Origin of the sequence: Escherichia sp. WS568 (assembly GCF_046486085.1) — a bacterium.
Lineage (GTDB): Bacteria > Pseudomonadota > Gammaproteobacteria > Enterobacterales > Enterobacteriaceae > Escherichia > Escherichia coli.
The window spans coordinates 57,672-115,342 of record NZ_JBJQMC010000014.1 but is presented as its reverse complement, the minus strand read 5'-3'; the positions used below and the strand labels follow the sequence as shown (position 1 = coordinate 115,342).

Annotated in this window: 51 protein-coding genes, 2 pseudogenes and 1 other annotated feature (2 of these 54 cut by a window edge); of the genes and pseudogenes, 34 read left to right on the top strand and 19 right to left on the bottom strand. The window is 48.8% G+C overall.

Annotated elements, in window-relative coordinates:
• The 16 genes and pseudogenes from atpG to ACJHWR_RS16275 all read left to right on the top strand — a co-directional run.
• A protein-coding gene (gene atpG, locus ACJHWR_RS16350; RefSeq protein ID WP_000896498.1) for a F0F1 ATP synthase subunit gamma crosses the window boundary here: on the top strand, nucleotides 1–70 show its 3' end. Its footprint begins 794 nt before the window's first position; only the last 70 of its 864 coding nucleotides appear in the window; its start codon lies off the left edge, out of view; it ends in the stop codon at nucleotides 68–70.
• 26 nt (nucleotides 71–96) lie between these two features.
• Nucleotides 97–1,479, top strand: coding sequence for a F0F1 ATP synthase subunit beta (atpD, locus tag ACJHWR_RS16345; protein ID WP_000190506.1), 1,383 nt, complete (start codon nucleotides 97–99; stop codon nucleotides 1,477–1,479).
• A 20-nt stretch (nucleotides 1,480–1,499) separates the two neighbouring features.
• On the top strand, nucleotides 1,500–1,919 hold the full coding sequence (locus tag ACJHWR_RS16340) for a F0F1 ATP synthase subunit epsilon (protein ID WP_001251965.1): 420 nt from the start codon (nucleotides 1,500–1,502) through the stop codon (nucleotides 1,917–1,919).
• Between the two features lie 348 nt (nucleotides 1,920–2,267).
• Nucleotides 2,268–3,638 carry a bifunctional UDP-N-acetylglucosamine diphosphorylase/glucosamine-1-phosphate N-acetyltransferase GlmU gene (glmU, locus tag ACJHWR_RS16335; protein ID WP_000933736.1) on the top strand — a complete coding sequence of 457 codons (1,371 nt, stop codon included), beginning with the start codon at nucleotides 2,268–2,270 and terminating at the stop codon, nucleotides 3,636–3,638.
• Between the two features lie 161 nt (nucleotides 3,639–3,799).
• Nucleotides 3,800–5,629, top strand: a complete 1,830-nt coding sequence (glmS, locus tag ACJHWR_RS16330) for a glutamine--fructose-6-phosphate transaminase (isomerizing) (protein ID WP_000334086.1) — start codon at nucleotides 3,800–3,802, stop codon at nucleotides 5,627–5,629.
• 307 nt (nucleotides 5,630–5,936) lie between these two features.
• The gene (gene lpfA-O113 / locus ACJHWR_RS16325; protein ID WP_000827811.1) at nucleotides 5,937–6,509 is read left to right on the top strand and encodes a long polar fimbria major subunit LpfA-O113; all 573 of its coding nucleotides are present in this window, start codon (nucleotides 5,937–5,939) and stop codon (nucleotides 6,507–6,509) included.
• Between the two features lie 47 nt (nucleotides 6,510–6,556).
• Complete coding sequence (lpfB-O113, locus tag ACJHWR_RS16320) at nucleotides 6,557–7,288, top strand: long polar fimbrial chaperone LpfB-O113 (RefSeq protein WP_000088123.1); 732 nt, start codon at nucleotides 6,557–6,559, stop codon at nucleotides 7,286–7,288.
• A gap of 24 nt (nucleotides 7,289–7,312) precedes the next feature.
• Nucleotides 7,313–9,835 carry a long polar fimbrial usher protein LpfC-O113 gene (gene lpfC-O113 / locus ACJHWR_RS16315; protein ID WP_000989195.1) on the top strand — a complete coding sequence of 841 codons (2,523 nt, stop codon included), beginning with the start codon at nucleotides 7,313–7,315 and terminating at the stop codon, nucleotides 9,833–9,835.
• 10 nt (nucleotides 9,836–9,845) lie between these two features.
• Nucleotides 9,846–10,916: a fimbrial protein gene (locus ACJHWR_RS16310; protein WP_001046008.1), complete on the top strand. Its 1,071-nt coding sequence runs from the start codon at nucleotides 9,846–9,848 to the stop codon at nucleotides 10,914–10,916.
• A gap of 247 nt (nucleotides 10,917–11,163) precedes the next feature.
• A complete protein-coding gene (gene pstS, locus ACJHWR_RS16305; RefSeq protein ID WP_000867149.1) occupies nucleotides 11,164–12,204 on the top strand; it encodes a phosphate ABC transporter substrate-binding protein PstS in 1,041 nt (346 codons plus the stop codon).
• 86 nt (nucleotides 12,205–12,290) lie between these two features.
• Nucleotides 12,291–13,250, top strand: a complete 960-nt coding sequence (gene pstC / locus ACJHWR_RS16300; protein ID WP_000741627.1) for a phosphate ABC transporter permease PstC — start codon at nucleotides 12,291–12,293, stop codon at nucleotides 13,248–13,250.
• Nucleotides 13,250–14,140, top strand: coding sequence for a phosphate ABC transporter permease PstA (pstA, locus tag ACJHWR_RS16295; protein ID WP_001251991.1), 891 nt, complete (start codon nucleotides 13,250–13,252; stop codon nucleotides 14,138–14,140). The genes pstC and pstA overlap by 1 nt, the downstream gene beginning before the upstream one ends.
• Before the next feature lie 89 nt (nucleotides 14,141–14,229).
• Nucleotides 14,230–15,003 (top strand): phosphate ABC transporter ATP-binding protein PstB, encoded by a 774-nt coding sequence (gene pstB / locus ACJHWR_RS16290; protein WP_000063125.1) that lies wholly within the window; start codon nucleotides 14,230–14,232, stop codon nucleotides 15,001–15,003.
• Between the two features lie 14 nt (nucleotides 15,004–15,017).
• Nucleotides 15,018–15,743, top strand: a complete 726-nt coding sequence (phoU, locus tag ACJHWR_RS16285; protein ID WP_000377785.1) for a phosphate signaling complex protein PhoU — start codon at nucleotides 15,018–15,020, stop codon at nucleotides 15,741–15,743.
• Nucleotides 15,744–16,169: 426 nt separating this feature from the next.
• A pseudogene (locus ACJHWR_RS16280) lies at nucleotides 16,170–16,317 on the top strand (hypothetical protein).
• A complete protein-coding gene (locus ACJHWR_RS16275) occupies nucleotides 16,284–18,659 on the top strand; it encodes a type III effector protein (protein WP_137441567.1) in 2,376 nt (791 codons plus the stop codon). Before ACJHWR_RS16280 ends, ACJHWR_RS16275 begins: the two are co-directional and overlap by 34 nt.
• 469 nt (nucleotides 18,660–19,128) lie before the next feature.
• Here the strand turns inward: ACJHWR_RS16275 and ACJHWR_RS16270 are convergent, their stop codons facing one another.
• A complete protein-coding gene (locus ACJHWR_RS16270; protein ID WP_000369292.1) occupies nucleotides 19,129–20,316 on the bottom strand; it encodes a hypothetical protein in 1,188 nt (395 codons plus the stop codon).
• A 300-nt stretch (nucleotides 20,317–20,616) separates the two neighbouring features.
• On the opposite strand from ACJHWR_RS16270, the gene ACJHWR_RS16265 reads away from it, so the two are divergent.
• Complete coding sequence (locus ACJHWR_RS16265; RefSeq protein ID WP_000225926.1) at nucleotides 20,617–23,025, top strand: hypothetical protein; 2,409 nt, start codon at nucleotides 20,617–20,619, stop codon at nucleotides 23,023–23,025.
• Between the two features lie 136 nt (nucleotides 23,026–23,161).
• Here the strand turns inward: ACJHWR_RS16265 and yieH are convergent, their stop codons facing one another.
• Complete coding sequence (yieH, locus tag ACJHWR_RS16260; RefSeq protein ID WP_000078050.1) at nucleotides 23,162–23,827, bottom strand: 6-phosphogluconate phosphatase; 666 nt, start codon at nucleotides 23,825–23,827, stop codon at nucleotides 23,162–23,164.
• Between the two features lie 166 nt (nucleotides 23,828–23,993).
• On the opposite strand from yieH, the gene adeP reads away from it, so the two are divergent.
• Nucleotides 23,994–25,331 carry an adenine permease AdeP gene (gene adeP / locus ACJHWR_RS16255; protein ID WP_001312207.1) on the top strand — a complete coding sequence of 446 codons (1,338 nt, stop codon included), beginning with the start codon at nucleotides 23,994–23,996 and terminating at the stop codon, nucleotides 25,329–25,331.
• 53 nt (nucleotides 25,332–25,384) lie between these two features.
• On the opposite strand, the gene yieF is transcribed toward adeP, so the two are convergent.
• The 13 genes and pseudogenes from yieF to ACJHWR_RS16190 form a co-directional block, all read right to left on the bottom strand.
• Nucleotides 25,385–25,951 (bottom strand): class I chromate reductase YieF, encoded by a 567-nt coding sequence (yieF, locus tag ACJHWR_RS16250; RefSeq protein WP_001291261.1) that lies wholly within the window; start codon nucleotides 25,949–25,951, stop codon nucleotides 25,385–25,387.
• 21 nt (nucleotides 25,952–25,972) lie between these two features.
• Complete coding sequence (locus tag ACJHWR_RS16245; RefSeq protein ID WP_012311808.1) at nucleotides 25,973–26,722, bottom strand: 4'-phosphopantetheinyl transferase family protein; 750 nt, start codon at nucleotides 26,720–26,722, stop codon at nucleotides 25,973–25,975.
• A 156-nt stretch (nucleotides 26,723–26,878) separates the two neighbouring features.
• Nucleotides 26,879–27,838, bottom strand: coding sequence for an HTH-type transcriptional regulator YidZ (gene yidZ, locus ACJHWR_RS16240; protein WP_001361797.1), 960 nt, complete (start codon nucleotides 27,836–27,838; stop codon nucleotides 26,879–26,881).
• A complete protein-coding gene (gene mdtL / locus ACJHWR_RS16235) occupies nucleotides 27,813–28,988 on the bottom strand; it encodes a multidrug efflux MFS transporter MdtL (RefSeq protein ID WP_000086006.1) in 1,176 nt (391 codons plus the stop codon). Before mdtL ends, yidZ begins: the two co-directional genes overlap by 26 nt.
• Nucleotides 28,989–29,120: 132 nt before the next feature.
• Nucleotides 29,121–30,368 (bottom strand): annotated as a pseudogene (tnaB, locus tag ACJHWR_RS16230) (low affinity tryptophan permease TnaB).
• 90 nt (nucleotides 30,369–30,458) lie between these two features.
• The gene (tnaA, locus tag ACJHWR_RS16225) at nucleotides 30,459–31,874 is read right to left on the bottom strand and encodes a tryptophanase (protein ID WP_001365206.1); all 1,416 of its coding nucleotides are present in this window, start codon (nucleotides 31,872–31,874) and stop codon (nucleotides 30,459–30,461) included.
• Nucleotides 31,875–32,094: 220 nt separating this feature from the next.
• Nucleotides 32,095–32,169, bottom strand: coding sequence for a tryptophanase leader peptide (gene tnaC / locus ACJHWR_RS16220; protein ID WP_001364348.1), 75 nt, complete (start codon nucleotides 32,167–32,169; stop codon nucleotides 32,095–32,097).
• A gap of 241 nt (nucleotides 32,170–32,410) precedes the next feature.
• The gene (gene mnmE / locus ACJHWR_RS16215; RefSeq protein ID WP_001282361.1) at nucleotides 32,411–33,775 is read right to left on the bottom strand and encodes a tRNA uridine-5-carboxymethylaminomethyl(34) synthesis GTPase MnmE; all 1,365 of its coding nucleotides are present in this window, start codon (nucleotides 33,773–33,775) and stop codon (nucleotides 32,411–32,413) included.
• Between the two features lie 105 nt (nucleotides 33,776–33,880).
• The gene (yidC, locus tag ACJHWR_RS16210; protein WP_000378258.1) at nucleotides 33,881–35,527 is read right to left on the bottom strand and encodes a membrane protein insertase YidC; all 1,647 of its coding nucleotides are present in this window, start codon (nucleotides 35,525–35,527) and stop codon (nucleotides 33,881–33,883) included.
• A gap of 2 nt (nucleotides 35,528–35,529) precedes the next feature.
• Nucleotides 35,530–35,787 carry a membrane protein insertion efficiency factor YidD gene (yidD, locus tag ACJHWR_RS16205; protein WP_001307474.1) on the bottom strand — a complete coding sequence of 86 codons (258 nt, stop codon included), beginning with the start codon at nucleotides 35,785–35,787 and terminating at the stop codon, nucleotides 35,530–35,532.
• Nucleotides 35,751–36,110, bottom strand: coding sequence for a ribonuclease P protein component (gene rnpA, locus ACJHWR_RS16200; protein WP_000239730.1), 360 nt, complete (start codon nucleotides 36,108–36,110; stop codon nucleotides 35,751–35,753). Before rnpA ends, yidD begins: the two co-directional genes overlap by 37 nt.
• A gap of 16 nt (nucleotides 36,111–36,126) precedes the next feature.
• On the bottom strand, nucleotides 36,127–36,267 hold the full coding sequence (gene rpmH / locus ACJHWR_RS16195; RefSeq protein WP_000831330.1) for a 50S ribosomal protein L34: 141 nt from the start codon (nucleotides 36,265–36,267) through the stop codon (nucleotides 36,127–36,129).
• A 229-nt stretch (nucleotides 36,268–36,496) separates the two neighbouring features.
• Nucleotides 36,497–36,577 (bottom strand): hypothetical protein, encoded by an 81-nt coding sequence (locus ACJHWR_RS16190; RefSeq protein WP_122134670.1) that lies wholly within the window; start codon nucleotides 36,575–36,577, stop codon nucleotides 36,497–36,499.
• A gap of 296 nt (nucleotides 36,578–36,873) precedes the next feature.
• Here ACJHWR_RS16190 and dnaA point away from each other — a divergent pair, with 296 nt between their 5' ends.
• The 6 genes from dnaA (at nucleotide 36,874) to yidA (ending at nucleotide 44,367) form a co-directional block, all read left to right on the top strand.
• Nucleotides 36,874–38,277, top strand: a complete 1,404-nt coding sequence (gene dnaA, locus ACJHWR_RS16185) for a chromosomal replication initiator protein DnaA (RefSeq protein ID WP_000059111.1) — start codon at nucleotides 36,874–36,876, stop codon at nucleotides 38,275–38,277.
• A 4-nt stretch (nucleotides 38,278–38,281) separates the two neighbouring features.
• A complete protein-coding gene (gene dnaN, locus ACJHWR_RS16180; RefSeq protein WP_000673464.1) occupies nucleotides 38,282–39,382 on the top strand; it encodes a DNA polymerase III subunit beta in 1,101 nt (366 codons plus the stop codon).
• Nucleotides 39,382–40,455: a DNA replication/repair protein RecF gene (gene recF / locus ACJHWR_RS16175; RefSeq protein WP_000060112.1), complete on the top strand. Its 1,074-nt coding sequence runs from the start codon at nucleotides 39,382–39,384 to the stop codon at nucleotides 40,453–40,455. Before dnaN ends, recF begins: the two co-directional genes overlap by 1 nt.
• A 28-nt stretch (nucleotides 40,456–40,483) precedes the next feature.
• The gene (gyrB, locus tag ACJHWR_RS16170; RefSeq protein ID WP_012311692.1) at nucleotides 40,484–42,898 is read left to right on the top strand and encodes a DNA topoisomerase (ATP-hydrolyzing) subunit B; all 2,415 of its coding nucleotides are present in this window, start codon (nucleotides 40,484–40,486) and stop codon (nucleotides 42,896–42,898) included.
• A 143-nt stretch (nucleotides 42,899–43,041) separates the two neighbouring features.
• A complete protein-coding gene (locus ACJHWR_RS16165; protein WP_012311893.1) occupies nucleotides 43,042–43,440 on the top strand; it encodes a YidB family protein in 399 nt (132 codons plus the stop codon).
• Between the two features lie 114 nt (nucleotides 43,441–43,554).
• Nucleotides 43,555–44,367 (top strand): sugar-phosphatase, encoded by an 813-nt coding sequence (gene yidA / locus ACJHWR_RS16160; protein WP_000985549.1) that lies wholly within the window; start codon nucleotides 43,555–43,557, stop codon nucleotides 44,365–44,367.
• A 43-nt stretch (nucleotides 44,368–44,410) separates the two neighbouring features.
• Here yidA and ACJHWR_RS16155 read toward each other — a convergent pair whose 3' ends face one another.
• Entirely contained in the window at nucleotides 44,411–45,067 is a 657-nt protein-coding gene (locus ACJHWR_RS16155) for a hypothetical protein (RefSeq protein WP_012311642.1), read from the bottom strand.
• A gap of 278 nt (nucleotides 45,068–45,345) precedes the next feature.
• Between ACJHWR_RS16155 and dgoR the strand changes: the two genes are divergently transcribed.
• The 5 genes from dgoR to ACJHWR_RS16130 all read left to right on the top strand — a co-directional run bounded on the left by dgoR (nucleotide 45,346) and on the right by ACJHWR_RS16130 (nucleotide 50,068).
• Nucleotides 45,346–46,035: a D-galactonate utilization transcriptional regulator DgoR gene (dgoR, locus tag ACJHWR_RS16150; protein WP_000174305.1), complete on the top strand. Its 690-nt coding sequence runs from the start codon at nucleotides 45,346–45,348 to the stop codon at nucleotides 46,033–46,035.
• Nucleotides 46,032–46,910: a 2-dehydro-3-deoxygalactonokinase gene (gene dgoK, locus ACJHWR_RS16145; protein ID WP_000127061.1), complete on the top strand. Its 879-nt coding sequence runs from the start codon at nucleotides 46,032–46,034 to the stop codon at nucleotides 46,908–46,910. The genes dgoR and dgoK overlap by 4 nt, the downstream gene beginning before the upstream one ends.
• The gene (gene dgoA, locus ACJHWR_RS16140) at nucleotides 46,894–47,511 is read left to right on the top strand and encodes a 2-dehydro-3-deoxy-6-phosphogalactonate aldolase (protein ID WP_001198706.1); all 618 of its coding nucleotides are present in this window, start codon (nucleotides 46,894–46,896) and stop codon (nucleotides 47,509–47,511) included. The genes dgoK and dgoA overlap by 17 nt, the downstream gene beginning before the upstream one ends.
• Nucleotides 47,508–48,656 carry a galactonate dehydratase gene (dgoD, locus tag ACJHWR_RS16135; protein WP_000705001.1) on the top strand — a complete coding sequence of 383 codons (1,149 nt, stop codon included), beginning with the start codon at nucleotides 47,508–47,510 and terminating at the stop codon, nucleotides 48,654–48,656. Before dgoA ends, dgoD begins: the two co-directional genes overlap by 4 nt.
• Nucleotides 48,657–48,730: 74 nt before the next feature.
• The gene (locus ACJHWR_RS16130; protein ID WP_000253455.1) at nucleotides 48,731–50,068 is read left to right on the top strand and encodes an MFS transporter; all 1,338 of its coding nucleotides are present in this window, start codon (nucleotides 48,731–48,733) and stop codon (nucleotides 50,066–50,068) included.
• On the opposite strand, the gene cbrA is transcribed toward ACJHWR_RS16130, so the two are convergent.
• A complete protein-coding gene (cbrA, locus tag ACJHWR_RS16125; RefSeq protein WP_024175806.1) occupies nucleotides 50,065–51,129 on the bottom strand; it encodes a colicin M resistance lipid reductase CbrA in 1,065 nt (354 codons plus the stop codon). The two genes, ACJHWR_RS16130 and cbrA, sit on opposite strands and share 4 nt — an antisense overlap.
• A 100-nt stretch (nucleotides 51,130–51,229) precedes the next feature.
• Here cbrA and ACJHWR_RS16120 point away from each other — a divergent pair, with 100 nt between their 5' ends.
• Nucleotides 51,230–52,444, top strand: a complete 1,215-nt coding sequence (locus ACJHWR_RS16120) for a DUF3748 domain-containing protein (protein WP_001572089.1) — start codon at nucleotides 51,230–51,232, stop codon at nucleotides 52,442–52,444.
• Between the two features lies 1 nt (nucleotide 52,445).
• On the opposite strand, the gene ACJHWR_RS16115 is transcribed toward ACJHWR_RS16120, so the two are convergent.
• Entirely contained in the window at nucleotides 52,446–52,778 is a 333-nt protein-coding gene (locus ACJHWR_RS16115; RefSeq protein ID WP_001305004.1) for a YceK/YidQ family lipoprotein, read from the bottom strand.
• A 239-nt stretch (nucleotides 52,779–53,017) separates the two neighbouring features.
• Nucleotides 53,018–53,090 (top strand) — a sequence feature (ROSE (Repression Of Heat Shock gene Expression) occurs in the 5'-region of heat shock genes and acts as an RNA thermometer to modulate expression.).
• On the opposite strand from ACJHWR_RS16115, the gene ibpA reads away from it, so the two are divergent.
• The 3 genes from ibpA (at nucleotide 53,084) to ACJHWR_RS16100 (ending at nucleotide 55,894) form a co-directional block, all read left to right on the top strand.
• Complete coding sequence (gene ibpA / locus ACJHWR_RS16110; RefSeq protein ID WP_001243437.1) at nucleotides 53,084–53,497, top strand: small heat shock chaperone IbpA; 414 nt, start codon at nucleotides 53,084–53,086, stop codon at nucleotides 53,495–53,497. (Overlaps the previous feature by 7 nt.)
• A gap of 111 nt (nucleotides 53,498–53,608) precedes the next feature.
• Complete coding sequence (gene ibpB, locus ACJHWR_RS16105; RefSeq protein ID WP_001243431.1) at nucleotides 53,609–54,037, top strand: small heat shock chaperone IbpB; 429 nt, start codon at nucleotides 53,609–53,611, stop codon at nucleotides 54,035–54,037.
• A gap of 195 nt (nucleotides 54,038–54,232) precedes the next feature.
• Nucleotides 54,233–55,894: a putative transporter gene (locus ACJHWR_RS16100; RefSeq protein ID WP_001279763.1), complete on the top strand. Its 1,662-nt coding sequence runs from the start codon at nucleotides 54,233–54,235 to the stop codon at nucleotides 55,892–55,894.
• Here ACJHWR_RS16100 and ACJHWR_RS16095 read toward each other — a convergent pair.
• Nucleotides 55,891–56,607 (bottom strand): GntR family transcriptional regulator, encoded by a 717-nt coding sequence (locus ACJHWR_RS16095; protein ID WP_001300779.1) that lies wholly within the window; start codon nucleotides 56,605–56,607, stop codon nucleotides 55,891–55,893. The genes ACJHWR_RS16100 and ACJHWR_RS16095 overlap by 4 nt on opposite strands.
• Nucleotides 56,608–56,901: 294 nt before the next feature.
• On the opposite strand from ACJHWR_RS16095, the gene ACJHWR_RS16090 reads away from it, so the two are divergent.
• Nucleotides 56,902–57,671, top strand: partial view of a PTS sugar transporter subunit IIB gene (locus ACJHWR_RS16090; RefSeq protein ID WP_000952122.1) — the start only. It continues 847 nt past the right edge of the window; only the first 770 of its 1,617 coding nucleotides appear in the window; the start codon lies at nucleotides 56,902–56,904; the stop codon falls past the right edge of the window.

Genomic DNA, 57,671 nt, shown 5'->3' with positions numbered 1-57,671 from the left:
CAACAAAGCTCGTCAGGCCAGCATTACTCAGGAACTCACCGAGATCGTCTCGGGGGCCGCCGCGGTTTAAACAGGTTATTTCGTAGAGGATTTAAGATGGCTACTGGAAAGATTGTCCAGGTAATCGGCGCCGTAGTTGACGTCGAATTCCCTCAGGATGCCGTACCGCGCGTGTACGATGCTCTTGAGGTGCAAAATGGTAATGAGCGTCTGGTGCTGGAAGTTCAGCAGCAGCTCGGCGGCGGTATCGTGCGTACCATCGCAATGGGTTCCTCCGACGGTCTGCGTCGCGGTCTGGATGTAAAAGACCTCGAACACCCGATCGAAGTCCCGGTAGGTAAAGCGACTCTGGGCCGTATCATGAACGTACTGGGTGAACCGGTCGACATGAAAGGCGAGATCGGTGAAGAAGAGCGTTGGGCGATTCACCGCGCAGCACCTTCCTACGAAGAGCTGTCAAACTCTCAGGAACTGCTGGAAACCGGTATCAAAGTTATCGACCTGATGTGTCCGTTCGCTAAGGGCGGTAAAGTTGGTCTGTTCGGTGGTGCGGGTGTAGGTAAAACCGTAAACATGATGGAGCTTATTCGTAACATCGCGATCGAGCACTCCGGATACTCTGTGTTTGCGGGCGTAGGTGAACGTACTCGTGAGGGTAACGACTTCTACCACGAAATGACCGACTCCAACGTTATCGACAAAGTATCCCTGGTGTATGGCCAGATGAACGAGCCGCCGGGAAACCGTCTGCGCGTTGCTCTGACCGGTCTGACCATGGCTGAGAAATTCCGTGACGAAGGTCGTGACGTTCTGCTGTTCGTTGACAACATCTATCGTTACACCCTGGCCGGTACGGAAGTATCCGCACTGCTGGGCCGTATGCCTTCAGCGGTAGGTTATCAGCCGACCCTGGCGGAAGAGATGGGCGTTCTGCAGGAACGTATCACCTCCACCAAAACTGGTTCTATCACCTCCGTACAGGCGGTATACGTACCTGCGGATGACTTGACTGACCCGTCTCCGGCAACCACCTTTGCGCACCTTGACGCAACCGTGGTACTGAGCCGTCAGATCGCGTCTCTGGGTATCTACCCGGCCGTTGACCCGCTGGACTCCACCAGCCGTCAGCTGGACCCGCTGGTGGTTGGTCAGGAACACTACGACACCGCGCGTGGCGTTCAGTCCATCCTGCAACGTTATCAGGAACTGAAAGACATCATCGCCATCCTGGGTATGGATGAACTGTCTGAAGAAGACAAACTGGTGGTAGCGCGTGCTCGTAAGATCCAGCGCTTCCTGTCCCAGCCGTTCTTCGTGGCAGAAGTATTCACCGGTTCTCCGGGTAAATACGTCTCCCTGAAAGACACCATCCGTGGCTTTAAAGGCATCATGGAAGGCGAATACGATCACCTGCCGGAGCAGGCGTTCTACATGGTCGGTTCCATCGAAGAAGCTGTGGAAAAAGCCAAAAAACTTTAACGCCTTAATCGGAGGGTGATATGGCAATGACTTACCACCTGGACGTCGTCAGTGCAGAGCAACAAATGTTCTCTGGTCTGGTCGAGAAAATCCAGGTAACGGGTAGCGAAGGTGAACTGGGGATCTACCCTGGCCACGCACCGCTGCTCACCGCCATTAAGCCTGGTATGATTCGCATCGTGAAACAGCACGGTCACGAAGAGTTTATCTATCTGTCTGGCGGCATTCTTGAAGTGCAGCCTGGCAACGTGACCGTTCTGGCCGACACCGCAATTCGCGGCCAGGATCTCGACGAAGCGCGAGCCATGGAAGCGAAACGTAAGGCTGAAGAGCACATTAGCAGCTCTCACGGCGACGTAGATTACGCTCAGGCGTCTGCGGAACTGGCCAAAGCGATCGCGCAGCTGCGCGTTATCGAGTTGACCAAAAAAGCGATGTAACACCGGCTTGAAAAGCACAAAAGCCAGTCTGGAAACAGGCTGGCTTTTTTTACGCGTGACCCGTCCTGAAGAGCGTTCACATAGATCCTGCTGATATAAAACCCCCTGTTTTCCCGTTTATTCATTGATCGAAATAAGAGCAAAAACATCCACCTGACGCTTAAATGAAGGTATTGCCTTAATTTTCTGCAGACAAAAGGCGTGACGATGGTCGAAAATGGCGCTTTCGTCAGCGGGGATAATCCGTTATTGAACAATTTATCCTCTGTCCATTTCACGATGAAAAAAATGTAGTTTTTTCAAGGTGAAGCGGTTTAAATTCGTTCTCAAATTACAGTCAGGACGCGTATGTTGAATAATGCTATGAGCGTAGTGATCCTTGCCGCAGGTAAAGGCACGCGCATGTATTCCGATCTTCCGAAAGTGCTGCATACCCTTGCCGGGAAAGCGATGGTTCAGCATGTCATTGATGCTGCGAATGAATTAGGCGCAGCGCACGTTCACCTGGTGTACGGTCACGGCGGCGATCTGCTAAAACAGGCGCTGAAAGACGACAACCTGAACTGGGTGCTTCAGGCAGAGCAGCTGGGTACGGGTCATGCGATGCAGCAGGCCGCACCTTTCTTTGCCGATGATGAAGACATTTTAATGCTCTACGGCGACGTGCCGCTGATCTCTGTCGAAACACTCCAGCGCCTGCGTGATGCTAAACCGCAGGGTGGCATTGGTCTGCTGACGGTAAAACTGGATGATCCGACCGGTTATGGACGTATCACCCGTGAAAACGGCAAAGTTACCGGCATTGTTGAGCACAAAGACGCCACCGACGAGCAGCGTCAGATTCAGGAGATCAACACCGGCATTCTGATTGCCAACGGCGCAGATATGAAACGCTGGCTGGCGAAGCTGACCAACAATAACGCGCAGGGTGAATACTACATCACCGACATTATTGCGCTGGCGTATCAGGAAGGACGTGAAATCGTCGCCGTTCATCCGCAACGTTTAAGCGAAGTAGAAGGCGTGAATAACCGCCTGCAACTCTCCCGACTGGAGCGCGTTTACCAGTCCGAACAGGCTGAAAAACTGCTGTTAGCAGGCGTTATGCTGCGCGATCCGGCGCGTTTTGATCTGCGCGGTACGCTTACTCACGGGCGCGATGTTGAAATTGATACTAACGTTATCATCGAGGGCAACGTGACTCTCGGTCATCGCGTGAAAATCGGCACCGGTTGTGTGATTAAAAACAGCGTGATTGGCGATGATTGCGAAATTAGCCCGTATACCGTTGTGGAAGACGCGAATCTGGCGGCGGCCTGTACCATTGGCCCGTTTGCCCGTCTGCGTCCTGGTGCTGAGTTGCTGGAAGGTGCACACGTTGGTAACTTCGTTGAGATGAAAAAAGCGCGTCTGGGTAAAGGCTCGAAAGCTGGTCATCTGACTTACCTGGGCGATGCGGAAATTGGCGATAACGTTAACATCGGCGCGGGAACCATTACCTGCAACTACGATGGTGCGAATAAATTTAAGACTATTATCGGCGACGATGTGTTTGTCGGTTCCGACACTCAGCTGGTGGCCCCGGTAACAGTAGGCAAAGGCGCGACCATTGCTGCGGGTACAACTGTGACGCGTAATGTCGGCGAAAACGCCCTGGCGATCAGCCGTGTGCCGCAGACTCAAAAAGAAGGCTGGCGTCGTCCGGTAAAGAAAAAGTAATTCTGGCTGGGAAATCCGGTCATATGGGATGAGGAGATAACATAATCTCCCGCCCACAAGCAGTAACTATAAAAATAACCCCACTCTCTACAAGGCTCGGGGCGCCCGAAAAAACGGGCATACAGGTTGACCGACAACGATATAAATCGGAATCAAAAACTATGTGTGGAATTGTTGGCGCGATCGCGCAACGTGATGTAGCAGAAATCCTTCTTGAAGGTTTACGTCGTCTTGAATACCGCGGATATGACTCTGCCGGTCTGGCCGTTGTTGATGCAGAAGGTCATATGACCCGCCTGCGTCGCCTCGGTAAAGTCCAGATGCTGGCTCAGGCAGCGGAAGAACATCCTCTGCATGGCGGCACCGGTATTGCTCATACTCGCTGGGCGACCCACGGTGAACCTTCAGAAGCTAACGCGCATCCGCATGTTTCTGAACACATTGTGGTGGTGCATAACGGCATCATCGAAAACCATGAACCGCTGCGTGAAGAGTTAAAAGCGCGTGGCTATACCTTCGTTTCTGAAACCGACACCGAAGTGATTGCCCATCTGGTGAACTGGGAGCTGAAACAAGGCGGTACTCTGCGTGAGGCAGTTCTGCGTGCTATCCCGCAACTGCGTGGTGCGTACGGTACAGTGATCATGGACTCCCGTCACCCGGATACCCTGCTGGCGGCACGTTCTGGTAGCCCGCTGGTGATTGGCTTGGGTATGGGTGAAAACTTTATCGCTTCTGACCAGCTGGCGCTGCTGCCGGTGACCCGTCGCTTTATCTTCCTTGAAGAGGGGGACATTGCGGAAATCACTCGCCGTTCGGTAAACATCTTCGATAAAACTGGCGCGGAAGTAAAACGTCAGGATATTGAATCCAATCTGCAATATGACGCGGGCGATAAAGGTATTTACCGTCACTACATGCAGAAAGAGATCTACGAACAGCCAAACGCGATCAAAAACACCCTTACCGGGCGCATCAGTCACGGTCAGGTTGATTTAAGCGAGCTGGGACCGAACGCCGACGAACTGCTGTCGAAGGTTGAGCATATTCAGATCCTCGCCTGTGGTACTTCTTATAACTCCGGTATGGTTTCCCGCTACTGGTTTGAATCGCTGGCAGGTATTCCGTGCGACGTCGAAATCGCCTCTGAATTCCGCTATCGCAAATCTGCCGTGCGTCGTAACAGCCTGATGATCACCTTGTCACAGTCTGGCGAAACCGCGGATACCCTGGCGGGCCTGCGTCTGTCGAAAGAGCTGGGTTACCTTGGTTCGCTGGCAATCTGTAACGTTCCGGGTTCTTCTCTGGTGCGCGAATCCGATCTGGCGCTGATGACCAACGCCGGTACGGAAATCGGCGTGGCATCCACTAAAGCATTCACCACTCAGTTAACTGTGCTGTTGATGCTGGTGGCGAAGCTGTCTCGCCTGAAAGGTCTGGATGCCTCCATTGAACATGACATTGTGCATGGTCTGCAGGCGCTGCCGAGCCGTATTGAGCAGATGCTGTCTCAGGACAAACGCATTGAAGCTCTGGCAGAAGATTTCTCTGACAAACATCACGCGCTGTTCCTGGGCCGTGGCGATCAGTACCCAATCGCGCTGGAAGGCGCATTGAAGCTGAAAGAGATCTCTTACATTCACGCTGAAGCCTACGCTGCTGGCGAACTGAAACACGGTCCGCTGGCGCTGATAGATGCCGATATGCCGGTTATCGTCGTTGCACCGAACAACGAATTGCTGGAAAAACTGAAATCCAACATTGAAGAAGTTCGCGCGCGCGGCGGTCAGTTGTATGTTTTTGCCGATCAGGATGCGGGTTTTGTGAGCAGTGATAATATGCACATCATCGAGATGCCGCATGTGGAAGAGGTGATTGCACCGATCTTCTACACCGTTCCGCTGCAACTACTGGCTTACCACGTTGCGCTGATCAAAGGCACTGACGTTGACCAGCCGCGTAACCTGGCAAAATCGGTAACGGTTGAGTAATATCTCTCGTTGATAGAAAAGGGCTGCCGACCGGCGGCCCTTTTTTTATAAGTGATATCAATAATTCCATTATTCATATACCCATTGATATAAATATATTCTGAATTATTGATAATGTCTGATAATAAACTTGATTTCTTGCTGTTTTAATAATATTTAAATAATAAATTTATATTTAAGATTGATTAATTAATATTATTTTTAGATAAAACTATCTCATTGGTGTACTATGCCTGTGAATCAAAGCACACTTATTATTTTAAGTGATGATTCATGGTAAAGGATATATTATATCAATGGAGTTTTTATGAAGCGTAATATTATAGGCGGTGCATTCACTCTGGCATCTTTAATGCTGGCCGGACATGCACTGGCAGAAGATGGTGTTGTTCACTTCGTCGGTGAAATTGTCGACACTACTTGTGAAGTTACCTCCGATACAGCCGATCAAACCGTCCCACTGGGTAAAGTCAGTAAAAATGCATTTTCAGGTGTAGGTAGTCTGGCGTCACCACAGCAGTTCAGTATTAAACTTGAAAAGTGCCCGGCAACCTACACTCAGGCAGCCGTTCGTTTTGATGGTACAGAAGCGCCTGGCGGCGACGGCGACCTGAAAGTGGGTACGCCGCTTACAGCGGGCAACCCTGGCGATTTTACCGGTACAGGACAAGCGATTGCGGCAACGGGTGTCGGTATTCGTATTTTTAACCAGTCAGATAACTCGCAGGTTAAACTTTATAACGATTCTGCCTATACCGCTATCGACGCGGAAGGCAAGGCTGAAATGAAGTTTATTGCACGCTATGTGGCAACCAATGCAACCGTAACGGCGGGTACGGCGAACGCCGATTCACAATTTACTGTCGAATATAAGAAATAATTTATCAAGGGCCTTTTTATTCAGTTGGCTTTGGCCAGGGAGTCGTTATGTCCAGAAAAAGTTGTTTAATCAGGCTCTTTAAAACAACCGTTTCATGTAAGTTATTTACCGCGATTATACTCAGTGTTTTTTTAGTCCAACCAGCATTAACCTATGCAGGCGTTGTCATTGGTGGTACACGGGTAGTTTACTTAAGTAATAACCCAGATAAATCTATTTCTGTATTTAGCAAGGAAGAAAAAATTCCTTATCTCATCCAGGCATGGGTAGATCCGTTTAATAAAGAGGATAAAAGCAAAGCACCGTTTACCGTTATTCCTCCGGTATCACGATTAGAACCCGCGCAAGAAAAAGTATTACGCATTATTCATACCAAAGGTGTGTCATTGCCTGATGATCGCGAGTCAGTCTTCTGGCTGAATATTAAAAATATTCCGCCCTCTGCGAGCAACAAAGCGGCGAACTCACTGGAAATCGCAGTTAAAACGCGTATCAAGCTGTTCTGGCGACCGGCAAGCATTCGCCTGATTCCCGAAGATGCTGCACCGAAGGTGAAGTGGCACCGGGAAGGGCGAAACCTGATTGCAGAGAATCCCAACCCGATTCATATCAGTGTGATGGATGTCATCGTTGATGGTCATGATGTGCCCCTCAACATGCTCCGTCCTTTTGAAACGCTCACGTTACCTTTACCTGCTAATTCTGCGGGAGGCCAAATGATCTGGCGATTTATTAATGATTACGGCGCAGTCAGTGACCCGATAAAAATGACGCTGTAAGCAAGGGAAAAGGATAGGCGTATTATGATGACGACCAGAATAAAGGTTGGCCTCACGGCAGGGACGTGTCTGATTTTCTCGCAAAGCCTGATGGCCGAGGTCAGTGTATTCAATCCGGCGCTTCTGGAAATCGACCATCAATCCGGAGTCGATATTCGCCAGTTTAATCGGGCAAACCTGATGCCCCCAGGTGTTTATAGCGTTGATATTTTTATCAACGGTAAAATGTTTGAACGTCAGGATGTGACCTTTGTTCAGGATAATCCCGATGCTGATTTACACGCCTGCTTTGTCGCTATTAAAAAAACGCTAACCACCTTTGGCGTAAAAGTTGATGCGCTGAAATCGCTCAATGATGTAGATGAAACAGTCTGTATTGATCCTGGGCCACGCATTGAAGGCTCATCATGGCAGTTCGACAGCGATAAACTGCAACTGAATATCTCCATTCCCCAAATCTATATGGATGCGATGGCTTATGATTACATCAGCCCCTCGCGTTGGGATGAGGGGATTAACGCGCTCACCATCAACTACGATTTTTCTGGTTCACATACTCTACGTTCGGATTATGGTTCACAAGAGACAGATACCAGTTATCTCAATCTGCGCAATGGACTGAATATTGGGCCGTGGCGATTACGCAATTACAGCACCTTAAATACGACCGATGGCAGTGCAGAATACAACTCTATAAGCACCTGGATACAACGTGATATAGCTGCGTTAAGAAGCCAGATTATGATAGGTGATACGTGGACGGCGAGCGATATCTTCGACAGTACGCAAATTCGTGGCGCACGCTTGTATACCGATAACGATATGTTGCCTGCCAGCCAAAACGGATTTGCCCCCGTAGTGCGTGGGATTGCAAAGTCTAACGCCACTGTCATTATTCGCCAGAATGGCTACGTGATTTATCAGTCAGCCGTTCCACAAGGTGCTTTTGAAATTACCGACCTCAACACCGCCAGTACAGGTGGTGATCTGGACGTAACCATCAAAGAAGAAGACGGTAGCGAACAACGATTTACTCAACCTTATGCGTCGTTAGCCATCCTCAAACGTGAAGGTCAAACTGATGTTGATGTCAGTGTGGGAGAATTACGCGATGAAGATGGCTTTACCCCTGACGTTATTCAGGCTCAGATCCTTCATGGTTTTCCCTACGGTTTCACCTTGTATGGAGGTATGCAGGCTGCTGAAAAGTATGGTTCTGCCGCTTTGGGTGTCGGTAAAGATCTTGGCGCATTGGGCGCAATTTCTTTCGATGTGACACATGCTCGCGCGAAATTTAGCCATGATGATACGGAAACCGGTCAGTCTTATCGCTTCCTGTACTCGAAACGCTTTGACGATACGGATACCAGCTTGCGCCTGGTTGGCTATCGTTACTCCACCGAAGGTTATTATACCCTCAATGAATGGGCGTCCCGGCGTAATAATCCTGAAGATTTCTGGGAAACCGGTAACCGCCGCAGCCGTGTGGAAGGAACGTTAACGCAATCACTGGGCAGAGATTATGGCAACTTATATCTGACATTAAGTCGCCAGCAGTACTGGCATACCGATGATGTTGAACGATTAATGCAATTTGGCTACAGCAGTAGCTGGAAGCGTCTCTCGTGGAACGTCTCCTGGAGTTATTCCAATACTGCCCGGCAGGGGACGGGGAACAACCATGCCAGTGATAACACCAGTGAGCAGATCTACATGCTCTCTTTATCTGTTCCTTTATCGGGCTGGTGGGGGAATAGTTACGCCACCTATTCTGTTTCACAAAACGATAATTCCGGTAGCTCACATCAACTTGGACTCAGCGGTACGGCGCTGGAAAGAAATAACCTTTCCTGGAATTTAATGCAGTCCTATAACAGCCATGATGATGAGGTTGGCGGTAATATGTCCCTGACCTATGATGGCACTTATGGCACGGTGAACGGCAGCTATAACTACAGCCAAAATTCTCAGAGGCTGAATTATGGTATCAGAGGGGGAATTCTGGCTCACAGCGAAGGCGTAACGTTAAGCCAGGAGTTGGGTGAAACCATAGCTCTTGTTAAAGCACCAGGGGCTGCCGGGTTAGAAATAGACAATATGCGTGGTGCTGCGACGGACTGGCGTGGTTATACGGTCAAGACACAGCTAAACCCTTATGATGAAAACCGGGTAGCAATCAGCGATAACTATTTCTCGAAGTCGAATATAGAACTTGATAATACCGTCGTTACGATGGTTCCCACCCGTGGCGCGGTGGTTAAAGCCGAATTTGTTACTCGTGTAGGTTATCGTGTGCTTTTCAGGGTGGCGGGTACAAAAGGTAAACCCGCACCTTTTGGCGCTATTGCTACAGTACAAAATACAAGCTCCGCTGATTCAGGGATTGTCGGTGACCTGGGGGAGCTTTATCTCTCTGGCCTTCCTGAAAAGGGGCAAGTAATGCTCTCCTGGGGGGAAAATGCCGCCACTACATGCACCTTCGATTATTCAATTTCAATACCAGAAAGTGAAAGCGGCTTAATTGAACAAGGTGTGACATGTCATTAAAAGGATTTTTATGAACAAGTATATTATACAGTGGTGCTTTACTGTTTTTATCTTCTCCTTTAGTGGTGCAACATTTGCGGCCCCAAAAGGTATCTGCACCTCAGATAATGGGGCCTTTCATAGCACACTTGATTTTTCCGGCTATCTGATTACGGCAGACGAGAACAGAGTGGGAGAGACCTTTAATAAAACCGTGACAAATGGGGACTCTTATCCTGCTCACTGCCATTGTGATACAGGGAAAGTGGGGGAGTTTCCTTATATTTACTATACAGCGAGAATAAACGAGGCCTTAAGTTATGCGGGTGTTCGTTCTAATGTAAACTACTTTAATTTGAATCCTAATCTGGATGTTGGAATATCGATAGACCTTCTCGGTGTAGGATACATTAATGCACCTTTTGAATACCATGCTAACAGGCCTACTGGAGGTTCATATAAATGTAGTCGCACGGACCCATTAAGTATTTCCAGTGGTGCAAAAGCAATAATTTATTTTTATATTAAGAAGACTTTTGCTGGAAAGTTAATTGTCCCTGAAACGCTCGTGGCAAAATTGTACGGAACTATAAGCCGTGACACTCCGGTTGATTACTCACAACCTATGGCGGATGTTTATATTCGTGGCGATATCACTGCACCGCAAAGCTGTGAAATTAACAGTTTAAGACCCATTAATTTTGATTTTAAAGAAATTCCTGCAGCAGATTTTTCTTCGGTAGCTGGAAGTACCGTGACAACGCATAAAATTACCAAAACCGTCACCATTGAGTGTGAAAATTTAGGAATACTAAATACTGATGATATCAGTACCTCTTTTTATGCTACCGAACCCAGTACTGACAACTCAATGGTCGTGACATCAAACCCGAACGTTGGGATAAAAATTTATGATAAAAATAATAAGGAAATCAACGTTAACGGTGGTGAACTGCCGACAGATATGGGTAAATCAAACGTCTTTGGTGAAAAAGCCGGTAGCGTCACTTTTTCTGCTGCTCCTGCAAGCCTCACGGGGGCTCGCCCCGCGCCAGGAACATTTACCGCGACTGCAACGATAACAATTGAGATTGTACGCTAAACGAACTGACAGCGGTGTTCCTCACACCGTTGTCATCTTACGCATTTTTGTCCGCGAGTTTTCACTTTGCATGACAAAAAGATGACACTACTTTTCTTTTTCTTAGTCAATAAAATCAAAAAGTTAATTAATAATTCTGATTTGTCATAAAACTGTCATAAACCTTACATATAACTGTCACCTGTTTGTCCTATTTTGCTTCTCGTAGCCAACAAACAATGCTTTATGAATCCTCCCAGGAGACATTATGAAAGTTATGCGTACCACCGTCGCAACTGTTGTCGCCGCGACCTTATCGATGAGTGCTTTCTCTGTGTTTGCAGAAGCAAGCCTGACAGGTGCAGGTGCAACCTTCCCTGCGCCGGTGTATGCCAAATGGGCTGACACTTACCAGAAAGAAACCGGTAATAAAGTTAACTACCAGGGTATCGGTTCTTCCGGTGGCGTAAAACAGATTATCGCTAATACCGTTGATTTTGGTGCCTCTGACGCGCCGCTGTCTGATGAAAAATTGGCTCAGGAAGGCCTGTTCCAGTTCCCGACCGTGATTGGCGGCGTGGTGCTGGCTGTTAACATTCCAGGGCTGAAGTCTGGCGAACTGGTGCTGGATGGTAAAACCCTCGGCGACATCTACCTGGGCAAAATCAAAAAGTGGGATGATGAAGCCATCGCCAAACTGAATCCGGGTCTGAAACTGCCTTCACAGAACATTGCTGTCGTGCGCCGTGCAGATGGCTCCGGGACATCCTTCGTCTTCACCAGCTACCTGGCGAAAGTGAACGAAGAGTGGAAAAACAACGTTGGTACTGGCTCTACCGTAAAATGGCCGATCGGTCTGGGCGGTAAAGGTAACGACGGTATCGCCGCGTTCGTTCAGCGTCTGCCGGGTGCAATTGGTTACGTTGAATATGCTTACGCGAAGCAGAACAACCTGGCGTACACCAAACTGATCTCCGCTGATGGTAAACCGGTTAGTCCGACCGAAGAAAACTTCGCTAATGCAGCAAAAGGCGCAGACTGGAGCAAAACATTCGCTCAGGATCTGACTAACCAGAAAGGCGAAGATGCATGGCCTATCACTTCTACCACGTTCATTCTGATCCATAAAGATCAGAAGAAACCTGAGCAGGGTGTAGAAGTGCTGAAGTTCTTCGACTGGGCGTACAAAACCGGGGCTAAACAGGCTAACGACCTGGATTATGCCAGCCTGCCGGATAGCGTAGTGGAACAGGTTCGCGCTGCGTGGAAGACCAATATTAAAGACAGTAGCGGCAAGCCGCTGTACTAATAAAACTCCAGGCCGGGTACGGTGTTTTACGCCGCATCCGGCATTACAAAATGACTTTGTAAACGCGTTTAACTGAAGAGTAACTTATGGCTGCAACCAAGCCTGCTTTTAACCCACCGGGTAAAAAGGGCGACATAATTTTCAGCGTGCTGGTAAAACTGGCGGCGCTGATTGTGCTATTGATGTTGGGTGGCATTATTGTCTCTCTGATCATCTCATCCTGGCCGAGCATTCAGAAATTTGGTCTGGCTTTCCTGTGGACCAAAGGGTGGGATGCGCCGAACGATATCTACGGGGCGCTGGTGCCGATCTACGGTACGCTGGTGACCTCGTTTATCGCGCTGCTGATCGCCGTTCCAGTGAGTTTCGGTATCGCCCTGTTCCTGACCGAGCTTGCGCCTGGCTGGCTGAAGCGCCCGCTGGGTATCGCCATTGAGCTGCTGGCAGCCATTCCAAGTATCGTTTACGGCATGTGGGGCTTGTTTATCTTCGCCCCGCTGTTCGCCGTTTATTTCCAGGAGCCGGTCGGCAATATCATGTCGAATATCCCGATTGTCGGCGCGCTGTTCTCCGGCCCGGCCTTTGGTATCGGTATCCTCGCGGCAGGCGTAATCCTCGCCATTATGATTATTCCGTACATTGCAGCGGTAATGCGCGATGTATTCGAACAAACCCCGGTGATGATGAAAGAGTCAGCCTACGGTATCGGCTGCACCACCTGGGAAGTTATCTGGCGTATCGTTCTTCCGTTCACCAAAAATGGGGTTATCGGCGGCATTATGCTGGGTCTGGGGCGTGCGCTCGGTGAAACCATGGCGGTGACCTTTATCATCGGTAACACCTACCAGCTCGACAGCGCCTCGCTGTACATGCCGGGCAACAGTATCACCTCTGCGCTGGCGAACGAATTTGCGGAAGCGGAATCCGGTCTGCACGTTGCTGCACTGATGGAACTGGGCCTGATCCTGTTTGTGATTACCTTCATCGTCCTCGCCGCATCGAAGTTTATGATTATGCGCCTGGCTAAGAATGAGGGGGCACGCTAATGGCTATGGTTGAAATGCAAACCACTGCGGCGCTGGCTGAATCCCGCCGTAAAATGCAGGCGCGTCGCCGCCTCAAAAACCGTATTGCGCTGACGCTCTCGATGGCGACGATGGCTTTCGGTCTGTTCTGGCTGATCTGGATTTTAATGTCCACCATCACTCGCGGTATCGACGGTATGTCGCTGGCGCTGTTCACTGAAATGACGCCGCCGCCCAATACGGAAGGTGGTGGTCTGGCGAACGCCCTGGCAGGTAGCGGGCTGTTAATTTTGTGGGCCACGGTATTCGGTACGCCGCTGGGCATTATGGCGGGGATTTATCTGGCGGAATATGGTCGTAAATCCTGGCTGGCAGAAGTGATTCGCTTTATTAACGACATTCTGCTCTCTGCGCCGTCGATTGTGGTTGGTCTGTTTGTTTACACCATTGTGGTGGCGCAGATGGAGCATTTCTCCGGTTGGGCGGGTGTGATTGCCCTGGCGTTGTTGCAGGTGCCGATTGTTATCCGCACCACCGAGAACATGCTGAAACTGGTGCCGGACAGCCTGCGTGAAGCGGCTTATGCGCTGGGTACACCGAAGTGGAAGATGATCTCCGCGATTACGCTGAAAGCGTCGGTGTCCGGGATTATGACCGGTATCCTGCTGGCGATTGCCCGTATTGCTGGTGAAACCGCGCCGCTGCTGTTTACCGCGCTCTCCAACCAGTTCTGGAGCACGGACATGATGCAGCCGATCGCCAACCTGCCGGTGACGATCTTTAAGTTTGCGATGAGCCCATTTGCGGAATGGCAGCAACTGGCCTGGGCCGGGGTGTTGATCATTACCCTGTGCGTCCTGCTGCTGAACATTCTGGCGCGCGTTGTATTTGCGAAGAATAAACACGGTTAACACTTTGCCGGATGCGGCGTGAACGCCTTATCCGGCCTACGGTAAGCCTGATTCGCGAAGTGCATCAGGCACGATGAGGAAAGATTGCAATGAGTATGGTTGAAACTGCCCCGAGTAAAATTCAGGTTCGTAATTTGAACTTCTACTACGGCAAATTCCATGCCCTGAAAAACATCAACCTGGATATCGCTAAAAACCAGGTAACGGCGTTTATCGGGCCGTCCGGCTGCGGTAAATCGACGCTGCTGCGTACCTTCAATAAAATGTTTGAACTGTACCCGGAACAGCGTGCGGAAGGTGAAATTCTGCTCGATGGCGACAACATCCTGACCAACTCTCAGGATATCGCCCTGCTGCGTGCGAAAGTGGGCATGGTGTTCCAGAAACCGACGCCGTTCCCGATGTCCATCTACGACAACATCGCCTTTGGCGTTCGTCTGTTTGAGAAGCTCTCCCGTGCCGACATGGACGAGCGCGTGCAGTGGGCATTGACCAAAGCCGCATTGTGGAACGAAACCAAAGATAAATTGCACCAGAGCGGTTACTCTCTCTCTGGTGGTCAGCAACAGCGTCTGTGCATTGCGCGTGGTATCGCCATTCGCCCGGAAGTGCTGCTGCTCGACGAACCATGTTCGGCGCTCGACCCCATCTCCACCGGGCGTATTGAAGAGCTGATCACCGAACTGAAGCAGGATTACACCGTGGTGATCGTCACCCACAACATGCAGCAGGCTGCGCGTTGTTCCGACCACACGGCGTTTATGTACCTGGGCGAATTGATTGAGTTCAGCAACACGGACGATCTGTTCACCAAGCCAGCGAAGAAACAAACAGAAGACTACATCACCGGTCGTTACGGTTGATTCAGGAGTGCGTTATGGACAGTCTCAATCTTAATAAACATATTTCCGGCCAGTTCAACGCCGAACTGGAAAGTATCCGCACGCAGGTGATGACCATGGGCGGCATGGTGGAGCAGCAGCTTTCTGATGCAATCACCGCGATGCATAACCAGGACAGCGATCTGGCGAAGCGCGTCATCGAAGGCGACAAGAACGTCAACATGATGGAAGTGGCGATCGATGAAGCTTGCGTGCGCATTATCGCCAAACGTCAGCCGACGGCGAGCGACCTGCGTCTGGTTATGGTGATCAGTAAAACCATTGCCGAGCTGGAGCGTATTGGCGACGTGGCGGACAAAATCTGCCGTACTGCGCTGGAGAAATTCTCCCAGCAGCATCAGCCGTTGCTGGTAAGTCTGGAGTCGCTGGGCCGTCATACCATCCAGATGCTGCACGACGTGCTGGACGCGTTCGCGCGGATGGACATTGACGAAGCGGTACGTATTTATCGGGAAGATAAAAAAGTCGATCAGGAGTACGAAGGTATTGTTCGTCAACTGATGACCTACATGATGGAAGATTCGCGCACCATTCCGAGCGTACTTACCGCGCTATTCTGTGCGCGTTCAATCGAACGTATCGGCGACCGCTGCCAGAATATTTGTGAGTTTATCTTCTACTACGTGAAGGGGCAGGATTTCCGTCATGTAGGCGGTGATGAGCTGGATAAACTGCTGGCCGGAAAAGACCCGAAAGAGTAACGCTAACAGTAGGTCAGATAAGGCTTTTACGCCGAATCTGGCAATCAGCCCGGTCATACATAGCTACCGGGCTGATAAACTTTCTCCCTGAAATATTGCCACACAAACTCACCTCGAAACTCTCCCCAGTGCAATGCAAATATATTATTTCATTTGAATTATTTTACTTTTAATGTAGTGCCCCGTTATAAAATTTTTTTTGTTATTCCTTTCATTTATATCGTTACCCGCACAGAAAATGGAAAAGAAAACAAAAAACCAGGGTAAAAGCCCTATATCGGAACATAAAAAATGAGCGATTTTTTACAGTATTCATAGGTGGTTTAGTCATAATCGTATCAAAACAACACCAAAGTGTTCTTTTTTATACAAAACGGTTATGTATTGTGAGCGGGCGAATAAATATTGTGTTCAGGAGAAATGATTATGGCTATATCATCATATAGTACAGTTACAGATAAATTTGCTACTCTGACTAAAATGCCAGATGAAAATCTGAATGAAAAAAATAGAACGCAAAAATATTCAGGAAAAATTGGTTTGTCTCTTGATGATGTGGGTAAGTATTCAGTAACTCATAAAGATATAACAAACATTTTAGCTGGTGATAGTCAATCTTTTCTTAAACGAAGTCTTTGGGAGTTTATACTCGATCTTTTTCCCATGTCTCATATTAAGGAGGCTAAACAAGCCATTGTAGATTTTGTGACGAAAACTGATGATAAAGTTGAGATGTTTAATAGAGTTAAATCTCTCGCCGATCAAGATCAACAATGGCGCTTTAATACGACTACAGAATTTACTGTAGATGAAAATAAAGACATTATTGTTAGTAGAGTATTTAATATAAATATTAATGCGCAAGATTATCATAATGATGCTGAAAAAAACACAATGCGTTCTTTATTTTCTGAAGAACTCAGCTTGGATATTTATAAGCATGATATTCATTTTGATCAGAAGGCTTTTCAATCAGGGATGCTGAAAATACAGTTCCCAAATGATAATGAAAAGCTTAGCGTATATTTAAAAAATAAAATCCCCTTTGAAAATATCACAATCGATTTATCTGCGCTGGAAAAAGAAGCCCTGGCATCTCTAAAATATTGTAACTTTAAAAAAGTGACATTCACTGGTGCTATATCTTACGAAAATCTTAATGGTTCAGTATTTGGAAATTGTTTTTTTGAGGACTGTATTTTTGAGAATGTGTCACTTGTTAGCTCCAGGTATCGAGTAAAACCAAATAATGAAATACCTATTTACGGCGTGTTTAAAGAGTGTTTTCTGTATCGATGTGAAATAAAAAATTTTAACATAGATACATCAAAAATATACTCTGTAAATCAAGATCCCAATGTGGGTAAGCCAGTTGGTGCATATCTGTTTATGCAGTCATTTGTAGATGAGTGTACTCTTCAGGATGGAGTGTGTAAAAATGCAAGTGTTATTGCAAGCAGTTTGTTATGTTGTAAAATAGCAAAGCTTAATGGTGCTGAAATGGATTTCATAGGGACTTCGTTTTATCACAAATATAAATGTGAATTAAAATATGATAATCATTTTTATAATTGTGATTTTAGCTCCTCTGATATGACATATAAGCGAAATGGAATTCGCAAAGATTTACTGGATTTTGATCCCAGAGAGTATTTCAAAAAGGATGGAGGTAAACTTAATCTGGATAAACGCATTTCTGACCTTATCTACATTAATCTTTTCCCTAAGATGAGTGGCGGTCGTTATATAAATGATAAATACGTTGCTGGTGATATAGAAAAATATTTAAAACTTAGTAATTGCAATTTACTTGAAACTTGTTTGGGCGAGTCAATCAATGGAATTACCTTGAATGATTGTGCTATTGATCATTTAACCACTTGGTTAAGTGGTAATCTTGCTGCGAACACCCAGATTAGAATTCCTGTTTATATGGACATGAAAGGAGCTATAGCTGAAAATGGCATTTCAGATTTCATGAAAAATTTAATGGAAATTAATTCATGGGTAGAAGAATTTAATAATCATGGCAAGGATGCGGAAAGTTATTACCAAAAGGAACTATTATATTTACAATCTTTGTTGGTCAAGTTGGGGCGCTTCAATCTTGATGATGAAGGAAAAAAATATCAACTTAATGGTGAAGCTATCCAGTATATTATATTAAAAGTTTTGTACAATATAGAAAAAGATATAGCCAATGAAATAGATATTGATAAAGTGAATTTCATGCATAAGCTCTATACTGGATTCTTTTGGCAAAGACCTTACGATCAACGTAACTATTTAAAAATAAATCGTTCTGCTATTTCAAACAGCAAAACATTTCACTTCCACTTTGATTTTAATGATTTGCGAAATATTTACAAAGAATATAATAAAAATCATAAAGATGATAGTTTTGATAAAATGCAAAAGATTTTTTTAGCATTGAATGAATTTAAGGAAAGAACGAAAATAAATTATAGGGATTATAGAAAAGTATCAAAATATGTAGATGATAAAGTCGATTTATTCTCTGGCATTGAGCAATACTTACGGGAAGTAATTGAGAAAAACAATAGCTATAATAAGGAAAATTATACTGCTAAAAAACAAAAAGAAGCCGACCTTTTTATGCTAAGAAATAATTTAGTCAAAACTAAGGCTAAATTGAGTGAGGAGAGCTGTATGTTAAATAAAGAAGATAAAAAAGATGCAGCCAAAATTCGTAAGATTAATGAAACACTAAATAAAATAGATGACGAAATAGCAACAATAGATAAAGAGATTGTAAAGCTTAAGGATGAAACAGAGAGATTGGAGAAAGAGTATGAACAAGAAAATACACTTAATGATGTAGTTCAAAATATCAGGAGTTGGCTAAAAGAAAATCAAAATATGGTGAAAGCTATTAAGAAAATTGATACTGAATAACATGGCGAATAAATAAACGGATCAAGTCGTTCCTGTGACAATGAGGTTATACAAAAAGACGCTTACTCATCAGAAATCTGGTATGCTTTAATTAAACCAGTGTCGCTGATGTGTAAGCGTTGACGTTGGGAGGCGATTAAATGGTTATACCACTCCTACGCCTTTTCCAGACGGCGTATAAGAGTGCAACATGTTGAGTTTTCCGAGTGAATGGTGCATTTTACTAACCGAGCCATTTGAATCAACCAACGCAATAAAAAAGACTGGAATAATAAGCCTGTATTTATTATTCATCGCAATCGCACTCTACGGTTTTATCCTGCAGAAATGAGACTACTTCCAGCGGTTGTGGATTATCCCTGGGCGATAGTCATAGTCTGGTGTCAGGATTCACAAATGACCTGTTACCTGACATGGATATAAACACAACATAGAGTGCGGTAGTTAATCTGAATCATCTATTTTTCGGCTACACAGCACAAAACAACATTATTGATTCTTTATAAGAGAGAATCTCTCCATCATTTTTATATAAATCATTATTAAGAAAATCCAGAAGCTCTTGCCTTACACTATAAATATTGGCTTTTTGGTCAACCAACGACAGTAATATATCCTTGATACATTTTAATTTTATATCTCTATCAGATATTGTATTAAGTGTGAAGATGATATTACGTTTATTAGAACTGGAGAACCAATATTTTAGAGTATTATTCGTCCACTTTGTTGGTGTCTTAATTAGTTGTGCTGTTGTTGTTTTTACATTGTTAAATGTAGAACCGCTAAAATTTGTCCCGACGCACGAAATGAAATTCATTTCTGAATTGTCAAAATTGCAATTCTTTATCTCACACATATCAAAATTAATATCATGAAATGTCGAACATTTCATGTTTGCATGTGAAAATAAACATGCAATAAACGTTATATATTGCAAACTGGAATGACAAAAAGATTTATTTTTAAAATCAAAAGAACAGGTTTTTTTGACTTTGAAGTTGTTATTATATCTGCAATGTAAAGAAATCATGTTTTTTATTAACTGATAACACCACTGTGATGATTCTGGTAATTCATTGGTGTATAAAAGGACGTTTTCATCGAATATAACCTGTGCATTATGGTTATTTATTGAAGATATATGGAAGCTATCATTTGTTAAAGCTATGGTTGTGCTAAAATTATGATGGTGATCATAGCTCATGAAATCAAATGTAACAATGTCGTTGTTTCCTTTCTTTTCTTTGTGATATGCGTTTAAAAAAGAAATATTTTCGATCTGTTCATCAGTTAATGTAAATGGCATTTCGTCATCAAAGAAAGCATAATCGGCATTTGGGACTGGAATATTTTCAATTGAGCATAGTTTTAATAAAAAAATATGAAAACAATGAAACTTATTTTTGTCAATAAGAGAACTTAATCTCTGTTGTATCTTCTGTAGTTGTCCTTTGGGAAGTAAATGCTGTAAATTTGAAAAAGAGCCATCTAAAACATATTTGTATGTAAAAAGGTCATCTCTTGGACCATTTATTAAAAAATCGTCAGACAATTTAGAAAAACGATTGAGATGACATAAATATTCCATTTGCTCCATGTCTATATACTTATGGGGAACTGCGTGGTTTGGTGGTGTGCCAATAAGATTATCCATAAATCACCTTGATAAAATTTAATAAAATCTATTTATTTTAACCTCGACAATAAAAGTGGCTATAAAAAAACGCTCATTTTCTGTTGCTGCGGTTAACCCGTGGAATGTACCGTTAACCCCCAAAAAATTGCAAATCCAGGGTGAACACCCTGGGTTAAAATGGAAATAATGAGCTATTTTTTACAGTATTCACCGGTAATATAAGTAACACTTGTTGCTAACCTAACTAGCAGTACAGTTAATTAACAACATAGAAGTTATTGTTTTTCAAACAACTCAATATTGCACGCCGGAGGATTTATGGTCGCTAAATTAAAACCAGATGTTTTTGTTAATACTAATCCTTTTTTAGAAGCAATGTATAAGGAGAGGCTTAGTCATAAAGGCTATTCTGATAAAATTGCTTTAAGTATTAATGATAAGAAATATAATGTAAACTCTAAGGATATTGAAAATATTCTTGATGGCAAAGGGGATTTATTTAAAAAACGTACACTGTGGGAGTTTGTTCGCGATCTTTTTCCTGGATCTCATATTAAAGAAGTCAAAGGTTTAATTTACGAATTTGTCACGAAAGTTGATAATAAAGCCGAGGTGTTCGATAAGATTAAATCTCTGGCAAAAAAAGAACAACAATGGCGATTTAGTACTAAGACAGACTTTACCACAAATGAAAATAATGAAGTTATTGTGAGTAGATCCTTTAATCTCTACACGGGGGCTACTTCGAATGATAACGAAAAAAAACAGGTTTCTTCAGAGAGATTAACGCTTGATAATTATATTGATGATTTACATTTTGATAATTCTCCCTTGAAGAGATTTACGTTTGATGATTATGCTGTAAAACTTACGACACTGATTAAAAATAAAATTCCTATTATTAATACAACAATCAATTTATCATCGTTGTCTAAGGATGTTTTAAATTCATTAAAATATTGTAGTTTTAAAAATGTAATTTTTTCAGGAGTGATAAACAGCCCTAACCTTGAAGGTCCGGTTTTTGAAAATTGTTATTTCGAGGATTGTAAATTCAACAACATACAGCTTTATGAGACTAATGATGATACTGTGGGGTCAGGAAATAAAAAACCAATAAAAGGTATGTTTAAAGGTTGTTTTATTTCTAAATGCAAAATTGAAAATTATAGATGTGAGACGTCTAAAATCTACACCGTTACACAACCTGATAGTATTCAAGAAAAATTAGGTTCTTATCTCTTTATGCAGTCTTTCGTTCAGGATTGTATAATTCAGGGAGGACGTTGTCCTGGTTCGAGTATACTTCTGAGTCATTTTTATAACTGTACGATAGCGAAACTTGATGCTCATGGGATGGATTTTTTGGCAAACGCATTCAATAAGTCTGGTGATAACGAAACCAGGGCGCAGGATCAGGGAACTGTGTTTGATTGTTGTAATTTGAATAGTATTAAAATGAACTGTGGTCTTGGTAATGTGAGTTCAGATGAATATAAGTTTAACCCCGAAGAGTATTTTTCTGATTACATTGAAAGAAGATCGAGAAATCTTAAGTTGGATGATAATTTTTCTAACTGCGTAGAGAATATCGAGAAGGCTGTTACAACTTCATTTAGCAAGGAAAATTCAGAGAATGATAATATCTCCTTTAATTGTTGTGATTTGAGGAGGGCCAATTTAGACAATTATTACAGAGAAGATTTGTGCAAAGACTGTTCTATTGATCCAGATTCAATTTATTTAGAAGATGGTGTTACACCGATAAAATATATTTATATGAATCTGGACGGAGCTATAAGTAAAGACCAAATACCTAATTTCTTAAAAAAGGTAAGTGCTATCAATAGCGATGTAAAAGATTTTTATAATACTGAGCTAAAGATTAAGGAAGAATATAATAACGCATTTTCAGATTTAGAGTCGTTTTTGTCTACACTTTATGTTGAAAATAAATCGTACAAAGAGAAATATCATTTTAATAACGGTAGGGCTGAGTTTTTTATTTTCAAAGATATGCAGTATAAAGCACAAAATATCATTACTAATATGATAGAAAGTGACCGAATTAAGTTTATTGAATCTATCATAAAAAAAATCATTCCACCGGCAGATGTAAAAATGCCTACTAAAGATTCAGACAAATTTATTCGACAAAAACAGCATGAGTCTCATAACCAATTTGATATTGATTATAAATTGAATTATGGTGACCTTGTCCCCCTTTTTGACGGTGTTGAAGAAAAACAAATTGAAGTGCTAAAAATCCAACTTGAAAATATAAAAAATTTCAAAGCATATTACGACTCAGAACTCAATAAGTTTGCTTCCGATTTTCGAAATTTTTCCGGTGCATTTGCAATTAACTGGGAGGATTTACTAAAAAACTATCAGGAAATAAGAGCTTCCATTAAAGATTACGATGACTTATTGCGAGAAATTAAAGAGTTAACCATAAGTCGGGATAAATCATTAGAGGAGAAAAGTACTTTATTTGATAACAAAAGGGACAAGTGGAATAGTCAAGAAGTACAGGATGAAGTAAAGGCATTAAATAAGAAGATTGCTGACTGTGACAATGAGATACGTTCTAATCTTAATATTGTTCAAAATTTTAGACGCGAGAATCAATATAAAGCTAATAAAAAAATCAGTAACGCGATGCTTAATATTCTGGATTGGTTCGAACGGTATCCCGATATTGTGAAAAATATAACCCAGGCTTAACCATACAGAGGGTGAGCGACTGGACGATTAACGACATAAATTATTTACAGGGAATAGACGCTTACTCATCAGACACCTGGTATTTTTTATCTCAAACCAGCGTGACTGATGTGTAAGCGTTGAAGTAAGGAGGCGATTATCGCGTTATATTCCAGCCGCGTGCCTTCCAGAGTGCAGGCAGCTGCGCCAGCTCGGTAAATGTGGTGACTTTCGGGTGAACGATCGGTTTATTGTGCGGGTCAGCGCAGAAGTAAAACACTTCCATTCCGGCATCTATCCCTGATTGCGCACCGGCGCTGGAGTCATCGACCAGAATGCAGTTTTCAACGTTCACATTCATCGCTTTTGCCGCATGGAACATTAACGCCGGGTCGGGCTTCCAACGCTGGATATCGTAGCCGCTGAACAGTTTTTCCGGGAAGTAGTGCAGCATCTTGAGCTTACCCAGCGAATGCTGCATTTTGTTGATCGGACCGTTAGAGACGACGCACATCGGCACGTTAATGCTCGCCAGCAATTCGTTCGCTCCTGCGATGTCCTCAAGTTCGGTATCAAACAGACGCGCCACTTCTGCGCGGTAAACGTGCTCGGCATCGGCCTGGATCATCGTCACGCCCTGTTCTTTACTGATGATGTCGATGATTTCGTAGAGTTTTACGCCTTTAAAACGGGTAAAAATCTCCTCCAGGTCAACGTGAATGCCAAATTCCCTGAACATCGTGACATAGGCGCGAGAGCAAATGACCTCGCTATCGACCAGCGTACCGTCGCAGTCGAAAAATACCGCTTCTATCTGGGACATGTCTTTCCTTTATCGTTAGTTTAACGTTTTCGTCATGCCAATTCGCATGACGCAATCGTTGCCGTATAAGCAAATACAATGAAAAAAAGTTATCTTCAGCCGTCCATATTGTCTCATTTTGGTATACGATAGCGACGGATTTTCCCTCCTTGTTCGGAAATAGATAATGAGTCAACAACACACAACCCAGGCTTCTGGCCAGGGGATGCTGGAACGCGTGTTTAAACTGCGCGAACATGGCACGACGGCACGGACCGAAGTGATCGCCGGTTTTACCACCTTCCTGACGATGGTTTACATCGTTTTTGTTAACCCGCAAATTCTTGGCGTTGCTGGCATGGATACCAGCGCCGTCTTCGTCACTACCTGTCTGATTGCTGCATTCGGCAGTATTATGATGGGACTGTTTGCTAACCTGCCAGTTGCATTGGCACCCGCTATGGGCCTGAATGCGTTCTTCGCTTTTGTGGTTGTGCAGGCGATGGGCTTGCCGTGGCAAGTCGGGATGGGCGCAATCTTCTGGGGCGCGATTGGTCTACTGTTACTGACGATTTTCCGCGTTCGCTACTGGATGATAGCCAACATTCCGGTAAGTCTACGTGTGGGCATCACCAGTGGTATCGGTCTGTTTATTGGCATGATGGGGCTGAAAAACGCAGGTGTGATTGTCGCTAACCCGGAAACGCTGGTGAGCATCGGTAACCTGACTTCTCACAGCGTGCTGCTGGGGATCCTCGGCTTCTTCATCATCGCCATTCTGGCCTCGCGCAATATTCACGCGGCGGTGCTGGTTTCCATCGTGGTGACAACGCTGCTGGGCTGGATGCTGGGTGATGTCCACTACAACGGCATCGTTTCTGCGCCGCCGAGCGTAATGACTGTCGTGGGTCATGTAGATTTAGCCGGGTCGTTTAACCTCGGGCTGGCAGGGGTGATTTTCTCTTTCATGCTGGTCAACTTGTTTGACTCCTCCGGTACGCTGATTGGCGTGACCGATAAAGCAGGTCTGGCTGATGATAAAGGTAAATTCCCGCGCATGAAGCAGGCGCTGTATGTCGACAGCATCTCTTCGGTGACCGGTTCGTTTATCGGTACTTCTTCTGTTACGGCGTATATTGAATCTTCTTCCGGCGTTTCCGTTGGCGGTCGTACCGGTCTGACGGCAGTGGTTGTTGGTCTGCTGTTCCTGCTGGTTATCTTCCTGTCGCCGCTGGCAGGGATGGTGCCAGGCTACGCTGCAGCTGGTGCGCTGATTTACGTTGGCGTGTTGATGACCTCAAGTCTTGCTCGCGTGAACTGGCAGGATCTTACTGAATCTGTTCCGGCGTTTATTACCGCTGTGATGATGCCGTTCAGCTTCTCGATTACTGAAGGTATCGCGCTGGGCTTTATCTCCTACTGCGTGATGAAGATTGGTACCGGACGTCTGCGTGACCTTAGCCCGTGCGTAATCATCGTTGCGCTGCTGTTTATCCTGAAGATTGTGTTTATCGACGCTCACTAAAATCGATAGCGCGTTAAAAACCCGCCATGCATGATTGCTGGCGGGTTTTTTATTTAGATCTTAACTCGCTGAATAAACTCACCAAATGCGGTCAATTGCCCGGTCAGGTGGTCCAGCGTACCCTGATCAATCACTTCTCCTGTTTGCGGATCAACTTTGTTCTGAATCACGCCGCCCATAAATTCCGGCTTGTTCATCACCATTGCATCGAGGAAAACCAGAATCTGGCGCAGGTGATACTGACAGCGCGCGCCGCCAATCACGCCCATTGAGCTGGTCTGAATCAATACCGGTTTACCAGCCAGCGGTTGATCCGGCAGGCGGGAAAGCCAGTCGATGGCATTTTTCAGCCCACCCGGTACCGAGTAGTTATATTCCGGCGTGACGATCACCACACCGTCAGCCTGACGGATCTGTTCCGCCAGAGCTTCAACCGTTGCTGGAAAACCGTCTTCCTGCTGTACGTCAGCGTCATACAGGGGAATGTCGGCAATGGAAGGTAACGCATTGACTTCCATGCTCGCCGGAGCAATTTTCGGCAGGGTACGTGCAACCATGCCATTAAATGAGCCTTTGCGCAGGCTCCCCAGTAACGTAACCACCTGCAATTTTTCAGACATGATGACTCCTGTGGTTGTCTATCAATATGGCGAAAAAGCCTTCACGGTAGAGAGCTGGGCAAAACGCATCATCCGGCTGGTAGGATTGTTGGCGCGGCTGTGAATATCGGGCAGGCTTTTCCAGCCGTGTTTGCCATCTAACTCCCAGACACTGAGCTTTTCAATCGTGGGCGTGACCGACACGGACCACACCAGCACGTCCTCCGCGTCGCATAACGCTTCTACATGATTTACATGAGCACATTTCAGGCGTCCGGCAATGGGCAGTAGTTGCAGATCGCGCGGATCGTCATTCAAAACATCACCGGTTAGTTTTAGCACGCTTCGGCGCAGCGTGATGAGCTGCGCCCGCGCTTCGTTAGGATCGTTTTGTTTACTGATCCATAGCGATTCATTGCTGGAAAAGGTGTGGTTATCGGGCGCGTGTGGGCTATGAAACCCGCGCGTCGCACGCTGCAGTTCCATATCGAGGCCACATTCACCTTCGGTTGTTAACGCCACGCCGACCATATTCCCGGCATAGGAAATAGAAAACGAAGGCAAATTTTTATCGCTGAAAACCGGTTTTCCTTTCGGCAGGGTGACGATTTCCGGCAATTCGCCAATGCCATACAGCATGAACATCAGTTCTGCGAGTAAACCTCTGGACGCCAGAAAACGGCTTTGACGATGAGGGGGAATGTTTCGGGCTTCTTGATGACACTGGGAGGGGAGACGAACAGAAATCAGATGTCCTTCCGTTAAAATCCCTCGGGCAAAGTGAGTCGCCATTTTTCGCTCCATGCTTAATGGTCCATTATGAATACAAGAGTAATCATTTACTGGAATGATGGACAGACTAAAGCGACTAAAAGTTCGATTCAGATAAGTTTATTACAACTTTTTTACATTTCATTGTGAAATTGGGTCGCGTTTCATACGATTCGGTTATGCCATCGACGCGTAAAGATTTTTAATGGTTTCCCGTAACCAGACGATCTTCGGATTACGGCTGTTCCGTTTATGCCACAGAAGGGTAAAAGGGACTTCCAGCTTTTTTTGCTGGATTTCATCAAATGGGAGAGGAAGAGCAACTAACGGCAGTTGATGGAGTTGATTGTAGTACTGACAGTAGCGCGGCGCGGTCGCCAGTAGTAGATTGTCGGGTTGCGCTGCCATAAACAGTGACTGCTCGAATTCCGGCAGGCTCATTGCAATAGTACGTTCGCGCCCCAGCTCCTGTAACACATTGTCCAGCGCCCAGGTATCGCTCTGTTCCCAGCAAATGCTGATATGCGGATAACGTAAAAAGGTGTCCAGATTCCATGCTTCATGCAGTGCCGGATGATCTTTGCGTAACCAGACGCAGGGCACATCACTAAACAGCACTTCATAATCAATGGCTAACGGTAGCGAGCTTAACAGCTCCCGCGAACGGGGATGACTTTCGCGACCGGAAAAACCAATATCCACTTCACCACGAGTAATGGCATCTAAGGAATCGTAATCCCAGTTACGTAATTTGATGGTCGCCTGCGGGTAACGTTGGTAGATCCGTTTCGACAGCGCATTAAGCATGATCATCATTAGCGGTGATTCTGCTGCCAGCTCAAACTTCAGGCCGCGCGGTGTCTGGTGGTGCGGTTTATCCAGCAGCAGGTTGCTCATTTGCATCCACTCCGCCAGATTTTGCTCCATGCTGACCATTAGCGGTGTGGGCGACAGCCCCAGCGGTGAGTTCACAAAGAGCGGGTCGTCAAACCACGCTCTTAACTTTGCCAGCGACTTACTCACCGCCGAAGGGGTCACGTTCATCCGCTTCGCCGCTTTGGTCACGCTACGCTCCTGCATCAGCAGTTGCAGACAGAGCAGCAGATTGAGATCAAGCGTGGTGATGGATTTCTTCATGAGCGGCAACCGGGCGTCCAGGCGCGACGAACATAATCAGCAACAGGCTCACTATGCTACAGGCAATCAGAATCCCGATCAGCATATTCCATGCGCCGATACCAACCACCGCCGCCAGCCAAATCCACAGTGACGAACCGCAAACTTGCGCAATACCTAAGGTCGAGCTGGCTACGCCCGCGCGTAATGAAAACGGCCCTAACGCCTGACTCATCGCTACGCCAAAACCTACCGAGAAACCGGCGCAAATCAGCGTGATACCAAACAGCGAAACCGCATGGGAAGGTGAAACGGCAAGGGTGATCCCCGCCGCCAGGAATAACACCTGTGAGGTGATCATCAACGTACGTGGCTTAAAAATTCCCAGCGCAAACGGCGTGGAGAATGAAACGGTCATGCTGACGCCAGCGGTCAACGCCATAATGGTGGCGTATTCTCCGCGCTCAAAACCCATGATTTCCATCAGCAATACTGGCGACGTGTTGACGAAGGTGAGGATCACCGAAACGCTGAGGGTGGTGATAACAACACGGCTGAGGAAAAACCGGTTAAGCAGTGACTCGCTATTTTCTCGTGGTTTGTCAGAAGCTGCGGGGGCCGCAGGGCGCGTTTCTTTTAAAATAAACAAAGACAACATCAGTACCGCGATGCCCATCGTTGCCATCGTCCAGAACAGACTCTGCCAAGGGAATTTAAGCATAATCAGGTGTCCGAGCACCGGCGCTAACACCGGAATGATGCAGGTAATGCCGTTGAGTAGCGACAGTACCTTTGCCCGACGTCGATCATCCAGTGTGTCGCGTAAAATGGCGAACGCCACCACGTAACAACAGCCCGCGCCCAGCCCCTGTAGAAAGCGCCCTGCAAGAAATAACGTGCTGGTTTCAGCCAGTGAACAGAACACCGAGGCGATAATAAATAGCGCCGCGCCGGGTATGGCGACAGGCTTTCTCCCTGAACGATCGGCCACTTTACCGGCAAATAACATCGCAGCTGCCATGCCCGCCAGATAAACGGAGAACGCAATATGCAACTGCGCTTCGCTGGCATTGAGATCGGCAGCGATGCGCGGTAAACCAACGAGGTACATATCAATCCCGGCGGGATAAAGTAAAACCAGGGCAAAACTACAAATCAAAAAGCGGGACATGGGCTAAAGCGTCCTGATAGCAAGGTGACGCAAAGCATACGTGGTGAAGGAGAATCAGGCGAGTTGCCATTTGGACATAAGTGATTTCCTGACAGGCAAGAAGCCAGCGAAATGGCTGGCTTCTTGAAGGGATCAGCCAAATTTAGGTAACACGTTAAAGACGTTACCGAACCAGCATAAAATTACGGTTATACCAAAGAGAATGACAATCGCCGGAATAAGATTGCCGCCCCAGACCGTGAACATCTGATTGGGAAACTTCTTGCGAGCTTTGATTGCCAGCACTGCGGGAATAATGACCGCCCAGATGGTGGCGCACAGTCCGGCACCGCCGATCCCGTAAATAAAGCCGTTCGGGAAGATCAGATACAACAACGCGGGTGGCAGGAAGGTTAACAGCACGGTTTTGAAACGCCCGCCGTGGGAGTTATCAATCTTAAACAGATCCGCCAGATAATCGAACAATCCCAGCGTGACACCAAAGAACGAACTGGCAACAGCTAAGTTGGAGAACACCAGCAGGCAAAACTCGATAATCCCATGCTGTTTGGTGCCGAGGAACGATTTCACCAGCGAATCAACGTTGCCGCCTGAGGAGATTATCGCCTTAAAGCTTTCGCGCGGAATATTCCCCATCGTGCAATAGAGCCAGAAGAGATAAATCACCAGCGCCAGCAGCGAACCAAAGACCACGCTTTTGATTAACTTATCTTTGCGTTTGCCATAGCAAATAATCAGGCTGGGAATATTGCCGTGGAAACCAAATGACGCCAGACACACCGGCAAAGCCATAAAGATATACGGGAAGTAAGACGTTCCCGCAGTGGTGCTGGTGGCATCGCGCAGAATGGAGTAATCGACCTGGAAGAAGAAAGAACCAAACACGATCACAAAGGAGATAATCTTCAGCCCGAGGAACAATGAGGTAATACGACTGGCGGCTAACGAGCTTATCCACAATACGCTGGCAACGAAAATGGCTGTGCAGATCCCGACAATACGCGGATTAGCGTGATAGCCCAAATTCATTGATATCGTTTCACTAATGATCGCACCATTAGCAGAGATATAGGCATAAGTGAGGATATAGAGAACGAAGGCAACGGTAATACCGCTGATAATGTTCTAGGTGTTACCGATTAAATCTTTGGTGATGGTGTTAAAACTGGAGCCGACAGGATAATTTAAATTTGCTTCTAATAACAATAACCCGGAATGAAGCATTGAAAACCAGGCAATGATAAGGATAAAGGCACCCCAGAAAAACCAGGCACCGGCAAGATCAACAGGTAAAGCAAACATACCTCCACCAATTACTGTACCTGCTATAACCATAACACCCCAAAATGCAGAGTGCTTTTTTTCAGCTTGATCAGTCATGATGCCACCTTTAGAGGAAGGCTATTTTTGTTATTGAGGATGTAGGGTAAGAGAGTGGCTAACATCCTTATAGCCACTCTGTAGTATTAATTAAACTTCTTTCAGTTTTGCGGTGAAGTGACGCAATACTTTCGGTTCGTAGGTAAAGGTTAACCCTTTAATATTCGCCGCGTTCTCTTTCACATGTTTGAAGGCTTCAATAATGAAGTCCATATGTGTTTGAGTATATGTTGCGCGCGGAATGGTTAAACGCAGCAGTTCAGCCGGGCATGGCAGTTGTTTACCGGTTTTCGGATCGCGGCCTAACAGGAAAGAGCCAATTTCTACCGCACGGATACCGGCGACTTTATACAGCTCGCAGGCCAGCGCCTGTGCCGGGAACTGATCTGCCGGGATATGCGGCAGCAGTTTACCGGCATCAACGAATGCAGCGTGACCGCCCGCCTGCTGGCAGACAACGCCAATCTCTTCCAGACCATCGACCAGATACTGCACCTGCGCGATACGATAAGCCAGCCAGTCCAGATTCATGCCGTCATACAGACCTACCGCCAGACGCTCCATCGCGCCGCCTTCCAGGCCGCCATATGTCGGGAAGCCTTCCTGTACCACGCAAAGGGTTCTGCACTCGGTGTACACATCAAAGAAGCTGTCGTCTTTCACGCACAGCAGGCCGCCCATCGGCACCATTGCATCTTTCTTGGCGGACATCGCCAGCATATCGGCATATTTGTAGGTTTCGCGGGTGATCTGCTCGATGGTCCAGTCTTTGTATTCTGCTTCACGCTGCTTGATGAAATAGGCGTTTTCGGCAAAGCGTGCGGAGTCCATGACCACCGGAATATCGTATTTCTTCGCGATGCTGTACATCGCTTTTAAGTTTGCCAGTGAAACCGGCTGACCACCTGCGGAGTTACTGGTGATGGTTGCAACGATATACGGCACGTTATTCGGGCCAACTTCTTCAATACCGCGTTCTAATCCCTCAAGGTCAAAGTTGCCTTTAAAGTCGTAACGCACGCCAGTATCGAAGGCTTCTTTGATATAGACGTTACGCACGGTACAGCCGTTAATCTGGCTATGGCCCTGCGTGGTATCAAAGAAATAGTTAGAGAACGCCACCATTTTGCTGCGATCCAGGCCTTTTTCCTGCTCGCGTTTTTTAATCAGTACCGGAATATAGATTTGTTCTGCGCCACGGCCCTGGTGAGTCGGAATGGTGTATTGATAACCAAAGATATTTTTCACTGACTCGGCTAACGCATAGTAGCTGCGGCTGCCGCTGTAGGCTTCGTCGCCGCGCATCATCGCGGCCTGCATGCTCTGCGTCACCGCCCCGGTGCCGCTGTCGGTCAGTAAATCGATAAACACATCTTCGCTATCCAGCAGGAACGGGTTCATACCGGATTTAATAATTGCCTCTTCACGGTAAGCGCGAGTCGTACGTTTTACTGGCTCAATAACACGAATGCGGAATGGTTCAGGGAGATGTTTAAAGTTTTCCATTACATAATCCTTCATTTATTTTAATTACAGTGATCCCTGTGAATATTACATCTGCAATATCCATTAATTCGCCAGATATATATGCAAGCACCATCATTTACTAAAACAAGTAAATAAATGAGAGATGAGCTTTGCAAAAGGCAAAATTAAGATATAGCAAACAAATAGATCACATTGAATCTAATCGGTTTGGCTCTGGTGATGGCTACAGAAGGGCAAATCAAGGGCGGTGATCGACAATCTTGTTGTCAATATTGAACCATTTTGAGGTCACACATATATGTAAGATATTCATAATGCACTTATCCTCGAAAGACACGAGGCTACAGTATAATACTCAAGAAATTTGTCTATTCTGAAATTGATTAAATGTGAATCGAATCACAATCGTTCGGGGAGCAATATTAAATGCTTTTTTTAAGATTATAAATTACGTAAGAATTTTAATGTTTAAAAAAAGGGTTGAGGCATAACAGGAGTGCTAACAATGAAGCGAAGCCGCATCTGACAGTCAGAATACGGCTTCGTAAGCGCAGTTACTTACCAATACAGAAGCTGGAGAAAATCCGCCCAAGCAGGTCGTCTGAAGTAAACTCCCCGGTGATTTCGCTTAAGTTCTGCTGCGCCAGGCGCAACTCTTCCGCCAGCAGTTCACCCGCCCAGGCACCCAACAGTTGCGCTTTACCTTGCTGCAAATGCTCTGCCGCCTGTTCCAGCGCCTGTAGGTGACGACGACGCGCCAGGAAGCCGCCTTCCATATTGGTGTCAAAGCCCATGCTCTGTTTGAGATGGTTACGCAGCACATCCACGCCTTCGCCAGTCCGCGCCGAAAGACGAATTAACGCATGACCGTTCACTTCGCTCATCCCCAACGTTTCGCCGGTGATATCGGCTTTATTGCGCACCACGGTGATCGGCAGTTTCGCTGGCAGACGGGCGATAAATTCCGGCCAGATCTCTGCCGGATCAACGGCGTCTGTCGTGGTGCCATCGACCATAAACAGCACGCGGTCGGCCTGTTCAATTTCCTGCCACGCGCGCTCGATACCAATACGTTCCACTTCGTCACTGGCTTCACGTAGCCCGGCGGTATCGATGATATGCAGCGGCATTCCGTCAATGTGGATATGCTCACGCAGCACGTCACGCGTGGTTCCGGCGATATCGGTTACGATTGCCGCTTCACGGCCCGCCAGCGCGTTTAACAGGCTCGATTTACCGGCGTTAGGACGTCCGGCAATCACCACTTTCATCCCTTCGCGCAACAAACTACCCTGACGTGCTTCAGCACGCACTGCATCAAGATCGGCAATAACGTCATTGAGCTGGGCTTCAATTTTGCCGTCGGAGAGGAAATCGATCTCTTCATCCGGGAAATCAATTGCCGCTTCGACGTAAATGCGCAAGTGGGTGAGGGCTTCCACCAGATGGTTGACCCGTGCGGAGAATGCGCCTTGCAGCGAGTTTAGCGCCGAACGGGCCGCCTGTTCCGAGCTGGCGTCGATAAGATCAGCAATCGCTTCGGCCTGGGCTAAGTCGAGTTTATCGTTCAGAAATGCGCGTTCGGAAAACTCACCAGGGCGGGCAATCCGCAGGCCGGGAATGGTCAGAATGCGTTTTAACAGCAGGTCGAGGATCACCGGACCGCCATGACCTTGCAGTTCCAGCACATCTTCGCCGGTGAACGAGTTCGGGCCAGGGAACCATAGCGCAATCCCCTGATCGAGCACGCTGCCGTCGGCGTCTTTAAACGGAAGATAATCGGCGTAGCGCGGCTTTGGCAGTTTACCCAGCACGGTTTCGGCAACCTCACGGGCTTTGAGGCCGGAGATGCGCAGGATGCCAACGCCGCCACGTCCCGGAGGCGTGGCCTGGGCTACGATAGTGTCATTATCGCTCATGATGTTCCTGTTGCTTTGTGTGGCGGATGCGCGGTGCTTATCCGCCCTACGAAAAGAAAAAAGGCGGTCAACTGACCGCCCTTATTTTAGCGAAAACTCACCGAATCAGGATTTTTTCTTCTCGCGGCTATGCAGGCCACGTTTTTCCAGACCACGGTAAATCAGCTGCTGCTGAATAATGGTTACCAGGTTGCTGACGATATAGTACAGCACCAGACCTGACGGGAACCACAGGAAGAACACGGTGAAGATGACCGGCATAAAGGTCATGATCTTCTGCTGCATCGGGTCGGTCACGGTGGTCGGCGACATCTTCTGAATGAAGAACATCGTTACGCCCATCAGGATCGGCAGGATGTAGTACGGGTCCTGTGCAGACAGGTCGTGGATCCACAGTGCAAACGGTGCCTGACGCAGTTCAACGGAACCCATCAGCATGTAGTACAACGCCAGGAAGATTGGCATCTGGATCAGCAGCGGGAAGCAGCCGCCCAGCGGGTTAACCTTCTCAGCTTTGTACAGCGCCATCATTTCCTGACTGATACGCTGTTTGTCATCGCCCAGACGCTCACGCATAGCCTGAATCTTCGGCTGCAGCATACGCATCTTCGCCATGGAGGTGTACTGCGCTTTGGTCAGCGGGTACATGATGCCACGAACGATAAAGGTGATGATGATAATGGAGAAGCCCCAGTTACCCACAAAGCTATGGATCCATTTCAGCAGTTTGAACAGCGGCTGAGAAATGAACCACAACCAACCGTAATCAACGGTCAGATCCAGGTGCGGAGCAACAGCTGCCATTTTGTCCTGGATTTCCGGGCCAACCCACAGGGTGCTGTTCATCGCGCCAGTCTGACCAGGCTGAACCAGTACCGGCTGAGATTTATAGCCGATAGCGGCGATGCCGTTACCCAGATTAGCGGTATAGAAGTTGTTGGTACCGTCGTTATGCGGGATCCACGCCGTCGCGAAATACTGTTGCAGCATCGCCACCCAACCACCTTTCGAAGAGATGTTCAGGTTTTCGTTATCGGCAATGGTATCGAACTTGTATTTCTCGTACTTCTCGTCAGGCGTGGAGTACGCCGCGCCACGGAAGGTGTGCAGTGCGAAGTTGCTGCTTCCGGTATCGAGATGCGGTGGCAGAGTGATGGATTGCTTCAACTGACCAAAGGTGGAGATTTCCAGCGGTTTCTCGCCAGCGTTCTGCACGTTGTAGTTGACGTTGACAGCGTAATCACCACGTTTCAGGACAAACGTTTTGGTAAACGTGTTGCCTGCCGCGTCGGTATACGTCATCGGCACCTGCAGTTCGTTTTGACCTTCAGCCAGCACATAAGCGTCCTTTTCAACGTTATACAGCGGACGCGGGCCGTTAGCCGGGTTATCCGGGCCATCACGACCGGTCAGACCGCTCTGTGCCTGATAAATAAACTGCGGTGAAGTTTCCAGCAACTGGAACGGCTGGGTAGAGTTCAGCTCTTTCGGGTAAGCAGGCAGCAGAGCTTGCTCAACATCACCACCACGGGTGTTGATGGTCAGATCAAGCACGTCGGTCTTAACCGAGATCAGTTTCCCCTGGCCACTGGCCGGTACGCCCTGGTCGGCGGCGCTACCCGCTGCGGTGGTCGTTGTCTGCGTGGTCTGTTGGGCCTGAGGTTGCGGGTTTTTATCCTGCTCCCAGGCTTGCCAGATCATGAAAGACACGAACAGCAAAGCGATGACTAAAAGATTGCGTTGCGAATCCATCGTTAGTGTTCTCTGGTATCAAATGGTCCGGGCGGGACGGGATCGTCACCACCAGGGTGTAAAGGGTGGCATTTTAATACGCGTTTCACCGTCAACCAACTGCCTTTTATCACTCCAAACCTGCGCAATGCCTCAATTCCGTAGCTTGAACAGGTTGGAGTGAAACGACAATGCGGCCCGAGTAGCGGACTAATCAGGCGTTGATAGACCCGAATGAGGGCTATCAGGACCCGCGAGCCAGGCGACAGTGGCGGCGCCATAATTTTTCCAACGCTTCCGAGAGAGCACGGTTATCGAGGTCGGCAACCCCTTTTTTCGCCACCACCACGAAATCCATAGCCGGGAGTTCATGTTGGCGCAGACGGAAGCTTTCACGCGTCAGACGTTTAATCCGATTGCGTTCATGGGCGCGTCGAACGTTTTTCTTGGCGACTGTAAGACCGATACGGGGATGCCCCAGCGAATTCAGGCGGCCGAGAATGGTAATTTGCGGCGTGCCAGCCCGTTGTGGCTGCTGGAAGACGAATGTGAATTGACTGGGAGTTAACAAGCGTAACTCCCTGGGAAATGCGAGCTTAACCACTCAGGGGTTAGCTTTATTACTTAGAAACGGTCAGACGAGCGCGGCCTTTAGCACGACGACGTGCCAGAACCTGACGACCATTTTTAGTAGCCATACGAGCACGGAAGCCGTGAGAACGGTTGCGCTTCAGTACAGACGGTTGAAAAGTGCGTTTCATGGCGATTTCTACCTAAACTTGAATAAATTCAATGGCTTTATTGGATATCCGCCGAAAAATGAAACGATGGACACCGAAGCCATGGGTGATTAAAGAGGCCGGATTGTAATAATTGTACACTCCGGAGTCAATTCTCTTTCCTTATTTACCGCGCTTTTCCGCACCTTTTCGCGGGGAAAACGTACGGCCTCACACCAGTGAAAACCAGCATGGCGCGCCGGGTGGAGGATTATACGGGCTGACGGGTAAAGCGCAAGGATCGTCCTGGATCTTTATTAGATCGATTAAGCCAATTTTTGTCTATGGTCATTAAATTTTCCAATATGCGGCGTAAATCGTGCCCGGCCCGCGGCAGGATCGTTTACACTTAGCGAGTTCTGGAAAGTCCTGTGGATAAATCGGGAAAATCTGTGAGAAACAGAAGATCTCTTGCGCAGTTTAGGCTATGATCCGCGGTCCCGATCGTTTTGCAGGATCTTGATCGGGCATATAACCGCAGACAGCGGTTCGTGCGTCACCCTCATGCAGGGTCTTTTCGACGTACGTCAACAATCATGAATGTTTCAGCCTTAGTCATTATCGACTTTTGTTCGAGTGGAGTCCGCCGTGTCACTTTCGCTTTGGCAGCAGTGTCTTGCCCGATTGCAGGATGAGTTACCAGCCACAGAATTCAGTATGTGGATACGCCCATTGCAGGCGGAACTGAGCGATAACACGCTGGCCCTGTACGCGCCAAACCGTTTTGTCCTCGATTGGGTACGGGACAAGTACCTTAATAATATCAATGGACTGCTAACCAGTTTCTGCGGAGCGGATGCCCCACAGCTGCGTTTTGAAGTCGGCACCAAACCGGTGACGCAAACGCCACAAGCGGCAGTGACGAGCAACGTCGCGGCCCCTGCACAGGTGGCGCAAACGCAGCCGCAACGTGCTGCGCCTTCTACGCGCTCGGGTTGGGATAACGTCCCGGCTCCGGCAGAACCGACCTATCGTTCTAACGTAAACGTCAAACACACGTTTGATAACTTCGTTGAAGGTAAATCTAACCAACTGGCGCGCGCGGCGGCTCGCCAGGTGGCAGATAACCCTGGCGGTGCTTATAACCCGTTGTTCCTTTATGGCGGCACGGGTTTGGGTAAAACTCACCTGCTGCATGCGGTGGGTAACGGCATTATGGCGCGCAAGCCGAATGCCAAAGTGGTTTATATGCACTCCGAGCGCTTTGTTCAGGACATGGTTAAAGCCCTGCAAAACAACGCGATCGAAGAGTTTAAACGCTACTACCGTTCCGTAGATGCACTGCTGATCGACGATATTCAGTTTTTTGCTAATAAAGAACGATCTCAGGAAGAGTTTTTCCACACCTTCAACGCCCTGCTGGAAGGTAATCAACAGATCATTCTCACCTCCGATCGCTATCCGAAAGAGATCAACGGCGTTGAGGATCGTTTGAAATCCCGCTTCGGCTGGGGACTGACTGTGGCGATCGAACCGCCAGAGCTGGAAACCCGCGTGGCGATCCTGATGAAAAAGGCCGACGAAAACGACATTCGTTTGCCGGGCGAAGTGGCGTTCTTTATCGCCAAGCGTCTACGATCTAACGTACGTGAGCTGGAAGGCGCGCTGAACCGCGTTATTGCTAACGCCAACTTTACCGGACGTGCGATCACCATCGACTTCGTGCGTGAGGCGCTGCGCGACTTGCTGGCATTGCAGGAAAAACTGGTCACCATCGACAATATTCAGAAGACGGTGGCGGAGTACTACAAGATCAAAGTCGCGGATCTCCTTTCCAAGCGTCGATCCCGCTCGGTGGCGCGTCCGCGCCAGATGGCGATGGCGCTGGCAAAAGAACTGACTAACCACAGTCTGCCGGAGATTGGCGATGCGTTTGGTGGCCGTGACCACACGACGGTGCTTCATGCCTGCCGTAAGATCGAGCAGCTGCGTGAAGAGAGCCACGATATCAAAGAAGATTTTTCCAATTTAATCAGAACATTGTCATCGTAAACCTATGAAATTTACCGTAGAACGTGAGCATTTATTAAAACCGCTACAACAGGTGAGCGGGCCGTTAGGTGGTCGTCCTACGCTACCGATTCTCGGTAATCTGCTGTTACAGGTTGCTGACGGTACGTTGTCGCTGACCGGTACTGATCTCGAGATGGAAATGGTGGCACGCGTTGCGCTGGTTCAGCCACACGAACCAGGGGCGACGACCGTTCCAGCGCGCAAATTCTTTGATATCTGCCGTGGTCTGCCTGAAGGCGCAGAAATTGCCGTGCAGCTGGAAGGTGAGCGGATGCTGGTGCGCTCCGGGCGTAGCCGTTTTTCGCTGTCTACCCTGCCAGCGGCGGATTTCCCGAATCTTGATGACTGGCAGAGCGAAGTCGAATTTACCCTGCCGCAGGCGACGATGAAGCGTCTGATTGAAGCGACCCAGTTTTCTATGGCGCATCAGGACGTTCGCTATTACTTAAACGGTATGCTGTTCGAAACTGAAGGTGAAGAACTGCGCACCGTGGCGACCGATGGTCACCGTCTGGCGGTCTGTTCAATGCCAATTGGTCAATCTTTGCCAAGCCATTCGGTGATCGTGCCGCGTAAAGGCGTGATTGAACTGATGCGTATGCTCGACGGCGGCGACAATCCGCTGCGCGTGCAGATTGGCAGCAACAACATTCGCGCCCACGTTGGCGACTTTATCTTCACCTCGAAACTGGTGGATGGTCGCTTCCCGGATTACCGTCGTGTTCTGCCGAAGAATCCGGACAAACATCTCGAAGCAGGGTGCGATCTGCTCAAGCAGGCGTTTGCCCGTGCGGCGATCCTCTCTAACGAGAAATTCCGCGGCGTGCGTCTGTATGTCAGCGAAAATCAGCTGAAAATCACCGCCAATAACCCGGAACAGGAAGAAGCGGAAGAGATCCTCGACGTTACCTATAGCGGTGCGGAGATGGAAATCGGCTTCAATGTCAGCTATGTGCTGGATGTTCTGAACGCGCTGAAATGCGAAAACGTCCGCATGATGCTGACCGATTCGGTTTCCAGCGTGCAGATTGAAGATGCCGCATCACAGTCGGCTGCCTATGTTGTCATGCCAATGAGACTGTAATGTCCCTCACCCGCTTGTTGATCCGCGATTTCCGCAATATCGAAACCGCGGATCTCGCTTTATCTCCCGGCTTTAACTTTCTGGTAGGTGCCAACGGTAGTGGCAAAACCAGCGTGCTGGAAGCCATCTATACGCTCGGCCATGGTCGGGCGTTTCGCAGTTTGCAGATTGGTCGCGTCATTCGCCACGAGCAGGAGGCGTTTGTTCTCCACGGGCGATTACAGGGCGAAGAGCGCGAGACAGCGATTGGCTTAACCAAAGACAAACAGGGCGACAGCAAAGTCCGCATCGACGGTACAGACGGGCATAAGGTCGCGGAACTGGCGCACCTGATGCCAATGCAGCTGATAACGCCAGAAGGGTTTACTTTACTCAACGGCGGCCCCAAATACAGAAGAGCATTCCTCGACTGGGGATGCTTTCACAACGAACCCGGATTTTTCACCGCCTGGAGCAATCTCAAGCGATTGCTCAAGCAGCGCAATGCGGCGCTGCGCCAGGTGACTCGTTACGAACAGCTACGCCCGTGGGATAAAGAACTGATCCCGCTGGCGGAGCAAATCAGCACCTGGCGCGCGGAGTATAGCGCCGGTATCGCAGCCGATATGGCTGATACCTGTAAGCAATTTCTCCCTGAGTTTTCTCTGACTTTCTCTTTCCAGCGCGGCTGGGAGAAAGAGACAGAGTACGCTGAGGTGCTGGAACGTAATTTTGAACGCGATCGCCAGCTAACCTACACCGCGCACGGCCCGCATAAAGCGGACTTACGCATTCGCGCCGACGGTGCGCCGGTGGAAGATACCTTATCGCGTGGGCAGCTTAAGCTGTTGATGTGCGCCTTACGTCTGGCGCAAGGAGAGTTCCTCACCCGTGAAAGCGGGCGGCGGTGTCTCTACCTGATAGATGATTTTGCCTCTGAGCTTGATGATGAGCGTCGCGGGCTGCTTGCCAGCCGCTTAAAAGCGACGCAATCACAGGTCTTTGTCAGCGCGATCAGTGCTGAACACGTTATAGACATGTCGGACGAAAATTCGAAGATGTTTACCGTGGAAAAGGGTAAAATAACGGATTAACCCAAGTATAAATGAGCGAGAAACGTTGATGTCGAATTCTTATGACTCCTCCAGTATCAAAGTCCTGAAAGGGCTGGATGCGGTGCGTAAGCGCCCGGGTATGTATATCGGCGACACGGATGACGGCACCGGTCTGCACCACATGGTATTCGAGGTGGTAGATAACGCTATCGACGAAGCGCTCGCGGGTCACTGTAAAGAAATTATCGTCACCATTCACGCCGATAACTCTGTCTCTGTACAGGATGACGGGCGCGGCATTCCGACCGGTATTCACCCGGAAGAGGGCGTATCGGCGGCGGAAGTGATCATGACCGTTCTGCACGCAGGCGGTAAATTTGACGATAACTCCTATAAAGTGTCCGGCGGTCTGCACGGCGTTGGTGTTTCGGTAGTAAACGCCCTGTCGCAAAAACTGGAGCTGGTTATCCAGCGCGAGGGTAAAATTCACCGTCAGATCTACGAACACGGTGTACCGCAGGCCCCGCTGGCGGTTACCGGCGAGACTGAAAAAACCGGCACCATGGTGCGTTTCTGGCCAAGCCTTGAAACCTTCACCAATGTGACCGAGTTCGAATATGACATTCTGGCGAAACGTCTGCGTGAGTTGTCGTTCCTCAACTCCGGCGTTTCCATTCGTCTGCGCGATAAGCGCGACGGCAAAGAAGACCACTTCCACTATGAAGGCGGCATCAAGGCGTTCGTTGAATATCTGAACAAGAACAAAACGCCGATCCACCCGAATATCTTCTACTTCTCCACTGAAAAAGACGGTATTGGCGTCGAAGTGGCGTTGCAGTGGAACGATGGCTTCCAGGAAAACATCTACTGCTTTACCAACAACATTCCGCAGCGTGACGGCGGTACTCACCTGGCAGGCTTCCGTGCGGCGATGACCCGTACCCTGAACGCCTACATGGACAAAGAAGGCTACAGCAAAAAAGCCAAAGTCAGCGCCACCGGTGACGATGCGCGTGAAGGCCTGATTGCGGTCGTTTCCGTGAAAGTGCCGGACCCGAAATTCTCCTCCCAGACCAAAGACAAACTGGTTTCTTCTGAGGTGAAATCGGCGGTTGAACAGCAGATGAACGAACTGCTGGCGGAATACCTGCTGGAAAACCCAACCGACGCGAAAATCGTGGTTGGCAAAATTATCGATGCTGCCCGTGCCCGTGAAGCTGCGCGTCGCGCGCGTGAAATGACCCGCCGTAAAGGTGCGCTCGACTTAGCGGGCCTGCCGGGCAAACTGGCAGACTGCCAGGAACGCGATCCGGCGCTCTCTGAACTGTACCTGGTGGAAGGGGACTCCGCGGGCGGCTCTGCGAAGCAGGGGCGTAACCGCAAGAACCAGGCGATTCTGCCGCTGAAGGGTAAAATCCTCAACGTTGAGAAAGCGCGCTTCGATAAGATGCTCTCTTCTCAGGAAGTGGCGACGCTGATCACCGCGCTTGGCTGTGGTATCGGTCGTGACGAGTACAACCCGGACAAACTGCGTTATCACAACATCATCATCATGACCGATGCGGACGTCGACGGCTCGCACATTCGTACGCTGCTGTTGACCTTCTTCTATCGTCAGATGCCGGAAATCGTTGAACGCGGTCACGTCTACATCGCTCAGCCGCCGCTGTACAAAGTGAAGAAAGGCAAGCAGGAACAGTACATTAAAGACGACGAAGCGATGGATCAGTACCAGATCTCTATCGCGCTGGATGGCGCAACGCTGCACACCAACGCCAGTGCACCGGCGCTGGCTGGCGAAGCGTTAGAGAAACTGGTGTCTGAGTACAACGCGACGCAGAAAATGATCAACCGCATGGAGCGTCGTTATCCGAAAGCAATGCTGAAAGAGCTTATCTATCAGCCGACGTTGACGGAAACCGACCTTTCTGACGAGCAAACCGTTACCCGCTGGGTGAACGCGCTGGTCAGCGAACTGAACGATAAAGAACAGCACGGCAGCCAGTGGAAGTTTGATGTCCATACCAATGCCGAACAAAACCTGTTCGAGCCGATTGTTCGCGTGCGTACCCACGGTGTGGATACTGACTATCCGCTGGATCACGAATTTATCACCGGCGGCGAATATCGTCGTATCTGCACGCTGGGTGAGAAACTGCGTGGCTTGCTGGAAGAAGATGCATTTATCGAACGTGGCGAACGTCGTCAGCCGGTAGCCAGCTTCGAGCAGGCGCTGGACTGGCTGGTGAAAGAGTCCCGTCGCGGCCTCTCCATCCAGCGTTATAAAGGTCTGGGCGAGATGAACCCGGAACAGCTGTGGGAAACCACCATGGATCCGGAAAGCCGTCGTATGCTGCGCGTTACCGTTAAAGATGCGATTGCTGCCGACCAGTTGTTCACTACGCTTATGGGCGACGCCGTTGAACCGCGCCGTGCGTTTATCGAAGAGAACGCCCTGAAAGCGGCAAATATCGATATTTAATGGCTTTTTGTTGCTGATAAAATGACTTAGTCGTCAGTCCGGGCGGAGATCATCTCCGCCCTTTTTATTTCTGCAATCCGCAATTATCATCCCGCAGATCTATACTTTTTGGGTCAACACGTAACGCTTTACAGGTGATTATCATGGGGCTTTTTGATGACGTTGTCGGTGCCTTTCTGAAAGGCGATGCGGGGAAATATCAGGCCATTTTGAGCTGGGTTGAGGAGCAGGGCGGCATTCAGGTGCTGCTGGAAAAACTGCAAAGTGGCGGTTTAGGTGACATTCTCTCAACCTGGCTGAGTAATCAACAGGGCAACCAACCAGTTAGCGGCGAGCAACTGGAATCAGCGCTCGGCACAAATGCGGTGTCCGATCTCGGGCAAAAACTGGGCGTGGATACCAGTACAGCTTCCAGTTTACTGGCAGAACAATTGCCGAAGATTATTGATGCACTCTCACCGCAAGGTGAAGTGTCAGCACAAGCCAATAACGATCTGCTTTCCGCAGGCATGGAACTGCTGAAAGGGAAACTCTTCCGCTAAGCAAATGGGGAGCATGCAACCCGCATTGCATCCCCCTTTTCCCTCGGGTGTTGTACTGATTTTTGAGCGGAATCGCGTTAGCATGGGTCAGGAACCAATCTACCTGGGGAACTCATGGCTATCAAACTCATTGCTATCGATATGGATGGCACCCTTCTGCTGCCCGATCACACCATTTCACCCGCCGTTAAAAATGCGATTGCCGCAGCTCGCGCCCGTGGCGTGAATGTCGTGCTGACGACGGGTCGCCCTTATGCAGGTGTTCACAATTACCTGAAAGAGCTGCATATGGAACAGCCGGGCGACTACTGCATTACTTATAACGGCGCGCTGGTACAGAAGGCCGCTGATGGTAGCACCGTGGCGCAAACCGCTCTCAGCTATGACGACTACCGTTTCCTGGAAAAACTCTCTCGCGAAGTCGGTTCTCATTTCCACGCCCTGGACCGCACCACGCTGTACACCGCCAACCGAGATATCAGCTACTACACGGTGCATGAATCTTTCGTTGCCACCATTCCACTGGTGTTCTGCGAAGCGGAGAAAATGGACCCCAATACCCAGTTCCTGAAAGTGATGATGATTGATGAACCCGCCATCCTCGACCAGGCCATTGCGCGTATTCCGCAGGAAGTGAAAGAAAAATACACCGTGCTGAAAAGTGCGCCGTACTTCCTCGAAATCCTCGATAAACGCGTTAACAAAGGTACGGGTGTGAAATCACTGGCCGACGTGTTAGGTATTAAACCGGAAGAAATCATGGCGATTGGCGATCAGGAAAACGACATCGCAATGATTGAATACGCAGGTGTTGGTGTGGCAATGGATAACGCTATTCCTTCGGTGAAAGAAGTGGCGAACTTTGTCACCAAATCCAACCTGGAAGATGGCGTGGCGTTTGCTATTGAGAAGTATGTGCTGAATTAATCAGTGGGCGGGCAAACTGCATAAATGCGTTTGCCCGCAGCGATTAACAATTTCTGGTCGTGCATAAAATCAGGAACTGGAGTGGTGACGTTACTATATCCAGCGTAAGAGTGACTGGTAGCAGCGCATTAGCGAGGCCGCGCGGAACGCCATCAGTTGCTTTGTACTTATAAAATCCCACCGTAAAGGGTTGATGGAAAACCATCACGTTTGAGTAATCCGCTTTTTTATTTTTCTGGTGGATAGAGCCTTTCAGGCCGTCAAGTGCCCAGGTACAACGCTGGGTATTACAAATAAAACCATATTGTGTCGCCAGTGCTTTATCTTCCTCATTATCCCAGTCGTAATAGAGCGTTATTGAACCAGAAAAATTAGTATCACTGCTGCTTAAAATAAATTTCGCGTTATCAGAAACGGTGATTCTTTCACCATGGATTGCCGGATCGTTCAGCATTTTAACTACCTCATCGCCGCCGGTGGTCAACAGATAGTCCAATGATTCACCAACAAAAACATAGCCTTTCGTACCGTTACTATCTTCTGCCAGCGATAAACCCTTAATCGTGTCTGACCGCCATTGCTCGGCATGTGGACGGCTTGCAGTATTGGAAACCAATCCCCAGGTGATACATCCGGTCAACGCAAATGCCAAAGAACACAAACTGGCAGCCTTGAAAAATCCCTTAAGATTCAACTTCATGATTAATCCTTTAAACAAGAGTACTAAGCCGTTGAAAGCATACTCTTCTTTCCCCCCAGTTTAGCGCCTGATCTCCCTTTTCAGATTTTTGCCCGACGTAGAACATTTTCTTATGGATTGTTCTTTTTGTGATCTAAATTGTAGTACAACAATATAATTTTGTACTACATTACGCACACGGCAAACGCGAACGTCATCACGCTGGTACTACAAAGTTGCTGCGTTATGCATCGATCTGGGTAAAGTAGAGAAGAACATACAGAGCACAAGGACTCTCCATGACTCTCAATAAAACCGATCGCATTGTCATTACGCTGGGTAAACAGATCGTTCACGGCAAATACGTACCAGGCTCTCCACTTCCGGCTGAGGCGGAGCTCTGTGAAGAGTTTGCAACCTCGCGCAACATCATCCGTGAGGTGTTCCGTTCGCTGATGGCGAAGCGGCTGATTGAAATGAAACGTTATCGCGGGGCGTTTGTGGCACCGCGTAATCAGTGGAATTACCTCGATACTGACGTGCTGCAATGGGTGCTGGAAAACGACTACGACCCACGGCTTATCAGTGCAATGAGCGAAGTGCGAAATCTGGTGGAACCGGCGATTGCCCGTTGGGCGGCAGAGCGCGCGACTTCCAGCGATCTGGCGCAGATTGAATCAGCGCTGAACGAGATGATTGCCAACAATCAGGACCGCGAAGCGTTTAACGAAGCGGATATTCGCTACCACGAGGCGGTGCTGCAGTCGGTGCATAACCCGGTGTTACAGCAACTTAGCATTGCGATCAGTTCGCTGCAGCGGGCGGTTTTTGAACGAACCTGGATGGGCGATGAGGCCAACATGCCGCAAACGCTCCAGGAACATAAGGCGCTGTTTGATGCGATACGGCATCAGGACGGCGATGCGGCAGAGCAGGCGGCGCTTACCATGATCGCCAGCTCGACACGAAGGTTAAAGGAAATCACATGACAGCTCGCTACATCGCAATTGACTGGGGATCGACCAATCTGCGCGCCTGGCTTTATCAGGGCGACCACTGCCTGGACAGCAGGCAATCAGAAGCAGGTGTCACGCGTCTGAACGGAAAATCTCCAGCTGCGGTGCTAGCGGAAGTGACGACCGACTGGCGTGAAGAGAATACGCCAGTGGTGATGGCAGGAATGGTCGGCAGCAATGTCGGCTGGAAAGTTGCGCCGTATTTATCTGTTCCTGCCCGTTTTTCATCTATTGGCGAACAATTAACGTCTGTTGGCGACAATATCTGGATTATTCCCGGATTATGCATCTCTCATGACGATAACCACAATGTGATGCGCGGCGAAGAAACACAATTGATCGGCGCGCGCACTTTGGCTCCTTCCTCTCTTTATGTTATGCCCGGAACCCATTGCAAATGGGTGCAGGCCGATAGCCAGCAAATCAACGATTTTCGCACCGTAATGACCGGTGAATTACATCATTTACTGTTAAATCACTCATTGATTGGCGCAGGTTTGCCGCCGCAGGAAAACTCTGCCGATGCCTTCGCGGCTGGCCTTGAGCGTGGCCTTAATGCGCCCGCCATATTGCCGCAGCTTTTTGAAGTTCGCGCCTCGCATGTGCTGGGAACACTTCTCCGCGAACAGGTCAGTGAATTTCTCTCTGGTTTGTTGATTGGCGCAGAGGTTGCCAGTATGCGCGACTATGTGACCCATCAACACGCCATCACCCTTGTCGCCGGAACATCGCTGACCGCGCGCTACCAGCAAGCCTTTCAAGCGATGGGTTGCGACGTGGCGGCGGTAGCGGGCGACACGGCATTTCAGGCTGGTATAAGGAGCATCGCTCATGCAGTGGCAAACTAAACTCCCGCTGATCGCCATTTTGCGCGGCATTACGCCCGACGAGGCGCTGGCGCATGTTGGCGCGGTGATTGACGCCGGGTTCGACGCGGTTGAAATCCCGCTGAATTCCCCTCAATGGGAGAAAAGCATTCCCGCCATCGTTGATGCATACGGCGATAAGGCGTTGATTGGCGCAGGTACGGTACTGAAACCTGAACAGGTCGATGCACTCGCCAGGATGGGCTGCCAGCTCATCGTTACGCCCAATATCCATAGTGAAGTGATCCGCCGTGCGGTGGGCTACGGCATGACCGTTTGCCCCGGCTGCGCGACGGCGACCGAAGCCTTTACCGCGCTCGAAGCGGGCGCGCAGGCGCTGAAAATATTCCCGTCATCGGCTTTTGGGCCGCAATACATCAAAGCGTTAAAAGCGGTATTACCGCAGGACATCCCGGTCTTTGCCGTAGGCGGTGTGACGCCAGAAAACCTGGCGCAGTGGATAGACGCAGGTTGTGCAGGGGCGGGCTTAGGCAGCGATCTCTATCGCGCCGGGCAGTCCGTAGAACGCACCGCGCAGCAGGCAGCAGCATTTGTTAAGGCGTATCGAGAGGCAGTGCAATGAAAATCACCAAAATTACCACGTATCGTTTACCTCCCCGCTGGATGTTCCTGAAAATTGAAACCGATGAAGGCGTGGTCGGCTGGGGCGAGCCCGTGATTGAAGGCCGCGCCCGTACGGTGGAAGCGGCAGTTCACGAGCTGGGTGACTATTTGATTGGTCAGGATCCATCGCGCATCAATGACTTATGGCAAGTGATGTATCGCGCCGGATTTTATCGTGGCGGTCCAATCCTGATGAGCGCCATCGCCGGTATCGACCAGGCGTTATGGGATATCAAAGGCAAAGTGCTGAATGCGCCGGTCTGGCAACTGATGGGCGGCCTGGTTCGCGACAAAATTAAAGCCTACAGTTGGGTCGGCGGCGATCGTCCGGCGGATGTTATCGACGGCATTAAAACGCTACGCGAAATCGGCTTCGATACCTTCAAACTGAACGGTTGTGAAGAACTGGGGCTAATTGATAACTCCCGCGCGGTAGATGCGGCAGTCAACACCGTGGCACAAATTCGTGAAGCCTTTGGCAATCAGATTGAGTTTGGTCTTGATTTCCATGGTCGCGTCAGCGCGCCGATGGCGAAAGTGCTGATTAAAGAGCTGGAACCGTATCGTCCGCTGTTTATTGAAGAGCCGGTGCTGGCGGAACAGGCCGAATACTACCCGAAACTGGCGGCACAAACGCATATTCCACTGGCGGCGGGTGAGCGCATGTTCTCACGCTTCGATTTTAAACGTGTGCTGGAGGCAGGCGGTATTTCGATTCTGCAACCGGATCTCTCCCACGCAGGCGGTATTACCGAATGCTACAAAATTGCCGGAATGGCAGAAGCCTATGACGTGACCCTTGCGCCGCACTGTCCGCTCGGACCGATTGCACTGGCGGCTTGCCTGCATATCGACTTTGTTTCCTATAACGCCGTCCTTCAGGAACAAAGTATGGGCATTCATTACAACAAAGGCGCGGAGTTACTCGACTTTGTGAAAAACAAAGAGGACTTCAGCATGGTCGGCGGTTTCTTTAAACCATTAACGAAACCGGGCTTAGGCGTGGAAATCGACGAAGCTAAAGTTATTGAGTTCAGTAAAAATGCCCCGGACTGGCGTAATCCGCTCTGGCGTCATGAAGATAACAGCGTAGCAGAGTGGTAATTCCTGCCACGTAAGCCCCTCATCGGGCACTAAAACAGTAATACAAAAATATAACCCTCTGTAAATTACAGGGCATGGTGAGCGGCTTCGCTATGCCCAAAATCTGGAGAAAGCTCGCTATGGATATTCCCGTTAATGCAGCAAAGCCGGGGCGTCGGCGTTATCTGACGCTGGTGATGATCTTTATTACGGTGGTCATTTGTTATGTTGACCGCGCTAACCTGGCCGTGGCTTCCGCCCATATTCAGGAAGAGTTCGGTATTACGAAAGCGGAAATGGGCTATGTATTTTCGGCCTTCGCCTGGCTTTATACGCTATGTCAGATCCCCGGCGGTTGGTTTTTAGATCGCGTAGGTTCACGCGTGACTTATTTTATTGCGATATTTGGCTGGTCAGTGGCGACGTTATTCCAGGGCTTTGCCACGGGATTAATGTCATTAATTGGTCTGCGCGCAATAACCGGTATTTTCGAAGCGCCCGCTTTCCCGACCAATAACCGGATGGTGACCAGCTGGTTCCCGGAACATGAACGCGCTTCTGCCGTTGGTTTTTATACGTCTGGTCAGTTTGTCGGTCTGGCGTTTCTGACTCCGCTGCTGATCTGGATTCAGGAGATGTTGAGCTGGCACTGGGTGTTCATTGTCACCGGTGGTATCGGCATTATCTGGTCGCTGATTTGGTTTAAGGTTTATCAGCCGCCGCGTCTGACCAAAGGCATCAGCAAAGCTGAACTGGATTACATTCGTGATGGCGGCGGTCTGGTGGATGGCGATGCGCCGGTGAAGAAAGAGGCGCGTCAGCCGTTAACAGCCAAAGACTGGAAACTGGTGTTCCATCGTAAACTGATCGGCGTCTATCTTGGGCAATTTGCGGTGGCTTCTACACTGTGGTTTTTCTTAACCTGGTTCCCGAACTATTTAACCCAGGAAAAAGGAATCACGGCGCTGAAAGCAGGCTTTATGACCACGGTGCCATTCCTCGCGGCGTTTGTCGGCGTCCTGCTCTCTGGCTGGGTCGCGGATCTGCTGGTACGTAAGGGCTTTTCACTGGGCTTTGCGCGTAAAACGCCGATTATCTGCGGCTTGCTGATCTCCACCTGCATTATGGGCGCTAACTACACTAACGATCCGATGATGATTATGTGCCTGATGGCGCTGGCATTCTTCGGCAACGGTTTTGCTTCGATTACCTGGTCGCTGGTTTCTTCTCTGGCACCGATGCGCCTGATTGGTTTAACCGGCGGCGTGTTTAACTTTGCCGGTGGTTTGGGCGGCATCACCGTTCCGCTGGTGGTGGGGTACCTGGCGCAGGGTTACGGTTTCGCGCCTGCACTGGTTTATATCTCCGCCGTCGCGTTGATTGGCGCGCTCTCTTACATCCTGCTGGTGGGCGATGTGAAGCGCGTTGGCTAATCTTTCAACTGTGGAATATGCGCCACACCACTGCGCATAATCCACTTTCTTAAAGCCGGTGCGGTCAGGCATCGGCTTTTGACTATCTTGCCATAGAGCTTTAAACGCAGTTTGCGGGTGGCGCGCCAGTAAGCGGTATTGAGCTTTTCTGGCTGCTTCAGTAACACCGAACGCAGAATCTCTGCGCTATCCAGCGCATAGCTAATCCCCTCCAGCGAGCTGGCGCTGATAAATCCCGCCGCTTCACCAATCAGAAAGGCATTGTCCTTACCGCAGACAAAATCCTGCCAGCGTGAGGGAAACAGCACCGTGCATTTCTCACTTTTCACCGCTTTGCCAAACTGGAACTGAAAGGCGCTCATTTTCTCTTTCAGCGTCGCGAAACGCGTCTGACCGTCTTTCATTGGATAGGCACCGCCAAAGATAAAATAACCGTCTTTGCTGATACTCCATGAGTAACAGTCAGTTATCGCATTATCAAAGATGCAGGAGTAGAACGGCACCGGATGTTTCTCTGCGAACCACTGCTGGATAGCGACATATTTACGAATTTGATGATCCGGGTAGAGATGTCGCCGCACCATCGAGTTTGCGCCATCGGCACCGACCAGATAGCGGGCAGTAATATGCTGCTCCCAACCGTCTGCACGAAAAATGACATGCCATTTATCATCCTCACGCCAGATTTTTCGGCACAGGCTGTCGTGGTAAACCTCAACGCTGGCGGGGATCAGCGATTTCATCCACAAGTCGAAAGCATGGCGATTAATATTGATATAGCTTCGCTGGTAGTTACGCGTGAGCGATGCGGCGACGTCGACAGTTTTGACGCTGAAAATCTGTGGATTGGCGATCACATCGACAGGAAGCGTCAGTCCATCGCGAATAAAAGATCGCTGCGCGTCCGGTGCCAGCAGACCGCCGCAGGGTTTGCTGAAACCTTCAGTACCACACTGGTGCTTTTTATCCAGCGCGATCACCTGCATTTTGCTGGCTAACGTTCGTGCCAACACCGACCCTGCCGGGCCGAGGCCAATAATCGCCACGTCGAAATGTTCCATCTTTTCACTCACATTCATCACGATGGCGAAAGACTATTGTCTGAAAGTGAAGTCCTTGTGAAGTATGATGGCGGGACCCGTTTTGTATCAGGACCGCGCCATGAAACAGATAACCTTTGCTCCCCGTAATCACCTGCTCACCAATACCAATACCTGGACGCCCGACAGCCAGTGGCTGGTATTTGACGTGCGTCCTTCTGGCGCGTCGTTTACCGGCGAGACCATTGAGCGTGTGAATATCCATACCGGCGAGGTCGAGGTTATCTATCGCGCGTCACAGGGCGCGTACGTCGGCGTGGTGACCGTTCATCCGAAGTCAGAGAAATATGTTTTCATCCACGGCCCGGAAAATCCTGATGAAACATGGTATTACGACTTCCATCATCGGCGTGGAGTGATTGTTGAAGGCGGCAAGGTGAGCAATCTCGATGCAATGGATATTACCGCGCCGTACACCCCAGGAGCACTGCGCGGCGGCAGCCATGTGCATGTCTTTAGCCCGAACGGTGAAAGGGTGAGCTTTACCTATAACGACCATGTAATGCATCAACTCGATTCGGCGCTGGATTTGCGAAACGTCGGCGTGGCTGCACCGTTTGGCCCGGTCAACGTACAAAAGCAGCATCCGCGTGAATACAGCGGTAGCCACTGGTGCGTGCTGGTGAGTAAAACCACGCCCACGCCGCAGCCTGGCAGCGATGAAATCAATCGTGCTTATGAAGAAGGATGGGTAGGAAATCACGCGCTGGCGTTTATTGGCGACACACTTTCGCCAAAGGGCGAGAAAGTGCCGGAGCTATTTATCGTTGAGTTACCGCAAGATGAAGCTGGCTGGAAAGCGGCAGGTGATGCGCCGTTAAGTGGAACGGAAACAACCCTGCCCGCGCCACCGCGTGGCGTCGTGCAGCGACGTTTAACCTTTACCCACCATCGGGCTTATCCGGGGTTAGTCAACGTCCCGCGCCACTGGGTGCGCTGTAATCCGCAGGGTACGCAAATCGCGTTTTTAATGCGTGATGATAACGGCATTGTGCAACTGTGGCTTATCTCGCCACAGGGCGGCGAGCCGCGCCAGTTAACCCATAACAAAACGGATATTCAGTCTGCATTTAACTGGCATCCGTCAGGAGAATGGTTGGGCTTTGTGCTGGATAATCGAATTGCTTGCGCCCATGCGCAAAGCGGCGAGGTTGAGTATTTAACCGAAAACCACGCCAATCCACCTTCTGCGGACGCCGTGGTCTTCTCGCCGGATGGTCAATGGCTGGCGTGGATGGAAGGTGGCCAGCTGTGGATCACCGAAACTGATCGCTAAATCAGTTATCAGGCATTCTGGCCGGTGGAATAACCGCATTGGTGGCTTGTGCGTTGGCTTCGCTTTTTTCAACGCGCGAGCGCACTGAGCTATCTTTGCGGAACACATCCCACGGTAGCAATATTGTGTCCAGTACTGCGGTAAATGGCATGTCGAGTATCGCCAGCGATTTTGTGCCCCAGTTGGTTTCATCGTCGCCAATCATAGTTGCGCTGGCGCGGGTGCCAGGATACGTTCCTTCTTTCCCCCCGGTATGGGACATCACGCTGGAGCATCCTCCGAGTAATGTCATTCCGCTGCATATCATGAACGCTAACAACACATTTCTTATCATAATAAATTCATCTGTTGATCGTGGGTGTTGGCCTGATGAGTTATAGCGATCCCTTGCTGAAAATAACATCATCATTACGTCGCACTGTGGCGGCTATCGCACTTTAACGTTTCGTGCTGCCCCCTCAGTCTATGCAATAGACCATAAACTGCAAAAAAAAGTCCGCTGATAAGGCTTGAAAAGTTCATTTCCAGACCCATTTTTACATCGTAGCCGATGAGGACGCGCCTGATGGGTGTTCTGGCTACCTGACCTGTCCATTGTGGAAGGTCTTACATTCTCGCTGATTTCAGGAGCTATTGATTATGCGTAACTTTGATTTATCCCCGCTTTACCGTTCTGCTATTGGATTTGACCGTTTGTTTAACCACTTAGAAAACAACCAGAGCCAGAGTAATGGCGGCTACCCTCCGTATAACGTTGAACTGGTAGACGAAAACCATTACCGCATTGCTATCGCTGTGGCTGGTTTTGCTGAGAGCGAACTGGAAATTACCGCCCAGGATAATCTGCTGGTGGTGAAAGGTGCTCACGCCGACGAACAAAAAGAGCGCACCTATCTGTACCAGGGCATCGCTGAACGCAACTTTGAACGCAAATTCCAGTTAGCTGAGAACATTCATGTTCGTGGTGCTAACCTGGTGAATGGTCTGCTGTATATCGATCTTGAACGCGTGATTCCGGAAGCGAAAAAACCGCGCCGTATCGAAATCAACTAATTCCCTAAGGCCGCCTGGCGCGGCCTGACATCTCCATGCTCGCCGTCAGGGAGCATATGCGAATCTTCGGATTTGCAGGTACTTACTCGCTTCTTAGAAGGAGAAATGACTATGCGTAACTTCGATTTATCCCCACTGATGCGTCAATGGATCGGTTTTGACAAACTGGCCAACGCACTGCAAAACGCCGGTGAAAGCCAGAGCTTCCCGCCGTACAACATTGAAAAAAGCGACGATAACCACTACCGCATTACCCTTGCGCTGGCAGGTTTTCGTCAGGAAGATTTAGAGATTCAACTGGAAGGTACGCGCCTGAGCGTAAAAGGCACGCCGGAGCAGCCAAAAGAAGAGAAAAAATGGCTGCATCAAGGGCTTATGAATCAGCCATTTAGCCTGAGCTTTACGCTGGCTGAAAATATGGAAGTCTCTGGTGCAACCTTCGTAAACGGTTTACTGCATATTGATTTAATTCGTAATGAGCCTGAACCCATCGCAGCGCAGCGTATCGCTATCAGCGAACGTCCCGCGTTAAATAGCTAACTAGCTATTCTCTTTGCCCCGCCATTCTGGTGGGGCTTTTTTTGTCTTTTTTCTTCAACAATGCGTTAAATTTCGCCTGTTTAAGATATTTCGGCACGTTCTTTCCCGTGATAATGTGCGCTATAAGGCAAATCTGCTTCACCGATTCAGCCATAATCCGTAGCAATTAAAATGTTATCTCAAGAGAAATGGACGATGAGTGATATAGCATTAACGGTCAGTATTCTGGCTTTGGTGGCAGTCGTCGGTTTGTTTATCGGCAACGTCAAATTTCGCGGCATAGGATTAGGTATTGGCGGCGTGCTGTTTGGTGGGATCATCGTCGGCCATTTTGTTTCTCAGGCGGGGATGACATTAAGTAGCGATATGCTGCATGTTATTCAGGAATTTGGCCTGATCCTGTTCGTTTATACCATCGGGATTCAGGTAGGGCCGGGCTTCTTTGCCTCATTGCGCGTCTCCGGATTACGCCTCAACCTGTTTGCTGTTCTGATTGTCATCATCGGGGGTCTGGTTACCGCCATCCTGCATAAACTGTTTGATATTCCACTGCCGGTAGTGCTGGGGATTTTCTCCGGTGCGGTAACCAATACGCCAGCGCTGGGGGCAGGGCAGCAGATCTTGCGCGACCTGGGTACACCAATGGAAATGGTCGATCAGATGGGGATGAGTTACGCGATGGCGTATCCATTCGGTATTTGCGGGATTTTGTTCACCATGTGGATGTTGCGGGTTATTTTCCGCGTCAATGTCGAGACAGAAGCCCAGCAGCACGAGTCTTCTCGCACCAATGGCGGCGCGCTGATCAGGACTATCAATATTCGCGTTGAGAACCCTAACCTGCATGATTTAGCCATTAAAGATGTACCGATTCTCAACGGCGACAAAATTATCTGCTCGCGTCTGAAACGCGAAGAAACCCTAAAAGTACCTTCGCCAGATACCATTATCCAACTGGGCGATTTGCTGCATCTGGTGGGGCAGCCAGCGGATTTACATAATGCGCAACTGGTGATTGGTCAGGAGGTCGATACCTCGTTGTCCACGAAAGGCACTGATTTACGCGTCGAGCGTGTGGTGGTCACCAATGAAAACGTGCTCGGTAAACGTATTCGCGACCTGCACTTTAAAGAACGCTATGACGTTGTTATCTCGCGCCTGAACCGTGCCGGGGTCGAACTGGTCGCCAGTGGCGATATCAGCCTGCAGTTCGGCGATATCCTCAACCTGGTGGGGCGTCCGTCCGCAATTGATGCCGTTGCCAATGTGCTGGGGAATGCGCAGCAAAAACTGCAACAGGTTCAGATGTTGCCGGTGTTTATTGGTATCGGGCTTGGCGTATTGTTAGGTTCTATTCCCGTCTTTGTGCCGGGATTCCCGGCCGCGTTGAAACTGGGACTGGCAGGCGGCCCGCTGATTATGGCGTTGATCCTCGGGCGTATCGGCAGTATCGGCAAGCTGTACTGGTTTATGCCGCCAAGCGCCAACCTCGCGCTGCGGGAGCTGGGGATCGTACTGTTCCTCTCGGTAGTGGGGCTGAAATCTGGTGGGGATTTTGTAAATACCCTGGTCAATGGCGAAGGGCTAAGCTGGATTGGATATGGTGCCCTGATCACCGCCGTTCCGTTGATTACTGTTGGTATTCTGGCGCGGATGTTAGCCAAAATGAATTACCTGACCATGTGCGGGATGCTGGCTGGCTCCATGACCGATCCACCGGCGCTGGCATTTGCTAATAATCTTCATCCAACGAGCGGTGCAGCGGCGCTCTCTTACGCCACTGTCTATCCGTTAGTGATGTTCCTGCGCATTATCACCCCCCAATTACTGGCGGTGCTCTTCTGGAGTATCGGTTAACTCTTCTCCGGGTGGAGTCGCCGTAAATGGTACTCCACCTGGTATTCGCTGGCATTTCTGAACATCACTGAATAATTCAAAAACTCCCCGCTCTCGCTATAGGACAACGAGGTGATCCGCAGCAGTGGCGTGTGTTCCGCTACCTTCATTTGCCGCGCCAGCAGTCTATCGGCGAGCACCGGCGTCAGGCTTTCATAATTACCGCCAATCAGAATCCCGCACTCTTGTTCAATATATTCAAACTTCGACCCTTCCAGATGTTGCAGCGAAAGGTTACGGAACAGTTTTACCGGCATATAGCTGTCTTCCAGCATCAGCGGTTTCCCTTCCACAAAACGAACGCGACGGGAGAAGTAGATCTGCTCGTTGATTTGAATCCGTAACTGGCTGGCAATGGCCGGAGGCGCAGGCATGATTTCAAAAATCAGCACCTGGCTGGTGACCGTTTTTCCCTGCCGTTTTAACACCTCCACCAGCCCGGTCAGGCTGGCGGTTTGATGCAATACATCTTTGCGCACCAGGTAAGTACCGCTACCGTGGCGGCGGACCACCAGCCCCCACGCTACCAGCAGATCAATGGCTTTACGGATGGTCATCCGCGATACCGCAAACTCTTCCGCCAGCTTTTTTTCACCGGGAAGAAGGCTGTTTAGCGTGAAATCTGCGGAATTAAGTCGAATTCTTAACCGCTCCGCAATGCTTTTGTAGATCATCTCTAGATCTCTTTTTTGCCTGCAAGCCCGGGTAATGCGCCCACAAGTTCTGCTTAATCGATTGAAAAAACATCTTTTTTTAAAGATGTGTTCGTTGCTGTGTACCAGTGCTCACAGATGTCTACTTTTTTGCGAAAACGTAGATCTCTACCGCCCAACGAAAAGCATGAAAGCGATCACGAATCCCATTGGGTCGTCATGTTCTGCCGATCGCATCTTCCTATCCTCGCTCCAGGCCTGCCGCATAACCAATCAGGCTTCCTACTTACAGAATTGAGAAAAGAGGATGTGGAAATGCTCAGTCAAATTCAACGCTTTGGCGGCGCGATGTTCACGCCAGTGCTGCTGTTTCCCTTCGCCGGGATTGTGGTGGGTCTTGCCATCTTGCTGCAAAACCCGATGTTTGTCGGGGAATCACTGACCGATCCGAACAGTTTATTCGCGCAAATCGTACATATTATTGAAGAGGGCGGTTGGACGGTATTCCGTAATATGCCGCTGATTTTTGCTGTCGGTTTACCCATTGGCCTTGCTAAGCAAGCGCAGGGGCGAGCTTGTCTGGCGGTGATGGTGAGTTTCCTGACCTGGAACTATTTCATCAACGCGATGGGAATGACCTGGGGAAGCTACTTCGGCGTCGATTTCACTCAGGACGCGGTGGCAGGTAGCGGTCTGACAATGATGGCCGGGATTAAAACCCTCGATACCAGCATTATCGGCGCAATTATCATTTCCGGCATTGTGACGGCGCTGCATAACCGTCTGTTCGATAAAAAACTGCCGGTGTTTCTCGGCATTTTCCAGGGGACATCTTATGTGGTGATTATCGCCTTCCTGGTGATGATCCCCTGCGCCTGGCTGACGTTGCTCGGCTGGCCAAAAGTACAAATGGGGATTGAATCTCTGCAAGCGTTCCTGCGTTCGGCGGGTGCGCTTGGGGTCTGGGTTTACACCTTCCTCGAACGTATTCTGATCCCAACCGGTTTACACCACTTCATCTACGGACCGTTTATCTTTGGTCCGGCAGCTGTTGAAGGCGGCATTCAGATGTACTGGGCGCAGCA

Excerpts from the sequence above, each read along its gene's own strand:
- atpD (WP_000190506.1), top strand. The coding sequence starts at position 97 with ATGGCTACTGGAAAGATTGTCCAGGTAATCGGCGCCGTAGTTGACGTC.
- ACJHWR_RS16340 (WP_001251965.1), top strand. The coding sequence starts at position 1,500 with ATGGCAATGACTTACCACCTGGACGTCGTCAGTGCAGAGCAACAAATG.
- glmU (WP_000933736.1), top strand. The coding sequence starts at position 2,268 with ATGTTGAATAATGCTATGAGCGTAGTGATCCTTGCCGCAGGTAAAGGC.
- glmS (WP_000334086.1), top strand. The coding sequence starts at position 3,800 with ATGTGTGGAATTGTTGGCGCGATCGCGCAACGTGATGTAGCAGAAATC.
- lpfA-O113 (WP_000827811.1), top strand. The coding sequence starts at position 5,937 with ATGAAGCGTAATATTATAGGCGGTGCATTCACTCTGGCATCTTTAATG.
- lpfB-O113 (WP_000088123.1), top strand. The coding sequence starts at position 6,557 with ATGTCCAGAAAAAGTTGTTTAATCAGGCTCTTTAAAACAACCGTTTCA.
- lpfC-O113 (WP_000989195.1), top strand. The coding sequence starts at position 7,313 with ATGATGACGACCAGAATAAAGGTTGGCCTCACGGCAGGGACGTGTCTG.
- ACJHWR_RS16310 (WP_001046008.1), top strand. The coding sequence starts at position 9,846 with ATGAACAAGTATATTATACAGTGGTGCTTTACTGTTTTTATCTTCTCC.
- pstS (WP_000867149.1), top strand. The coding sequence starts at position 11,164 with ATGAAAGTTATGCGTACCACCGTCGCAACTGTTGTCGCCGCGACCTTA.
- pstC (WP_000741627.1), top strand. The coding sequence starts at position 12,291 with ATGGCTGCAACCAAGCCTGCTTTTAACCCACCGGGTAAAAAGGGCGAC.
- pstA (WP_001251991.1), top strand. The coding sequence starts at position 13,250 with ATGGCTATGGTTGAAATGCAAACCACTGCGGCGCTGGCTGAATCCCGC.
- pstB (WP_000063125.1), top strand. The coding sequence starts at position 14,230 with ATGAGTATGGTTGAAACTGCCCCGAGTAAAATTCAGGTTCGTAATTTG.
- phoU (WP_000377785.1), top strand. The coding sequence starts at position 15,018 with ATGGACAGTCTCAATCTTAATAAACATATTTCCGGCCAGTTCAACGCC.
- ACJHWR_RS16270 (WP_000369292.1), bottom strand. The coding sequence starts at position 20,316 with ATGGATAATCTTATTGGCACACCACCAAACCACGCAGTTCCCCATAAG.
- ACJHWR_RS16265 (WP_000225926.1), top strand. The coding sequence starts at position 20,617 with ATGGTCGCTAAATTAAAACCAGATGTTTTTGTTAATACTAATCCTTTT.
- yieH (WP_000078050.1), bottom strand. The coding sequence starts at position 23,827 with ATGTCCCAGATAGAAGCGGTATTTTTCGACTGCGACGGTACGCTGGTC.
- adeP (WP_001312207.1), top strand. The coding sequence starts at position 23,994 with ATGAGTCAACAACACACAACCCAGGCTTCTGGCCAGGGGATGCTGGAA.
- yieF (WP_001291261.1), bottom strand. The coding sequence starts at position 25,951 with ATGTCTGAAAAATTGCAGGTGGTTACGTTACTGGGGAGCCTGCGCAAA.
- ACJHWR_RS16245 (WP_012311808.1), bottom strand. The coding sequence starts at position 26,722 with ATGGCGACTCACTTTGCCCGAGGGATTTTAACGGAAGGACATCTGATT.
- yidZ (WP_001361797.1), bottom strand. The coding sequence starts at position 27,838 with ATGAAGAAATCCATCACCACGCTTGATCTCAATCTGCTGCTCTGTCTG.
- mdtL (WP_000086006.1), bottom strand. The coding sequence starts at position 28,988 with ATGTCCCGCTTTTTGATTTGTAGTTTTGCCCTGGTTTTACTTTATCCC.
- tnaA (WP_001365206.1), bottom strand. The coding sequence starts at position 31,874 with ATGGAAAACTTTAAACATCTCCCTGAACCATTCCGCATTCGTGTTATT.
- mnmE (WP_001282361.1), bottom strand. The coding sequence starts at position 33,775 with ATGAGCGATAATGACACTATCGTAGCCCAGGCCACGCCTCCGGGACGT.
- yidC (WP_000378258.1), bottom strand. The coding sequence starts at position 35,527 with ATGGATTCGCAACGCAATCTTTTAGTCATCGCTTTGCTGTTCGTGTCT.
- yidD (WP_001307474.1), bottom strand. The coding sequence starts at position 35,787 with ATGGCGCCGCCACTGTCGCCTGGCTCGCGGGTCCTGATAGCCCTCATT.
- rpmH (WP_000831330.1), bottom strand. The coding sequence starts at position 36,267 with ATGAAACGCACTTTTCAACCGTCTGTACTGAAGCGCAACCGTTCTCAC.
- ACJHWR_RS16190 (WP_122134670.1), bottom strand. The coding sequence starts at position 36,577 with ATGACCATAGACAAAAATTGGCTTAATCGATCTAATAAAGATCCAGGA.
- dnaN (WP_000673464.1), top strand. The coding sequence starts at position 38,282 with ATGAAATTTACCGTAGAACGTGAGCATTTATTAAAACCGCTACAACAG.
- recF (WP_000060112.1), top strand. The coding sequence starts at position 39,382 with ATGTCCCTCACCCGCTTGTTGATCCGCGATTTCCGCAATATCGAAACC.
- gyrB (WP_012311692.1), top strand. The coding sequence starts at position 40,484 with ATGTCGAATTCTTATGACTCCTCCAGTATCAAAGTCCTGAAAGGGCTG.
- ACJHWR_RS16165 (WP_012311893.1), top strand. The coding sequence starts at position 43,042 with ATGGGGCTTTTTGATGACGTTGTCGGTGCCTTTCTGAAAGGCGATGCG.
- yidA (WP_000985549.1), top strand. The coding sequence starts at position 43,555 with ATGGCTATCAAACTCATTGCTATCGATATGGATGGCACCCTTCTGCTG.
- ACJHWR_RS16155 (WP_012311642.1), bottom strand. The coding sequence starts at position 45,067 with ATGAAGTTGAATCTTAAGGGATTTTTCAAGGCTGCCAGTTTGTGTTCT.
- dgoR (WP_000174305.1), top strand. The coding sequence starts at position 45,346 with ATGACTCTCAATAAAACCGATCGCATTGTCATTACGCTGGGTAAACAG.
- dgoK (WP_000127061.1), top strand. The coding sequence starts at position 46,032 with ATGACAGCTCGCTACATCGCAATTGACTGGGGATCGACCAATCTGCGC.
- dgoA (WP_001198706.1), top strand. The coding sequence starts at position 46,894 with ATGCAGTGGCAAACTAAACTCCCGCTGATCGCCATTTTGCGCGGCATT.
- dgoD (WP_000705001.1), top strand. The coding sequence starts at position 47,508 with ATGAAAATCACCAAAATTACCACGTATCGTTTACCTCCCCGCTGGATG.
- ACJHWR_RS16130 (WP_000253455.1), top strand. The coding sequence starts at position 48,731 with ATGGTGAGCGGCTTCGCTATGCCCAAAATCTGGAGAAAGCTCGCTATG.
- cbrA (WP_024175806.1), bottom strand. The coding sequence starts at position 51,129 with ATGGAACATTTCGACGTGGCGATTATTGGCCTCGGCCCGGCAGGGTCG.
- ACJHWR_RS16120 (WP_001572089.1), top strand. The coding sequence starts at position 51,230 with ATGAAACAGATAACCTTTGCTCCCCGTAATCACCTGCTCACCAATACC.
- ACJHWR_RS16115 (WP_001305004.1), bottom strand. The coding sequence starts at position 52,778 with ATGATAAGAAATGTGTTGTTAGCGTTCATGATATGCAGCGGAATGACA.
- ibpA (WP_001243437.1), top strand. The coding sequence starts at position 53,084 with ATGCGTAACTTTGATTTATCCCCGCTTTACCGTTCTGCTATTGGATTT.
- ibpB (WP_001243431.1), top strand. The coding sequence starts at position 53,609 with ATGCGTAACTTCGATTTATCCCCACTGATGCGTCAATGGATCGGTTTT.
- ACJHWR_RS16100 (WP_001279763.1), top strand. The coding sequence starts at position 54,233 with ATGAGTGATATAGCATTAACGGTCAGTATTCTGGCTTTGGTGGCAGTC.
- ACJHWR_RS16095 (WP_001300779.1), bottom strand. The coding sequence starts at position 56,607 with ATGATCTACAAAAGCATTGCGGAGCGGTTAAGAATTCGACTTAATTCC.